The organism is Streptomyces sp. NPDC058646, assembly GCF_042716875.1.
Classification (GTDB): Bacteria; Actinomycetota; Actinomycetes; order Streptomycetales; family Streptomycetaceae; genus Streptomyces.
The window spans coordinates 111,396-160,202 of record NZ_JBHXRK010000020.1; the positions used below are offsets into that span (position 1 = coordinate 111,396).

A 48,807-nucleotide genomic window follows, 5' to 3' on the forward strand; every position below is an offset into this window, starting at 1 on the left:
CACACCGGGATGCAGGGCATCACCGACGAGCAGCTGGCGGCCGCCCATCGGGCCGACCTGGCGATCGAGGCCGAAGAGGGCGTGCACTTCGAGAGGGCTTGGGCCGACCCCGAGTCGGGAACGGTCTACTGCCTCTCCCAGGGCCCGTCGGCGGAGGCGGTCCAACGCGTCCACGAGCGCACCGGCCACCCCGCGGACGAGATCCACCCGGTCCCGGTGTCCGTGTCCTGAGCCCGCGGTTTGGTGGCGTTGCCCCGGCAAAGCACCAACGGCCTTGCTGACTGGATTCGTTCGTACAGGAAAGGCGGACCCCGAGGCCTGCGGCATATGCCAGAAGCAAGGCCGTTGCGGATGTTGCCAAACGTCTTACAGGCCGTCGCCGCCTGTGCAACAGTCATTACCGGTCCTTCCTTCAGACTTGGCCGTGCCGCGCCTGTATCGGAGTTCTCATGCCGTCCCACCTGTTCGCGGACCGTCCCGCGCAACCGCCAGAGCCGGGGTCGGTGGACGCGCTGATCTCGCAGACCCGGCGGCTGCGGGGCGACGTGGACGCCGTCCGTCGCGACACCGTCGTGGACGACGACGACGCCCAGGGTCGCTGGCAGCGCGCACTGTGCGATCTGGCCGTCCACCACCTCGACGACCTCGGCCAGCACCTCGGCCAGCTCAAGGAGGGCCTCCCGCCGGCCCCCGAACGGATCGAGGCCCCGCAGGCCGCGCCGGAACCGGCCCCCGAGGACCGCCAGACCCGGGTCGGCAGCGCCGAGTGGAACCTGCTGACCGACGAGGTCACCTGGTCCGACGAACTCTTCGAGATCTTCGGCCGGTCCCCCGAGGCGGGTGCACTCCCCCTCGACGAGCTGGGCTCCACCCTCTTCTCCGAGGACCAGCCGCTGCTCACCGCCTGGGTCACCGCCTGCCTGGTGGACGGCCGGCCCATAGACGGCGAGTTCCGCATCGTCCGGGCCGACGGCCGGGTCCGGACGCTGCACATGAGGGGCGAGCCGGTGATCGACTCCGACGGCTGCACGGCCTCCATGTGGGCCGTACTGCGGGACGTGAGCGAGCTGCGCCGGAGCCAGCGGGCGGTGCGCGAGTCCCGCGACTCGCTGCAGCGCCGGCGGGAGATCGCGCAGACCGAGCACCGGCTGGCGGTCGAGCTGCAGGAAGCCGTGCTCCCCCCGTGGGGCGGCTCCCTGCGGTTCCCGCACGGCAGCGCGGGCAGTCTGGACGTGGCTGCCCACTACCTGCCCTCCGCGACCAGCGCGCTGATCGGCGGCGACTGGTACGACGCCCTCGAACTCCCCGACGGACGCTCGATGCTGACGGTCGGCGACCTGACCGGGCACGGCGTGACCGCCACCTCGAGCATGGCGATGATGCTGGGCGCCCTGCGCGGAATGGCCATGGCCGGCATCGAGCCGGGCCCGCTGATGGGCTGGCTCAACCAGCTCCTGGAGACCTCCGTCCAGCCCGCACTGGGCTCCGCCGTCTGCTGCCGCTACGACCCCGCACGCCGTGTGCTGTCCTGGGCTCAGGCCGGCCACCCGGCCCCGCTGCTCTTCCGCCGCGGCTCGGGCCGCTCCCTGGTGCCGCCGGAGGGCGTGCTGCTGGGCGCGACCTCCGGGGCGGCGTACGGGCAGGCCGAGGAGCCGCTGGAGGTGGGCGACGTACTCGTCCTGAGCACGGACGGGCTGACCCCGCGCAGCATCGAGTTCAGCCGGACGGACGGGACCGAGCGGCTGCTGGCGCTCGCGCCGCGGTTCTCGGCGGCCCGGTCGGCGCAGGAATGCGTACGGATGGTCGTCCAGGAGTTCGGCGCGAGCGAGCGCGAGGACGACGCCTGCGTACTGGTCGCCCGGGTCGGCGGATAGCGGGCGGACACCCGCAGGAGCTTCGTGGCCGCGCCGGAAGGCGCGGCCTTTCTCGTCTCCGTGCAGGGGCCGCCGTACGGGTCGGCGGTGGGGTCCGGGCCCGGGTCGGGATCGGGGTCGGACGGGTACGACGGGGCGGGCACGACGGATCGCGCCGGTTCGGACCGGCGACGGGAACGACGGATCGGGCCGGGCCGGAGGGCAGGCCGGGGCGGTGCCTCGCGGAGGGCCGGGGCTAGACCTCGCTGCCGCGCGGGCTGCGCGGGGCGGGGCTGTCCGGGAGGGCCAGCTCGATCTCCTCGCGGAGGTCCTCGATGCGCCCGTACCCGGCGTACTGGCCGGTGAGCCGGTACATCTCGCGAAGCCGGTCCCACGTCCGGTGCGAGGAGGTCTCGTTCATCGAGACCAGGGCGAGCCGGGCGTACCGGTCGGCCTGCTCGGGATCGTCGGCGATGAAGCAGGCGGAGGCCATGGAGATGTAATCGAAGATCTGCGAGCGCTGGTAGCCGTCGCCGCGCAGCCGCAGGGCCTCTCTCGCGTGCCGCGCGGCGGTGGGCGCGGCCGTGGCGTCGTGGTCGGCGAGCGTCCGGTACGCCAGGGCCTGCATGCCGTGCAGGTCCGCCTCGTCGAAGTGCTGCATCCAGCTCGGTGGCGGCACGTCGCCCTTGTCGGAGACGAACAGCTCCTCCGCCTCGCCCAGGGTGCGGCGCATGGCCTGGCCCTTGCCCATCGCTGCCTGTGCCCAGGCCTCGATGGTGTGCAGCATGGCGCGGGTCCGCGGCAGGGTCTGCTCGCCCGAACCGGACCTGGCCAGCTTCATCAGGTCCAGGGCCTCGTGCGGCTTGCCGAGGTGGACCATCTGCCGGGCCGCCCGGGACAGGGCCTCGCCGGCGCGCGGCCGGTCGCCGCCCTCGCGGGCCGCGTGCGCGGCGATCACGAAGTACTTCTGGGCGGTGGGTTCGAGGCCCACGTCGTGGGACATCCAGCCCGCGAGCACCGCCAGGTTGGCCGCCACCCCCCACAGCCGGCGCTGCAGGTGGTCCGGGTGGTGGTAGGCGAGCATGCCGCCCACCTCATTGAGCTGGCCGACGACGGCCTTGCGCTGGAGTCCGCCGCCTCTGGAGGCGTCCCAGGCGCGGAAGACCTCGACGGAACGCTCCAGGGCTTCGATCTCCTGGGACCCGATGGGGGCCGCTTCGTAGCGGTCGTAGCCCGCCGGGTCGGCCTGGAAGGCGTCGCCGGGGCCCTGCGCCTTCCGGGCGCGGGAGGGGTCGGTGTGCAGCCAGTCGTACATGGCGTTGCTGAGGGCGGAGCCGGCGGTGAGCACTGCGCCCGCGCCCATCAGACCGCGACGGTTGAGCATGAGGTCCATTCCCGTGAATTCGGTGAGGACCGCGGCCGTGCGTTCGGGCGCCCAGGGCACTCCGTCGGGGTTCTCCTGCACCCCGTCCGGCTGCCTTTTGCTGGGGCGCCGCTGCCGTACGAACCCGAGGTCCTCGATGGTCACGACACGACCGAGCCGCTCGGTGAACAGTGCTGCCAGGACCGTGGGCACCGGTTCGCGCGGGGTCTCCCCCATGTCGATCCAGCGCCGCACCCGCGAGGTGTCGGTGGCCAGTTGGTGGTGACCCATGGCGGCCGCCTGCCGGTTGACCATCCTCGCCAGTTCGCCCTTCGACCAGCCGGCCAGGCCGAACAGGTCGTTCAAGCGGGTGTTCGGACCTTTGCTCACGTCAAGCCCCCAGGTTCTCGGCTGACTTGACAGTAGCCGCCCGTCAGATGCCGAGCGACTATTCGCCAGGCTTCGCCAGGGCACGCTCGATGGTCCGCCACCCGCGGCCGGGTGTCAGGTAGGAATGCGCCTCCCCGACCCGGTCACCGGCGGAACTCCCCAGGGTGAAGTACGGGATCCGGCGGGGCGGCGTACGAACTCGTCGGCGCACGAAGGGATCCGTAACACCATGTACGCATCAACATCCTCCGTGTCCGTCCCGGTCCGGCCGCACCGCACGCTCCAGGCGGGCAGCGGCCCCTACCTCGAACCCGGCCGCCCCGCCGCCCCGGTGCAGGGCGCCCTGCGGGCGCGGCGGATGCCGGGTGTCGGATCGCAGCCGCTCAGCGGAAGAATCGACTTCTCCGGCCCCCAGGGGGCGCAGCTGCGCACCGCGCTCGCCTCGGTGCAGCGGATCTGTCCGGAGTTCGCCCCGGTCCAGGTACTGCGGCGCAGCGGCCGCTCGGTGCTCCTGGTGGGGACGACCGGACGGCTGACCGCCGTCGCGAAGGTTTTACTGGATCACTCGCCGGAGTGGCGCGAGCGGTACCGGCACGAAATAGCGGCGTACCGGGCGTTCGTCCGGCACCGCCCCCCGGTCCGGGTACCGCGGCTGATCGCCGCCGACCCGGAGAACTGCACCCTGGTGGTCGAGCGGATGGCGGGCCGGGTGGCGGCCCTCCAGCGGCACCCGGTCGAGGCCCCGCCGCGGGTGGACCTGCGGGCGGCGCTGGGCGCGGTCTGCCGGGTCAACCAGTGGCGTCCGCCGGGCGACCTGTTCGGGGCCCCGATGAACTACTCGCGGCGGATCGTCCGCGACTACGAACTGGGCCTGCTGACCGACCGTGACCTGGGGGACCTGCAGAAGCTGCTGCACGGTGTGAAGCTGTCGGGCACCGGCCTCCAGTTCAACCACGGGGACGCGCTGCTCTCGAACCTGCTCCTGTCCCCCGCCGGTCCCGTCCTGCTCGACTGGGAGCACGCCGGCTGGTACCTGCCGGGCTACGACCTGGCGACCTTGTGGACGGTCCTGGGCGACGCCCCGGCCGCCCGGAGCCAGATCAGCCGCCTCGCGCAGTCGGCCGGCCCGGCCGCGCGGGACGCCTTCCTGGTCAACCTGATGCTGGTGCTGACCCGGGAGATCCGGATGTCCGAGACGGCGGTGCAGCGCTCGATGCTCGCCACCGCCCCGACCCAGCCCCTTCCCGCCGGTGCGGTGTCCTCGGGCGAGGAGCAGCGGCTGCTGCTGCGCCGCCTCCACGACGACGCCGGCCTGGCCCGCCGAGCGGTCCGGGCGGCGGTCGGCACCCGCTGACCTCCGCACGGATCATCCCCACCCCCATGGTTGCCGAGCCCCGGGTCACCCGCCCGGGGCTCGGCAGTGTGCGCGTCCGGGCAGCGGCGCCGCGGCCCGTTCAGACGAACCCCTCCGCGACCAGCTCGGTGGCCCCGGCGGTGATGCGGTGGCGCCGGCCCGAACCGCCGACGACGCGGCTGGAGCTCTCGGTGACGAGGCTGTCGCCCTCCAGCCGGTAGGAGAAACCCCCGTACATGCCGGGTACGGGGAAGTACATCCGCGGTGCGGCGAGTTCGGTCAGCACGGCCAGCGCGGGCAGCTTCAGGCGGTGCCGCTCGGCCAGGCCGTGGCTGTCGGACCGGATCAGCTCGTGCAGCCGGGCTTCCAGCGCGTGGAGGGTGGCGGCCGGGAGCGGGTGGCGCACCAGGGGCTGGAGCAGGGCGGAGACGCTCTTGTGGCCACGGGCCACGGCGATGTCCAAGGCCCGCTCCCCGTCCGCGGTCGGCAGGGTGCGCCAGGCTCCGCAGCCCACGAGCACGGCGACGGCGTCCTGCGCGCCGTGCCAGGCGGCCTGGTGCAGCGGGGCGAAGCCGCTGCGGCCGCCCACGCGGGTGGCGTTGACCCAGTCGGGGTTCTGCCCCAGCTGCTCGAACACCCGCTGCCAGTGGCCGTCGCGGGCCGCGTCCGCCAGTCGGTCGCGCTGAGCCAGGACGTCCTCGGGGTACACGTCGCGGGTGGTGACGCCGTCCCACCGCGAGCGCTGTGTGTTCGCCATGTCCCGATCGTAGATCGAGCCGCCGGAGTCCCGGACGACCGGTCACTGCGGCCGGGCGCTGCGGCCGGGCGCCGGGTGGCGCGTATGCCTTGACATCACATGATCCCCCGAACACCTTCCTTTCCTGACGCTTCATCAGAATCTTTCAGACGGCGGCCCTTTGCCGCCAGCCGCCGGCCCCTCGCCCCCGAACCGCTGGAGACCGCCCATGACGTCCTCCCTTCCTTCCCGCCGCAGCGTCCTGGCCGGGACCGGTGCCGGGGTGCTCGCCGCCACCGTGCTGCCCGCCGGAGCCGCCGGGGCCGCCGGCACCCAGGACGGGCCCCCGCTCGGCGAGTACGACGTGGTCGTGGTCGGGTCCGGGGCCGCCGGGATGACGGCCGCCCTCACTGCCGCCCGGCGCGGGCTGAGCGTGGTCGTGGTCGAGAAGGCGCCCACGTTCGGCGGGTCGGCGGCCCGGTCGGGGGCCGGGATCTGGCTGCCGAACAATGCGGTGATCCTGGGCGCGGGCGTCCCCGACACCCCGCAGAAGGCCGCCACCTACCTGGCGGCCGTGGTGGGGGACGAGGTGCCGGCGGACCGGCAGGCCGCGTTCCTGGCCAACGGGCCGCGGATGCTCGACTTCATGATGGCCCACAGCCCCCTGAAGTTCCGCTTCATGGAGGGCTACAGCGACTACTACCCCGACCTGCCGGGCGGGCTGCCCAACGGCCGGTCCATCGAGCCGGACCAGATCGACGGCCGTGTCCTCGGCGCCGAACTGGCGCACCTGAACCCGGCGTACATGCCGGTCCCGGCCGGGATGGTGGTGTTCAGCCAGGACTACAAGTGGCTGAACCTGGCGGCGGTGAGCGCCAAGGGGCTCGCCGTTTCCACGGAGTGCCTGGCCCGCGGTACGCAGGCCGCGCTGCGCGGGGAGAAGCCGCTGACCATGGGCCAGGCCCTGGCGGCCGGGCTGCGCGCCGGGCTGCAGCGGGCGGGTGTCCCGGTGTGGCTGAACTGCCCGCTGGTGGACCTGGTGGAGGAGGGTGGCGCGGGCGGTCGCGTGACGGGGGTCGTGGTGGAGAAGGGCGGCGTACGGGGTACCGTGCGGGCCCGGCGGGGGGTGGTCGTCGGGTCGGGCGGGTTCGAGCACAACGCGCAGATGCGGGCGCAGTACCAGCAGCAGCCGACCGGCACCCAGTGGTCGGTGGGTGCGAAGGAGAACACCGGGGACGGGATCCGGGCCGGACAGCGGGTGGGTGCGGCGCTGGCGCTGATGGAGGACGCGTGGTGGGGTCCGTCGATCCCGCTGCCCGGGGAGCCCTACTTCTGCCTCGCCGAACGGACCCTGCCGGGCGGCCTGATCGTGAACCGCAACGGCGCGCGCTTCGTCAACGAGGCGGCCCCGTACAGCGATGTGGTGCACGTGATGTACGAGAAGGACCGGGGCGCGGCCGGCTCGCACATCCCGGCGTGGCTGATCGTGGACCAGAACTACCGCAACAAGTACTTGTTCAAGGACATCCTGCCGACGCTGCCCTTCCCGGACTCCTGGTACGAGGCGGGTGCGGCGAAGAAGGCCTGGACGTGGGACGCGCTGGCCGGCCAGATCGGGGTCCCGGCGGCGGCGCTGCGCGCGACGCTGAACCGTTTCAACGCGCAGGCGTGGAACGGGACCGACAGCGACTTCCACCGGGGCGCCACCGCGTACGACCACTACTACACGGACCCGAACGTGCACCCGAACTCGTGCCTGGCACCCGTCTGGGCGCCGCCGTTCTACGCGTTCAAGATCGTGCCGGGGGATCTGGGCACGAAGGGCGGCATCGTCACGGACGCGCGGGCCCGGGCCCTGCGGGCGGACGGCTCGGTGATCCGGGGTCTGTACGCGGCCGGCAACGCGAGCGCCGCGGTGATGGGCCGCAGCTACGCGGGCGCCGGGTCGACGATCGGCCCCGCGATGACGTTCGGCTACGTGGCGGCCAACGACATCGCGGACGCGTGACGGCGGGGCGGTGCGGGCGGGTCAGCCCTGCTGGAACAGCTCGGCGGGGAGCGGCTTCAGGAGGGCGTAGAGGTCATCGGTGATCGGGCGGTCCCAGCTGGCGATGGTGACCAGCACGTTGTCGCTGCGGTCGAACTGCACGCAGGAGATGCGGGACTCCGACAGCTTGATCTTCCGGACGATGAGGAGGTTGTCGCCCTGCATGACGGGGCAGTCCTCGGCGCCGGTGACCTCGACGTCCTCGTCGTTCTCCAGGGCGTCCAGGAGCTGGGCGACCTCGAAGGGGATCTGCCCGTCGGAGAGCTCCCTGGCGGGGGAACCCTCGGGCAGGTTCCCGATGATCATCGCGGGGCCGCGTCCGCCGAACAGGTCGTAGCGGAGGAAGACACCCTGGCAGCTGCCGTCGGGCGCGGGCAGCAGCCCGGCCCCGAGATTGCCCGGCCAGTCCCCCGGGTCCATGGCCAGGACGTCGAAGTCCGGGCCGGCGGGTGTGGCGGCGCGGTGGCGGCGGAGGAAGGACATGCCGCCATGGTACGTGGCCGGGCGAAGATTTCCGGCCCGGGGCCCGTCATCCGGCTCCGGCCCCCGGCGGGGTCCCGGAGGGGCTGCGCCGGAGGCCGGGCGTCAGACGGGAGGGACCGCGTGAACCGGTGCGGGAGCGGAGCGGCGTCGCCGGAGACCCGCAGGGCCGTGGGAGGGTGCCGGCCCCACAGGAAGAGGGCCAGGTCCGAGGCCTTCCCTGCGGCCTCGACGTCCACCGGGGCGGTGGGGTCGGGCACCTGCCGGACCTCGTCGCCGGCGAGACGACCGTCCAGGTTCGCGGGCCGCCGTCGGTACTCCGGGAGCGGTACCGCTCCCCCGCCCCCGGCGGGGCCGGCCGCCAGGCCCTCCGGGCCGGGGCCATCACTTCGACGGTCCGGGCCACGGCGTCGGCCGCCGGGGCCGGCTCCAGGGGGCCGGCAGCTCCCGTCACGGATCCGGCGTCCCGGCGGTGCAGCGCCGGCTCGACTCTCTGCATCCGGCAGCCAGAAGCCCGAGGTCCGCTCCGGAGCCCGGGTCCACACCGGCACCCCGGGCCCGAGGCCGCCGAAGAGCACTGCCGGCTCCGCCGCGCCCCGGGCGGCCCACCGCGTCAGCGCCTCGGGCACCGGCCAGGCCGCCCGTACCTGCGGGTCGGCGGGGTGGGAGAAGGCGGTGGCGTCCGGTGCCTCCGTGAGTCCTCGGCGCAGGATGTGGCCGACGTAGCGGTGCACGCTCCCCAGGTGTCCCACGAGGTCGGACACCGACCAGCCGGGCACGAGGGGATCAGCGGCACCGGCCCCCGGGTTGCAGCGCGCGGCGGACGGCCTCCTGGGACGCGGCGGCCTCGCTGCCGAAGAGCGGGAGGCTGCCTCTCAGCCCGTACCGCGGACGGTGTCCGCCAGTGCGGCGCGCAGCCCGGGGCGGTCGGTGCCGAGTTTGCGGCAGGCCGCGGACAGCTCCCAGTCCGGTTCGGCATGCGCTTCGGTGTCGGCCGCCGGTGCCGGGACCCGCTCCGTCCGGTCCGGCGGCTCCGCCCCGGCCGCCCGCTCCGCCGCACGGAGCTCCTCCGCCGTGAGCCCGTCCTCCCCGGAGGAGCGCCGCGGCAGGGCGCCGCCGAGACCGAGCAGGAGGCCGGCCGCCTCCTGCTCCAGGGCGTCCGCACCGCATTCCCGGGCCGTCACCACGGCCCGGGCCAGCAGTTCCCCGTCGCGCAGCCAGGCACCCAGCGCGGCCTGCGCGCGGGCCAGTTCGTAGCCCGCCGGGGAGGCCGCCAGCAGGGCCACCGCCTCCCGGAGCAGGGCCGGCCGGTCCTCGGGCGCCGCGACCTCCGCCGCCACCCGCAGGGCCTGTCCGATGCCCGAGGCGGAGCCGAAGGCCCGGGCCCGCCGGACCGCGTCCCCGGCCAGGGCGCGGGCGCGCTGCGGGTCCTCGGCCGACACCGCGCGGGCCAGGTGCAGCTGCCACGGGCACCACGCCGGGTTCTGTATGCCGCGCGGGGTCAGCCGCCGGTCCACCGCCTCCAGCTCGGCGGCGGCCCCCTTGGCGTCGCCGCGGGCCAGCAGCAGTTCGGCGTACACGGTCTGGGAGTCCGGGAAGACCACGGCCGCCGGGAAGGGGGCCCGGTACTCGTGCTCCTGCGCCAGCTCCCAGGCCTCGTCGGCCCGTCCCCGGGCCAGCAGGGTGGTGACGAGGATGGCGATGGCGTACCAGTGCACGGGGGTGCGGCGGCCCACGCGCTCGGCGAGCCGCAGCCCGGCCCGGGCCAGCTCCTCGGCCTCGGCGAGCCGTCCGCGCCGGTAGCGGATGTACGCGCGCAGGCTGTACGCGAAGGAGAGGTGGGCACCGCGCCGGCCCTGCCGCTCGAACTCGGCGGTGCCCGCGTCGAACAGCCGCTCCGCCCGCCACGGCCGGTCTGCGTACATGTGGACCATCGCGGCGAGGACGGGGACCTCGAAGCCCCGGTCCTCGTACGCCCAGCTGAAGTGCTCTTGCAGGGCGCGCTCGGCGTGGTGCAGGACCACGTCCACCGGTTCGCCGCGCAGGCAGGCGTCCCAGGTGCGCAGGCCGATGACGTACCGCTCGGTGAGGTCGCGGCCGGTCAGCCGGTCGGCGAGCTTGGCCAGGCGGCGGGAGCGGGCCGGGGAGTCGGGCTCGGCGGCGTTGAAGGCGTCCCACATGAACTGCTCGGACTGGAGCCGCAGCCTGGCGCGGACGTCCGGGGTGTACGGGATCTCCCGTGCGAGGGCTTCGGACGCCTCGGCGAGGTGGTCGCTGTGGGCCAGGACCTGGGCGAGCCGGATGACGATGCCCTGGCGCAGGGCCGGGTCCTCGACGGGTTCGGCGAGGGCGGCCCGCAGGTGGTTGACGGTGGTGGCGGGCTCGGTGAGCAGGGAGGCGCAGCCGAGTTCGTACAGGAGGGCCGCGCGCTCGTCGAAGTCGGGGGGTTCGCGCAGGGCGCGGGCGAGCTGGCGGCGGGCGGCCTCGGGTGCCCCGGCCCGGAGGTTCTCGGCGGCGGCCTCGCGCAGGGTGCGCACCACCCACGGATCGTTCTCGGGGTGGGTCTCCAGGAGGTGCCGGGCCGCGGCGGAGGAGCCGAGTCCGGCGTCGACGACGGCTGCTGCGGCCTTCCCGTGCAGGGCGACGCGCAGGGCGTCGGGGATGGAGCGGTAGAGGGCGGTGGCGATGAGGGGGTGGACGAACTCCAGCCCGGCCTCCGGTTCCTCCGCCGTGCCGGGCCCGGTGCGGAAGGCGGCGGCCGGCCCGCCCGGCCCGCCCGGCCCGGCGGCGGTTCCGGCCGCGGCCAGGATGCGGGCGTCCCGCAGCCGCCAGGTGGCGTCGGCGGCAGCCTCGGTGCCGAGGGCGGCGACCCTGGCGGCGAGTTCCTGCGGGATGGCGGTGCCGAGGACGGCACAGGCCCAGGCGAAGCGGACGGTGGAGGGTCCGAGGCGGTCGAGGCGGGCGACGAGTCCGCTGCCGCGCTGGGCGGCGGCGAGGTCGCGCAGGAGCGGAGCGCTCGTCGCGGCCGGTGCGATGCCCTTCTCGCGGACCTTGGCGGTGAGTTCGACGGCTTCGAAGGGGTTGCCCGTGGTGACGGTCCACACCTCGCGGCAGAAGTCGTCCTCGGCGTGCCCGCCGAGTGCCTCCCGGACCAGTGCGGCGACGGCGGTGGGGGTGAGCGGGGTGAGGGCCAGCGGTCGCTGTCCCGCCCGGCCGGGCAGCGTGCGGAAGGCGTCGGCGTGCGCGGGCAGTTCGTCGGGGCGGTAGGCGACGACGAGGAGCAGCGGCAGGTGTTCGGTGCGCGGGGTGAAGGCGGCGAGCCGGCCGAGGGATTCGGGGTCGGCCCAGTGGGCGTCGTCGAGGACGAGGGTGACAGGGGCCCTTTTGACGACGAGGTGGGTCAGGACCCAGTCGAGTCCGTCGCGCAGGCCCTGGGGGTCGGGCGGGGCTCCCTGTTCGGGGGCGCACAGTCCGAGGGCGGGGCCGACGATGGAGTACCAGCTGCCGAGCGCGGCGCGGAGTTCCTGCTCGGAGGTACCGGCGAGTTGGGGCTGGATGAGCTGGCGGGCGACGTGGAAGGGCTGGGTCTGCTCCTGTTCGCCGCCGCGGGCGGCGAGGACGGTGCAGGAACGGGCGTGGGCGCGCCGGCGCACTTCGGCGAGGAGGGTGGTCTTGCCGAGGCCGGCGGGGCCGGAGAAGGCGAGCAGCGCGCCGCCGGCGTCGGGCCCGGTGAGCTGCTCCAGGGCCTCGTCCACCGTGGCGAGTTCGGCCTCGCGTTCGACCATCGTGCGGCGTCTGCGGGCACGGTGTTCCGTCATGGCTGGTACCCCCCAGGCCTGTTCGGGGGATCAGCGTACGCCCGCGCACACCGGGAGGGATCCCGGTACGGGGAATGAATCCGATCTTCTGTGCCGACCCCGTTCGCGCAGGTAGGGGCCGGGCCGTCGGGAGGGGTTCAGTCCTGTGCGGAACGGGCCGCGAGGCCTTCCAGGACGGCGACGGCCTCGGCAGCACGGTCGGCTGCCACGAAGAGGTGGTCGTGGTGGTAGCCGGCGATGACGTTGCAGCTCAGGCCGTGTGCACCGAGTTCCGTGGCGAAGGCGGCGGTGAAGCCCACGGCGTCGAGGGCGGAGTGGATCCGCAGGGTGATCCAGCCCGCGGTGCCGTCGTAGGCGAGTCCGGCGGCGTCGGCCTCCTCCTGGCGCAGGACCAGGGTGAGTCCCTCGGGCTCCAGGACGGTGGCGACGGGGGTGGTCCCGGCGGGGGCGGTCGTGCCGGGGACCGTGCAGAACACGTACCGTCCCTCGTTCAGCTCCGGCCGCATGCCGCTCAGCAGTTTCCGCAGGTCGTTCTCTCCACGCATGCGGACACCCTACCTATCGGCCTGCTATGACCGATTCGGCGTCCTCGGCGGAGAACGTGCGGGGGGGGGGAACGTCACGCGGACCTGCGGACCTGCGGGCCGGCGGGCGCCGGGGGCGGCCGGCCCGAGGGCCCGGGGCGCGGGACCGGCGTGCCGGTGGCGGCCCGGGCCGACGCGCCGCACCCCGGGGAACGGCTGGGCCTGTTCGTCCTGATCGTGCTGGGCGAGGCGGTCGCCCGGATGGTGTCCACCGCCTCCGGGGCCTTGGGGACCTGACGGTGCTCGGGGTCGGGGCCGGTGCGTGCGCCCTGCTGCTCCCGCAGTCGCTGTCGCTCCGGCGCGGCGCCGACGGGGTCCCGCTGCCGGCCCGAGGGCGCCCTCCCGCTACGGCTGGTGCTGCCGCTGCACTGCTTCGTGGCCGGGGCGGTGGCGGCGCCCGCGGCCGCCCTGGGGGACGGGGTCGCCGCCGCGCACGGCTCCGTCCCGGTCCCCGTGCGGTGGCTGCTGTGCGGGAGCGCGGGGGGCCTGCCGATCGGCGGGACGGCGGCGCTGTGGCCGGGCCGGGGCGCGGCCCGCGCCCCGCTCCTGGGCGGACCGGGTCAGGACTCCCCGTAGAGCCGCCGGTGCCACCAGGGGCGCGGAGCTCCGTCGCGGCCGGCCGCCGGGGCGTCCGGGTCGGGGACCGTGCGGCGCCTCAGCTCGTCGTCCAGGGGCCGCAGGATCCGGCCCAGTGCGGTTCGGGCGGCGGGTGGCAGCGAGCGGTAGGCGGCGGCCAGTTCGCTGCGGACCACGGCGACGTCGTCGAGCTCGCAGCCCGGGGCGGGGCAGACCGCATGGGTCAGCAGCAGCCGGCCTCCGGGAGCCCTCAGGAAACGCCGGTAGCGCATGAGCAGTTCGCCGGGCAGGTAGTGGCTCCCGGGCACGGTGCGGTGGATCTCGGCGCTCGCCGCCGGCGGAAGCCGGTCGACGCGGGGCAGGTCCCGCGCCCATGCGGGCGGGCGGCGGCCGGTGGAGCTTCCTCGTGCGGCGCGCAGTGCGCCGGGCCGTCTACGCGGCATCGCCCTTTCGGCGGGTGGTCGTCATGAGGACCATGGTGCCGCATGTCCGGCGTGCGGGCCAAGCAGATACCGGCGCACCACCGGGGCGGCGGCTCCCGCCCCCGGGGTGCGCCGCGCACTACGTGAGGTCGAACTCCCCGCCGCGGGCTTCCCGCACGAACTTGTTCCACTCGTCCGGCGCGAAGACGATCGACGGGCTCTCGGGGCGCTCGCTGTTGCGCATCGCGATGAACCCCTCGACGAAGGCGATCTGGACGTCGCCCGCTCCCCGGCTGCTCGACCGCCAGTCCGCCTCGGTGAGATCGAGGTCCGGCTTGCCCCAGCCGGCGAGGGGCTGCGAAGTCATGCTCTCGGCCACGTGCGTGCTCCTCCCGGTACGTCGTCCGGGGGCCAGGTTAACCATCGCGGCGGGTGCCGCACAGGCCACCGCGGGTCACTCGTGGCCGGTCCGGCACCCGGCCCGCAGGCCCTGCCGCGCTCAGGAGGTCGGCTGTTCGGCTCCCACCAGCCACATCGCGAAGAACTGCGCGCCGCCGCCGTACGCGTGCCCCAGGGCGCGGCGGGCGCCCGGAACCTGGTGCTCCCCGGCCTGGCCGCGGACCTGGAGGGCCGCCTCGGCGAAGCGGATCATGCCCGAGGCGCCGATGGGGTTGGTGGACAGGACACCGCCGGACGGGTTCACCGGGAGGTCCCCGTCGAGTTCGGTGACCCCGGCCTCCGTGAGCTTCCAGCCCTCCCCCTCCGCCGCGAAGCCGAGGTTCTCCAGCCACATCGGCTCGTACCAGGAGAACGGCACGTACATCTCCACCGCGTCGATCTCCCGCCGCGGGTCGCCGACCCCGGCCTGGCGGTAGACGTCCGCCGCGCAGTCCTTGCCCGCCTGCGGGGAGACGAAGTCCTTGCCGGCGAAAAGGGTGGGCTCGCTGCGCATCGCCCCGCCGTGCACCCACGCCGGGGGTTTCGGCGAACGGGCCGCGCCCGCCCGGTCGGTGAGGATCATCGCGCAGGCGCCGTCGGAGGAGGGACAGGTCTCGGAGTACCGGATCGGGTCCCACAGCATCGGCGAGGCCTGGACCTTCTCCAGGGTGATGTCGTGCTCGTGCAGGTGGGCGTACGGGTTCTTCAGTGCGTTCCGCCGGTCCTTGTACGCCACGAGGGAGCCGACCGTGTCGGGGGCACCGGTGCGCCGCATGTACGCGCGCACGTGTGGGGCGAAGAACCCGCCGGCGCCCGCGAGCAGCGGCTGCTGGAAGGGGACGGGGAGCGAGAGGCCCCACATGGCGTTGGATTCGGACTGCTTCTCGAAGGCGAGGGTGAGGACGGTGCGGTGGACGCGTGCCGCCACCAGGTTGGCGGCGACGAGGGCGGTGGAACCGCCGACCGACCCCGCCGTGTGCACGCGCAGCATCGGCTTGCCGACCGCGCCCAGCGCGTCCGCCAGGTACAGCTCCGGCATCATGACGCCCTCGAAGAAGTCGGGGGCCTTGCCGATGACGACCGCGTCGATGTCCGCCCAGGTCAGCTCGGCGTCCGCGAGGGCGCGCGCCGCCGCTTCCCGGACGAGTCCGGCGATGGAGACGTCGTGGCGGGCGGCGACGTGCTTGGTCTGGCCGATGCCGACGACGGCAACTGGCTCCTTGCTCATGCTCGGTCCCCTTCCAGGACGGCGACCAGGTTCTGCTGGAGGCAGGGCCCTGAGGTGGCGTGGGCGACGGCCCGGTCCGACTCGCCGCGGTGGATCCGGGCGGCCGCCTCGCCGATCCGGATCAGGCCGGCGGCCATCATCGGGTTGGCGGCGAGCGCCCCGCCGGAGGGGTTGACGCGCACGTCGTCGCCGAGGCCGAGGGCCTTGCGGAGCACGACCTCCTGGGAGGTGAACGGGGCGTGCAGTTCGGCGGTGTCGACCGGCCGTTCGAAGAGGCCGGCGCGCTCGGCGGCGGTCCGGGTGGACGGGGAGTCGGTGAGGTCGCGCAGGCCCAGTGCGTGGGCCTCGATGCGGTGGTCGATGCCGGTGATCCAGGCGGGGCGTCCGCACAGCCGCCGCGCGGTGTCGCCCGCGGCGAGGATCACGGCGGCCGCTCCGTCGCCGATGGGCGGGCAGTCCCCGGTGCGCAGCGGCGCCACCTGGTAGTCGCCCTGCGGGACGGTTCCGCGCAGCTGGGCGTGCGGGTTGGCCTGCGCGTCGCTCCGGCTGCGGGCGCCGATGGCGGCGAGGGCTCCCTCGTCGGTCTCGCCCGCGTCGATCAGGGCCTGGGCCTGGAGGGCGGCCAGGGCCACCGAGTCGGGCCAGAGCGGAGCGAGGTAGTAGGGGTCGAGCTGGCGGGTCAGCACGTCGCGTACGGATCCGGGCGAGGACTTCCCGTAGGAGTAGACGAGCGCGGTGTCGGCCTCGCCCGTCTGGAGCTTGACCCAGGCTTCGTAGAGGGCCCAGGCGCCGTCCATCTCGACGTGGGACTCGGAGATCGGCGGCCAGGCTCCGACCCCGTCGAGGGTCATGGTGAAGGAGAAGGCCCGGCCGGCGAGGTAGTCGCTGGAGCCGGAGCAGGTGAAGCCGATCTCCTCGGCCTTGAGGCCGGTCGCGGCGAGGACCTGGTGCAGCACCGGCATGACCATCTCGACTTCGCTGAGCTCGTCGGTGCGGCGCAGGTGGTCGCTCTGCGCGAAGGCGACGACGGCCACGTCACGTGCGTACCTCTGCGTCGGCGGCATCAGATGAGTTCCTTGTACGCGTCGTAGTCCGCGTCCGGCTCGCCGGTGGGGCGGTAGTGGTCGGGGTAGCGGCCGCCCTCGGTCCACACGGGCTCGACGCGCAGGCCCATGCGGACCTGGTCGTAGGGGATGCCGCCGATCCGGCCGTGCAGGGCGAGTCCGGCGCCGTCGAGGGCGATGTGGGCGTAGACGTAGGGCACTTCGATGTCGAGGTTCTTGGCCTTGATGTTGACGATGCAGTAGGTGGTGACCGTGCCGGCCGGGCCGACCTCGATCTGGTCGGTGGTGGCGACCCCGCAGGTGGGGCAGGCGCCGCGCGGCGGGACGTACACCTTGCGGCAGGAGGGGCAGCGCTCGCCCACGGTCCGCTGCTCGGACAGGCCCTTGATGTAGGCCGTCTGGGCGCGGCCGGGGCTGTACGTGTAGTCGAGGCGGGCCTCGGCGACGATCCCGGTGACGGCGTCCGCGAAGGCCCCGTCGTGCGGGGTGCCGTGGCCGGCGGCGGGACCCTCGTAGGGCTCGAAGCAGGCGATGTCGGTGATGGCACCGGCCCGTTCGGCGGCCCATCGCACCCGCACGCGCATGCCGGTGCGGACGGATTCGGGCCCGGGGACGTCGAGGGCGTGCAGGAGTGCGGTGTCCGCGCCGTCGAGCCGGACCAGTACCCAGGCGAACGGTGTGTCCAGAGGCTGGTGGGGGCGGGGCCGGCCGTTCCAGGCCCAGGTGGTGACGGTACCGGTGGCCCCGACCTCGACGAGCTCGCGGATCTCCTCGGCGGTGACGGGATCGTACTCGGCGGGCGGGACCATCACCGTGCCCCCGCAGGTCCGTACCCCGAGAAGGACCCGCTCGCGCAGTCCGCTCAGGAAGGCGCTCTGCACGGGCCCGAGGGACCGGGTGAAGGGGAACTCGACGACGAGGGGGGCGCGGAGCAGTTCGGGTGGGGACGCGGCGGCTGTCATGGGCGACTCTCCGATGTTCGGAACGTGAACGGTGGCAACATCTCTGCAGGGCCCGATGGGTCGGCCCCGGCGGCGCTTGACGCGCGGGACCGGGGACGGAGCCCCGGGGACGGGCCCCGACCGACGGCAGGCCCTGACCCGGCCCCGCCCGCGCTCGGGGCGCGGGGCCCGGCGCGGAGCCCCGGCGACGGCGCCGCACCTGCACGCGGCCCCGCACCACACCCGGGCCCAGCCCCGCAAGGACCCGCAGGGACCCGGCTACTCCCGCCGGTACACCGCCGGCCGCTTCTCCGCGAAGGCTCGCGCCCCCTCCTTCGCGTCCGCCGTGTCGAAGACGGGCCACCCCCGGATGAGTTCCGCGGCCAGCCCCTCCGTCTCCGTCATCTCTGCGGTCGCGTAGACGGACGCCTTGACCGCCTCCACGGCGAGCGGCCCGCACGCGTTGATCTGCTCGGCGATCTCCAGGGCCTTGGCCAGCGCCGTGCCGTCGGGCACGACCTGCCCGACCAGGCCGATCCGCGCGGCCTCCCCGGCGGAGTACGGGCGCCCGGTCAGCAGCATCTCCAGGGCGTGCGTGAGCGGGATCTGGCGCGGCAGCCGCACCGTGGAGCCGCCGATCGGGAAGAGGCCCCGCTTGACCTCGAACAGCCCGAAGGTGGCGCCCTCGCCGGCGACCCGGATGTCGGTGCCCTGGAGGATCTCGGTCCCTCCGGCCACGCAGTACCCCTCCACGGCCGCGATCACCGGCTTGCGCGGCCGGTGATGGCGGAGCATGGCCTTCCAGTGCAGGTCGGGGTCGGCCCGCAGCCGGTCCCGGTACTGGTCGCCCGCCATGCCCTTGCCGGCCAGCGCCTTGAGGTCCATGCCGGCGCAGAAGTCGCCGCCCGCGCCGGTCAGGACGACCGAGCGGACCGTGTCGTCAGCGTCGGCCTCCAGCCACCCGTCGTACAGGCCCACCAGCAGCGGCAGCGAGAGCGCGTTCTTCGCCTCGGGCCTGTTCATGGTGAGCACCAGCGTGGCGCCGTGCCGTTCCACGGTCAGGTGTTCCGTCCCACCCATTGCCGTCCTCCCGTCTCAAGACCTAGAACAGGTTGCAGTAGGGGAGGATGCAGTTCAATAGTTTTCTGACACCCAGTCAGATTTCTTGGGCGGCTCCCTTCCCAGTTCGGTTCGGCGACGCTCTAATGACCGCCGAGCAGACCAGCCATGGGCCCAGCCATGGGAACTCCCGCGGTCAGGAGGAACGGTGGAGTACAACCTTGCCGACCTGTTCGAGTCGGTCGTGGACGTGGTCCCGGACCGCGAGGCCCTCGTGTACGTGGACCACCCCGGGACCGGCGCCGAGCGCCGCCTGACCTACGCGGAACTGGACGCGGCGGCGAACCGGATCGCCCACCACCTGCTGGACAGCGGGCTGGAGGCCGGCGAGCACCTGGGCCTGCACCTCTACAACGGGATCGAGTACCTGCAGACGGTCCTGGCCTGCCTGAAGGCCCGGCTGGTCCCGGTGAACGTCAACTACCGGTACGTCGAGGAGGAGCTGGTCTACCTCTACAACGACGCCGATCTCGCCGCGCTGGTCTTCGAGGCCGAGTTCACCGGGCGGGTCGCCGCCGCGCTGCCGCAGACGACGAAGCTGCGCCACCTGATCCGCGTCGGCGCGGCGCCGGAGGGCGCCCCCGAGCCCGCCCTGGCACCGGTCGCGTTCGAGGACGCCGAGGCAGCCGGCTCCCCCGGGCGCGGCTTCCCGCCCCGCAGCCCCGACGACCTGTTCATCATCTACACCGGCGGCACCACGGGCATGCCCAAGGGCGTCATGTGGCGGGCCGAGGACCTGTTCTTCGCGGGGCTCTTCGGCGGCGAGCCCACGGGCGAGCCGGTGAAGCGGCCCGAGGAGCTGGCCGAGCGGGTCGCGGCGCGCGCCGCCGGGCTCACCTTCTTCCCGGCTCCCCCGCTGATGCACGGCACGTCGACGCTGACGTCGTTCATCGCCTTCAACTACGGCCAGCGGGTGGTCATCCACCGCAAGTACGCGCCCGAGGAGGTGCTCCGCACCATCGAGAAGGAGAGGGTCTCCAGCGTGTCGCTGGTGGGCGACGCCATGCTCAGGCCCCTGATCGACGCCCTGAACGGCCCGTTGAAGGGGACGGACCTGTCCTCGCTGTTCAGCGTCTCCTCCTCCGGCGCGATCATGTCGGATTCGGTGCGCGCGGAGTTCCAGCGGCTCGTGCCGAACGTCCTGCTCCTGAACAACTTCGGCTCCTCGGAGTCCGGTTCGAACGGCAGGGCGACGGACGACTCCAGCCCGGAGAAGGGCTTCCGGCTGGAGGTCAACGACCGTACGCAGGTGGTGGACCCGGTGACGCACGAACCCGTCGCGGTGGGCGAGCCCGGACGCCTGGCGCAGCGCGGCCACGTGCCGCTCGGCTACTACAACGACCCGGCCAAGACCGCCGAGACCTTCTTCCGCAAGGGCGCGGAGCGGTGGGTGCTGCTCGGGGACATGGCGACCGTCGACGAGGAGGGCATCGTCACGGTCCTCGGCCGCGGGTCGCAGTGCATCAACACGGGCGGCGAGAAGGTCTATCCGGAGGAGGTCGAGCAGGCGCTGAAGTCGCATCCGGACGTGTACGACGCCCTGGTCGCCGGCGTCCCGGACCCGACCTGGGGCAGTCACGTGGCCGCGGTGGTGCAGGTCCGTGCGGGCGCGCCGGACCCGACGCTGGACGAGATCCAGACCCACTGCCGCACCCGGCTGGCGGGGTACAAGATCCCGCGCCAGCTGGTCATCGCACCCGCCATCCAGCGCTCCCCGAGCGGGAAGGCGGACTACCGCTGGGCGAAGACGGTGGCGGCGGAGGCGGACACGGCCGGCTGAACCCGCCGACCGACCCGCCGGCGGCCGCCCGTGCCCCGCCCCGGCCTACACCCCGGGCCTACGCCCCCGCGGCCAGGAAGCGCTCCACGCGGGCCGCGAACCAGGCGGCGTCGTCCAGCCAGGGGAAGTGGCCGGCCGCCGGCTGGACCTCGGCGGAGCCGTTCGGGAAGAGCGCCGCGATCCGGGCGGCGAGGGCCGGCGGCGGGTTGCCGTCCACTTCACCGGCCAGGACCAGGACCTCGCCCGTGACCCGGGCCATCGCCGCCCGGGTGGCGGGCGGGTCGAAGGCCCCCGGGCCCGCGTAGGCCTCGGCCGCCTTCTCGTTCTGCTGCCGCTCGCCCGCCGCGTCGCAGGCCCGAGCGGCGTCGTCCCAGCGCCCGTAGAACAGCGGCGCGGCCAGGTCCCAGTCCGCGTCCCCGCCGTCCTCGCCCGCGAGGATCCTGGCGTAGGCGCCGATGGCCGTGTCGTAGGGCTCGGCGCCCGCCCGCAGCCGGGCCGCTGCCAGCCGCTGCTCCGCGGTCGCGGAGAGGTCCACGGCCCGCGCGTTCGGGGTCACCAGGACGAGCCGCCGCAGCCGTTGGGGGTGCGCCGCCGCGTAGAGCTGGGCGAGGTTGGCGCCCGCGGAGTGGGCGAGGAGGTCCATGCGTTCCAGGCCGAGGTGGACCCGGAGCGCCTCCACGTCGTCGACCTGGCGGTCGACGCGGTACGTGGACTCGTCGGCCGGTGTCGCGGACGCGCCGGTACCGCGCAGGTCGAGCAGGACCAGCCGGCGCCCGGCCGTCAGACCGCCGAGGTCGCCCAGGTACTCCGAGGCCCGCATGGCACCGCCCGGGAGACAGACCAGCGGGTCCCCCCGGCCCCGGAGGTGGTAGGCGAGGACGGTTCCGTCATGGCTGGTGAAGGTCGGCATGGGGCCATGAAAGCAGGCGATCACCCGTTCGAGTCATTGATTTACCCGCCGGGGTCCGGCAATCTACCGAATGATCGGTCGGGTGGCTCACGGTGAGGTGATGGCATGACGGCGTACGCGGATCTTCATGACGAAGGCGAGCGGCTGGGCCGCGACGAGCTGGCGGCGCTCCAGCTGACGCGGCTGCGCGCGACCCTCCACCGCGTCCACGAGCGGGTGCCCTTCTACCGGCAGGCCTTCGAGAAGGCCGGGGTGCACCCCGACGACTGCCGCTCCCTCGCCGACCTCTCCCTCTTCCCCTTCACCACCAAGGCCGACCTGCGCGACCAGTACCCCTTCGGGATGTTCGCGGTCCCGCGCCCCGAAGTGCGCCGCATCCACGCCTCCAGCGGCACCACCGGGCGGCCCACCGTCGTCGGGTACACCGAGCGGGACCTCTCCACCTGGGCCGATGTCGTGGCCAGGTCCCTGCGCGCGGCGGGCGCCACCCCCGGCCAGCTCGTCCACATCGCCTACGGGTACGGGCTGTTCACCGGCGGCCTCGGCGCGCACTACGGCGCGGAGCGCCTGGGTTGTACGGTCGTCCCCGCGTCCGGCGGGATGACCGACCGCCAGGTCCGGCTCATCCAGGACTTCCGCCCGGAGGTCATCATGGTGACCCCCTCGTACATGCTGACGCTGCTGGACGAGATGGAGCGCCAGGGCGTGGACCCCCGCGCGACCTCGCTGCGGACGGGCGTGTTCGGGGCGGAGCCCTGGACCGAGGAGATGCGCCGGGAGATCGAGGAGCGGCTCGGCATAGACGCGGTGGACATCTACGGCCTGTCCGAGGTGATCGGACCGGGCGTGGCGCAGGAGTGCGTGGAGACCAAGGACGGCCTGCACATCTGGGAGGACCACTTCTACCCGGAGGTGGTCGATCCGCTGACGGGCGCGGTGCTCCCGGAGGGCGAGCCCGGCGAGCTGGTGTTCACCTCCCTGACCAAGGAGGCCATGCCGATCGTCCGCTACCGCACCCGGGACCTGACCCGGCTGCTGCCCGGCACGGCCCGGCCGGCGTTCCGCCGCATGGAGAAGGTCACCGGCCGCAGCGACGACATGATCATCCTGCGCGGTGTGAACCTGTACCCGACCCAGATCGAGGAGATCCTGCTGCGGACGGCCGGACTGGCCCCGCACTTCCAGCTGCGGCTGACCCGGGAGGGGCGGATGGACGCCCTGACCGTCCGGGTGGAGGCACGGCGGGAGACCGGTTCCGCCGGGCGGGAGGAAGCCGCGGCGGGCGTGGTCCGGGCGGTCAAGGAGAGCATCGGGGTCTCCGTGGGGGTGGAGGTCGTCGACCCGGAGACGCTGGAGCGCTCGGTGGGGAAGATCAGACGGCTGGTGGACCTCCGCGACGGGAACACGGCCTGAACCGGCCCGCACCCTGAACCGGCCCGCACCTCGAACCGCCCCGCGCCTGAACCGCCCCCGCCCCTGAGCCGCGCCCCGAGCTGCATCCCGCCGTGCCCGGCCGGGAGGCCTCCGGACGGCGGGAACCACCCCTTCGGGCCTACTTCCCGGCCCCTCCCGGGAACGCGGAGGGCCTCGCGGGTAGGGGGAGAGGTGTGATCTCGACCCTCCGGCGGCTCCACGACCGACTCCAGGGCTCCCTTGCCGGGCTGGCCTGGAGCCGCGGCCGGGAGATGGAGCTGCTGCACCGGGCGATGGGCTTCGCCGCCCTCGGGTTCCTCACCCTGGTGCCCCTCCTGGTGGTCGTCGCCGCCGCCGCTCCCGGCAGCGGCTCCGGGTTCGGCCGGTGGCTCGGCCAGGCCCTCGGGGTCACGGAGTCCTCCCGCGGCCGGGTGGAGGTGCTGTTCGGCGCGGCCGACCTGGCCCTGGAGCGGACCACCGCCTTCGGCCTGGCCGCCCTCGCCGTCTTCGGCCTGACCTTCGGCTCGGCGGTCCAGACGGGCTACGAGAAGGTCTGGGACCTGCCGACCGCCCGCTGGCACACCATGTGGCGGCACGTCGTCTGGCTCGCCCTGCTGGTCTGCTACCTCGCCCTGCTCGTCGGGATCCCGGCTCCGTCCGACGACGTCTACGGCAGCACCCTCGGCACCCTGGGCGACGTCATCGGCACCGGCGTGTTCTTCTGGGGCTCGCAGCGGCTGCTGCTCGGCGGCCGGGTGCGCTGGCGCGCCCTGGTCCCGGGGGCGGTGGCGACCAGCCTCGGACTGCTGGGGCTGCGGGTCTTCTCCCAGCTGGTGTTCTCCCCGCTGATCGCCTCGAACGCCGTGACGTACGGCCCCTTCGGCACCCTCCTCGTCGTCCAGTCCTGGCTGGTCGGCGTCGGCTTCGTGGTCTACGGCGGCGCCCTCGTCGGCCGCCTCGTCCACGAGCACCTCACGCTGCGGCACCTCAAGCACAGCGGGATCCTGCCCGCCGACGGCCCGGCCCACGGCCCCGGGCCGCACTGAGGACGGTCCGCCGACGCGCCCATCAGGCTCCTTTCGCGGCGCCACCACCGCCGTGCCGGCCTCGATCCACCGCCCGTGGGGCAGCCCGGTCACCGCCGCCCGACCACCCCCGGGTGGGCGTACAGGGCGCGCCTCGACCTGCGCGAGGCGACCAGCACACCGCCCGAGTCGTGGGCGAGCTCGTGTACATCACGCCTCAAGGTGCCGGTCCGTCGACCGTGTTCTGCCGCACGGCCGTCATGACGCGAACCTCGTCTCCCCCACGGATACCAAACGGGATGTTGACAGACCTCGGGTGACCTGAATGAGTGTGGGACGACCCGAGCACCACCGGTCCTTCGAGCAACCGCGCTCGATCGCAGGCTCCTGGGGAGACATGTTGCACCGGTCCGACGCACACCGCCCCCTCCGTCCCTTACGCCGCCGCGCCGCCCTGCTCGGCGGCGCCCTGCTCGCCGCCACGTGGGCGCTGCCGCAGACCGCAGCTGCCGCCGGCGGCCCGGCCTCCGACGGCAGGCTCTCGGCCGTCATCCGCTACACCGAGTACGGCATACCGCACATCCTCGCCGAGGACTACGCACACCTCGGCTTCGGCACGGGCTGGGCCCAGGCCGCCGATCAGGTCTGCGTCCTCGCCGACGGGTTCGTGACCGTCGCCGGCGAACGCTCGCGCCGGTTCGGTCCCGCCGCGGCGCCCGACGGCTCGCTCTCCTCGGCCACCACGAACCTCTCCAGCGACCTGTACTTCAAGGGCGTACGGGAATCGGGCACGGTCGAGAAGCTGCTGGCGACCCCCGCCCCGGCTGGCCCCAGCGGGAAACTGAAGGAGCTGATGCGCGGCTGGGCCGCCGGTTACAACGCCTGGCTCGCGCAGAACGAGGTCACCGACCCGGCGTGCAAGGGTGCGCCCTGGGTCCGCCCGGTCACCGCCGCCGACGTGGCCGCCCGCGGCTTCGCGGTGTCGGTCCTCGGCGGCCAGGGGCGCGGCATCGACGGCATCACGGGCGCGCAGCCCCCGGGTACGGCCGCCCCGGCGGACCCGCGGGCGGAGCCCGACCCGGCGGCTGCCGCCGAGGCCGCCCGGGAGTTCTTCGACACCGGCCGCTACGCCACGGGCTCCAACGCGGTGGCCTTCGCCGGCTCCACCACGGCGAGCGGCAGCGGACTGCTGCTGGGGAACCCGCACTACCCCTGGCAGGGCGGACGCCGTTTCTGGCAGTCCCAGCAGACCATCCCGGGCGAGCTGAACGTCTCGGGCGGCTCCCTGCTCGGCACCACCGTGGTCAACATCGGCTTCAACGAGAAGGTGGCCTGGAGCCACACCGTGGCCACGGGCACCCCCGTCAACCTGCACCAGCTCACCCTCGACCCGGCCGATCCCACCGCCTACCTGGTCGACGGAACACCGGAGAAGATGACCCGGCGGACCGTCACCGTCCCGGTGACGGACGGAGCGCCGGTCACCCGCACCCAGTGGTGGACCCGCTACGGCCCCGTCGTCTCGCACCTCGGCGCGGGCCTGCCCCTGCCCTGGACGACCGGCACGGCCTACGCGCTGAACGACCCCAACGCGGCCAACCTGCGCGGCTCCGACACCGCGCTCGCGATGGGCCGGGCCCGCTCGGTGGCCGGTATCCAGGATGCGCTGGAACGCACCCAGGGGCTGCCCTGGGTCAACACGGTGGCCGCGGATTCGGCGGGCGGCACCCTCTTCACCCAGTCCCAGGTGCTCCCCCGGATCACCGACGACCTCGCCGCCCGCTGCTCCACCCCGCTCGGCAGGGCCACGTACCCCGCTTCGGGCCTGGCGGTGCTGGACGGTTCCCGCGCCGACTGCGCGATCGGCACGGACCCGGACGCGGTCCAGCCGGGCGTGTTCGGCCCGGGGAAGGCACCGACGCTGCGGGACGCACCGTACGCCGAGAACTCCAACGACAGTGCCTGGCTGGCCCATGCGGACCGCCCGCTGACCGGCTACGAGCGGGTCTGGGGCACCATCGGCACCCCGCGCTCCCTGCGTACGCGCGGCGCGCTCGAGGACGTGGCGGCGATGGCCGCCGGGGGCCGGCTGAGGGTGGCCGACCTGCAGGCGCAGCAGTTCGCGAACCGGGTGCCGGCCGGTGACCTGGTGGCGGCCGACGCGGCGAGGGCCTGCGCTGCGCTGCCCGGGGGTACCGCCACGGCGGGCGACGGCAGCGCGGTGGACGTGTCGGCGGCCTGCGGGGTGCTGGCGGACTGGGACAGGACGGCCGAACCCGGCAGCCGGGGCGCGCTGCTCTTCGACCGGTTCTGGCGCAGGCTGACGGCGACGACGGCCGCGAAGGACCTGTGGCTGGTGCCGTTCTCGGCGTCCGATCCCGTCCGCACGCCCCGTACGCTCAACCAGGCGGCGCCGGGGATCGGGCGGGCCCTCGCGGACGCGGTCGCCGAGCTGCGGGCGGCGGGGATCGCGCTGGACGCCCCGCTGGGCGAGCACCAGTTCGTCGTCCGCGGCGGACGGAGGCTGCCGGTGGGCGGCGGCACGGAATCCCTCGGGGTGTGGAACAAGATCGAGGCGACGTGGAACGCGGCGGCCGGGGGCTACCCGGAGGTCACGCACGGCTCGAGTCATCTCCAGGCGGTCGGCTGGGACGGCGGCCGCTGCCCGGTGGCGCGGACCCTGCTGACGTACAGCCAGTCGTCGAACCCGAACTCGCCGTACCACGCCGACCAGACCCGGCTGCTCTCGCAGGAACGCTGGGTGACCTCGCGGTTCTGCGAGCGGGACATCCTCGACTCCCCGCGGCTGAAGGTGGTGTGGCCGCGCGAACGCCGCTGATCGGCGGGCGGCCGGTGGGGCCCGGGGCCCGGGGCGCGGGCTCCACCGGTGCGGTCCCGCGGCCTCTGGTACCCGGCCTCGCGGGCCCCGGTCTCAGGGGCTGATGGCGAGGAAGATGAACGCCGCGAACAGCACGAGGTGGACGCCGCCCTGGAGCAGGGTGGCGCGGCCCGGGGCGATGGTGAGGGCGCTGACCACGACCGTGAGGGCGAGCAGCACCATGTGGATCGGGCCGAGGCCGAGGGTGAGGGGGCCGGAGAGCCAGACCGAGGCCAGGGCGATGGCCGGGATGGTCAGGCCGATGCTGGCGATCGCGGATCCGTAGCCCAGGTTCAGGCTGGTCTGGACGCGGTCCCGGCGGGCGGCGCGGACGGCCGCCAGGGTCTCGGGCAGCAGCACGAGCAGGGCGATGATCACACCGACGACCGCGTTCGGCAGGCCGGCGCTCGCGACGCCCGCCTCGATGGTCGGGGAGACGGCCTTCGCGTCCCCGACGACGGCGACGAGGGCGACGAAGAGCAGGGCGAGGCTGATGAGCGCAGCGCGGGAAGTCGGCGGCTCGGCGTGGTCGTCCTCCTCGCCCGCGGCGGCCGCGGCCGCCGCCCGGGCCGCTTCCTCGCGGTGGCGTTTGGTGTCCACGGGCAGGAAGTAGTCCCGGTGACGGACCGTCTGCACGGCGATGAACAGCCCGTAGAGGGCGAGCGAGGCGACGGCGGCGAAGGTCAGCTGGGCCGTGGAGAACTCGGGGCCGGGCTTGCTGGTGGTGAAGGCCGGCAGGACGAGGCTGAGGACGGCGAGAGTGGCGACGGTGGCGAGGGCGGCTCCGGAGCCCTCGGCGTTGAAGACGGCGACGCGGTTGCGCAGGGCTCCGACGAGCAGGGACAGGCCGACGATGCCGTTGCAGGTGATCATGACTGCGGCGAAGACGGTGTCCCGGGCGAGGGAGGAGGTCTTGTCCCCGCCGTCGGCCATCAAGGTGACGATGAGGGCCACTTCGATGACCGTGACGGCGACGGCGAGGACCAGGGAGCCGAAGGGTTCGCCGACGCGGTGGGCGACGACCTCGGCGTGGTGGACGGCAGCCAGGATCGCGCCCGCGAGGCAGAGCGAGACCAGGGCCACGGCCCATGCGGGCAGGTCGCGTCCCCAGCTGAGGGCGAGCGCGACGAGGGCCACCACGGGGACCACGACGGTCCAGTCGGCCAGGGGGGATCTGTGCGTTGCCGTACTCATATCAGCCAACTTGCCAGAACTGTCCCCGGGGTGTGGCGCAAGGCGCGCTGCCGGGGCGCCGACGTGGTGATTCCCACCGGAAGCCCGGGCACGGCGGCCGTCCGCCCGTCCGGCAGCTCCCGCCGGCCGGCCGGCGGAAGCCGAGGTCGGTCCGGCGGCGCGGCCGAGGTCCGTACCCGAGGATCGGCCGAAGAAGGGCTGCTGGCCCAAGGACGGCCGCCAGCAGATGAAACACCGGTGTTGCCGCCGATCGGACCGTATGCGCTGTCGCCCCATCCCCCGGCCGTCCACCGACGCCGGGGCCGACGACCCGGAGACCCGCCTTGCGCCGCCCGTCCCGCTTACGCACCGCCCTCCTCGCCCTGACCGCCGCGCCGGCCTGGGCCGCACCGGCCACCGGCCCGTCCCGGTCGCACCGGCGCCTTCCTCCGCAGCATCGGTGGGGCGCGTGGCGGTCCATCTCACCGGTATCGGCGGCGGCCCGCAGAACATCGCGGCGGCCGCGGCCCACGCCTCCGTCAACCAGCAGGCCGCGAGTACGCCTTCAGCGGCTCGCAGTGCCCGGATGCCCCTGGGACCGGTGTGCCAGTACGTCACCTGCGACTACTGGCAGGCCGTGATCAAGGCCACCTGCAGCGGCGAACCGGCGGTGCGCGCCCCCACCCGCAGCCTGAACCGGCTGATCGGCCCGAACGGCGAGCGCTGTACCACTGCGTCGTCCGCGAGGACAACTTCCTGTCGGCGGACGTCAACTGCGAGGGCCGGACCACCGCCGGCCGGCCGGGCTGGATCTTCACGGGCTGACCCGGCACGGACCGGCCGCACAGAACGACCGCACGGACTGGCCGCACGGACCCGCCTCCGAGGGCCGTGCCCACGATTGGACCTCCGGCCGGACCGCGGCGTCCCGGCCCGGGTGCACACACCGCACCCGGCTCCGGACGCCCCGTCACATCGCGCGCTCGTGGCCCTCCCAGTAGGGGTCGCGCAGCCGCCGCTTGTACAGCTTGCCGTTCGGGTCGCGCGGCATGGTCTCGATGAAGTCGACCGTCCTGGGCCGCTTGTAGCCGGCCAGCTGCCGCTCGCAGTGGTGCAGGATCTCGGCGGCCAGGGCGTCCCCCGCTTCGAAGCCCTCCGCCGGTTCGATGACCGCCTTGACCTCCTCGCCCCAGGAGGGATGCGGGATGCCGAAGGCCGCGGCGTCGGCGACCGCCGGGTGGGTGAGGAGGGCCGACTCGATCTCGGCGGGGTAGATGTTGACCCCGCCGGAGATGACCATGTCGATCTTGCGGTCGCGGAGGAAGAGGTACCCCTCCTCGTCCATCAGCCCCAGGTCGCCGACCGTGAAGAAGTCGCCGATGCGGTTCTTCCTCGTCTTGCCCTCGTCCTTGTGGTAGCTGAAGCCGCCGGTGTTCATCTTCAGGTACACGGTGCCGAGTTCGCCCGCGGGCAGCCGGTTGCCGTCGTCGTCGAAGATGGCCAGCTCACTGATCGGCCAGGCCTTGCCGACGGTTCCGGGCTTCTTCAGCCAGTCCTCCGCGGTCGCGAAGGCGCCGCCGCCCTCGCTCGCCGCGTAGTACTCCTCCACGCACTGCCCCCACCAGTCGATCATCGCCCGTTTGACGTGGTCGGGGCAGGGTGCGGCGCCGTGGATGGCGTGTCGCATGGAGGAGACGTCGTACGCGTCCCTGGTCTCCTGCGGGAGCGCGAGCAGCCGGTGGAACTGCGTCGGGACCATGTGCGTGTGGGTGCAGGCGTGGGCGTCGATCAGGCGCAGCATCTCCTGCGGGCTCCACTTGTCCATCAGGACCAGGGGGTGCCCGATGTGCAGGGCGGCGCCCGCGAACTGGAGCACGGCCGTGTGGTAGAGCGGCGAGCAGACCAGGTGGACGTTGCCGTCGAAGGGGCGGATGCCGAAGATCCCGAGGAAGCCGCCGAGGTACGTCTCCTCCGGGAGCTTGCCGGGCAGTGGACGGCGGATGCCGCGGGGGCGGCCGGTGGTGCCGGAGGTGTAGTTCATGACCCAGCCGAGGGTGCGCTCCTCGGGAACCGTCCCGGGCTGCCCTTCGAGGAGTTCCCCGTACGGCCGGAAGCCCGGGACGGCTCCGACGGCGTAGCGGTGGCTCTCGGGCAGGGCCGCCTCGTCGGCCGCGGCGGTGGCGGCGTCGGCGAAGCGCTCGTGGGCGATGAGGACCTTGGCTCCGGAGTCGGAGACGATCCAGGCGATCTCGGGCCCGACCAGGTGGTGGTTGACGGGGACGAGGTAGAAGCCGGCCTGGGAGGCGGCGAGGTAGGCGGTGAGGAACTCGACTCCGTTGGGGAGGACCACGGCGAAGACGTCGCCCCGTTCCAGACCCGCGGCGCGCAGTCCGTGGACGAGCCGGTTGACGTCGGTGTGCAGCCGGCCCGCGCTCCACTCCTCGCCCTCGGGCGTGACCAGGACGGTGCGGCCGGGGTCGGCGGCGGCCTGGGCCCAGAACCCGTTGGGCGGCTGCTGCTGGGGCGTGCTGCTGGTCATCTCCCGGCCTCCTCAGGCTCGTCCGGCGATGCGGTTGATGCGGTCGACGGCCTGCTCGAAGCCGCGGGTGAGGTCGTCGAAGACGGCCTGGACGGAGCGTTCGCTGTTCATCCGGCCGACGATCTGGCCGACGGGGGTGCCGAGCAGGGTCTGGACCTCGTACTTCTGAATCCGGGAGACGGCCTCGGCGACGAGGAGCCCCTGGAGCGGCATGGGGAGGGCCCCGGGGCCCTCGGGGTCGTCCCAGGCGTCGGTCCATTCGGTGCGCAGCTGGCGCGCGGGCTTGCCGGTGAGGGCGCGGGAGCGGACGGTGTCGCCGGATCCCGCGGCGAGCAGCTTCTCCGTCAGGGCGCGGGAGTGGAGGTCGGCCTCGGTGGTGGTGAGCCACAGGGAGCCGAGCCAGGCACCCTGGGCGCCGAGGGCGAGTCCGGCAGCGATCTGTTCGCCGCTGCCGATCCCGCCCGCCGCGAGGACCGGGAGGGGGGCGACCGCCTCGACGATCTCGGGGACCAGGACCATGGTGGCGATGTCGCCGGTGTGGCCGCCGGCCTCGTAGCCCTGGGCGACGACGATGTCGATGCCGGCCTCGGCGTGGCGGCGGGCGTGCTTGGCGCTGCCGGCGAGGGCCGCGACGAGGACGTCGTGGTCGTGGGCGCGGCGGATGACGTCGGCGGGCGGGGAACCGAGGGCGTTCGCCAGGAGTTTGATGGGATAGTCGAAGGCGACGTCCAGCTGGTTGCGGGCGACCTGTTCCATCCAGCCCGTGATCCGCCAGCCGGAGGCCTCGCCCTCAGCGAGTTCGGGGACGTGGTGCTTGGCGAGGGTGTCGCGGACGAAGTCGCGGTGCCCGGCCGGGATCATCGCCTCGATGTCGGCCTCGCTGATGCCGTCGACCGCCTTCTTGGCGGGCATGACGACGTCGAGGCCGTAGGGCTTGCCGCCGGTGTGTTCCTGCATCCAGTCGAGGTCGCGCTTCAGGTCGTCGGGGGCGGTGTAGCGGACCGCGCCGAGGACGCCGAAACCGCCCGCGCGGGTGATCGCGGCGGCGACCGCGGGGAAGGGCGTGAAGCCGAAGATGGCGTGCTCGACTCCCAGTTTCCTGCTCAGCTCCGTCTCCATGGGCCGCAGGATGCCGCAGCCCGGCATCCGAGGGAAGAGATTTTCTGATGCAGTGTCAGATTCTTTACGGGGCCGGGCGGTGCGGGGTCCGCCTCGGGGCGGGCACATACCCACTAGCGTGCGGCGCAGCCGGCGTCGGATGCGGGGCCGCGGCCCGTTCGGCCCGCCAGGGGGCCGGGGGAACGGCGCCGCGGCCCGACTCGGACGGCGAACGGGAGGAATGGACATGGCAGCAGGCGCGGGGGCCGGCGCGACGGCGGGCGAGGGAGCGGCCGCCGCGCGGGGACAGGGGCTGACCCGGCGGCGGCTGGGGGCCCGGCTGCTCGCCCTCGGCGGGGTGCTCGTCCTGCACGCCGCGCTGCCCGGCGCCGCGGGGGCGACGGGCGGCGCGGCCGAGCGGCGCGCGCTGCAGGGACTGCGGCTGCGGTACGGTTCCGCGCGCCAGGCGGGGCTGCTGGAGCGGTACCTGGAGGAAGCGGCGGACGAGGCGCGGCGGTTCCTCGGCCCCTCCCCCGAACACCCCTGGTACGCCGGGGCGGTGGTCCTCGCCGGGCGTGGCCGCACCGTCGCCCTGCACCGCGCGATGGGCGACGCCGTCCGGTACGCGGGCTACGACGGACGGACCGACCGGGCCCGGGAGTTCCCGGCGGCCGGGCGGATCGCCATGGCCGAGGACACCGTCTTCGACCTGGCCTCGCTGACGAAGCTCTTCACCTCCGTGCTGGCCGTGCAGCAGATGGAGCGGGGACGGCTGGAACTGGAGGCCCCCGTACGCCGCTACCTGCCCGAGTTCACGGGGGGCGGGAAGGAGGCGGTCACGGTCCGTCAGCTGCTCACGCACACCTCGGGCCTGCGCTCCTGGGCGCCGTTCTACCAGGAGTCCACCCGCGAGGGCCGGCTGAGGCTGCTGTGGTCGGTCCGGCCGCAGGAGACCCCGGGGACGGTCTACCGGTACTCGGACCTGAACCTGATCACGCTGCAACTGCTCCTGGAACGGATCACCGGCCGCACTCTGGACGTCCTGCTCCACGACGAGATCACCGCTCCGCTCGGGATGCACCGCACGCGCTACAACCCGCCGGCCTCCTGGCGCCGGGTCACCGCCGCGACCGAGGTGCAGCGTCCTCCGTGGTCGGGCCTGGACCGGGGGCTGGTGTGGGGCGAGGTCCACGACGAGAACGCGTACGCGCTGGGCGGGGTCGCGGGCCACGCCGGGGTGTTCGGCACGGCCTGGGACCTGGCCGTCCTCGCCCGCACCCTCCTCGACGGCGGGGCCTACGCGGGCCGGCGCATCCTGCGCCCGGCCTCGGTGGAGCTCCTGTTCACGGACTACAACACGTCCTTCCCCGGCGACGACCACGGCCTCGGCTTCGAGCTCTACCAGCACTGGTACATGGGGGCCATGGCCACCCCGCACTCAGCCGGCCACACCGGCTTCACCGGAACCTCCCTGGTCCTCGACCCCTCCACGGACTCCTTCCTCGTCCTGCTCGGCAACTCCGTCCATCCCGTCCGCACCTGGCGTGCCGGGAGCGCCCCGCGGGTCGCCGTGGGCAACCGCTTCGCCCGCGCCGTCCCGGTCCGGACCCGGCACGGCGGCCCCGCCTGGTTCTCCGGGATCACGCCCGGCGGTACGGGCACCCTCACCCTGCCGCCGGTGACCCCGGCCACGGGCGCCGCCCGGCTGCGGTGCGCCGTCTGGTGGGACACCGTGCCCGGCGAAGGCGCCTTCCACCTGGAGGCCTCCTGCGACGGCGCCACCTGGGAGCCGCTGCCGTTCAGCACGGTGCGGTCCACCGGTGGCGCCCCCGAGCAGTGGCCGCGGGGCACGGCCGGGGGCTGGTCCGGCCGCGTCTGGCACCGCCTGGAGGCCCCGCTCGCGGCCTGGGCGGGCCGCGAGGTGCGGCTGCGGTTCCGGCACGCCCAGGCCGGCCGCTACGTGGGGCGGGGGGTGTACGTGGACGTCGTACGGGTGGCGGAGCCGGCGGGCCTGCTCTTCGCGGAGGACCGCCCGGCCGACGCCGCCCGTCTGGAGGCCACCGGCTGGACCAGGTCCTCCGACTGACCGCCCGCCGGGGTCAGTGGCGGACGAGGCAGAAGGGGTGGCCCGCCGGGTCCGCGTAGACGCGCCAGCCGCGGTCGGCGGAGCCGCCGTCCGGTTCCTCGCCCGGCTTCTCGCCCGGCCCCTCGCCGGTCGGTTCGCCGGCCGGCGCACCGGCATCCGCCGCTGATCCCTCGTCGAGGACCGTCGCGCCGCGTGCCAGGGCCTGCTCCTGCGCGCGGTCCAGGTCCGCCACCTCGAGGTCCAGGTGGAACTGCTGCGGGCGGGCCGGGTCGGGCCGGCGCGGCGGCCGGTAGTCCGCCACCCGCTGGAAGGCGAGCACCGCGCCGGACGGCGTGTGCAGGGTCGCCCAGTCCTCGTCGCACGCCCACCGCCGGTCCTGCCGGTTGACGGCGCCGCCCAGCAGGGACCGGTAGAACTCGGCGAGTTCCAGCGGGTCGGGACAGTCCAGGACCACGCACTGCAGTTCGGCGATCACGGCCGGATCCTCACCGGGCGCCTGCCCCGCGAGGACCGCGTCGAGCATCTGCCGGGCGACGGCGGCCAGTTCGGCCGGGTCCGGGGCCGAGCGGGAACGGGCCGTGGCCCCCGCCAGGCGGTCGTAGAGGAGCCCGTCCGCCCAGGCCACCAGCAGTTCGGCCGACTCCCGGGGCCGCTGCGCCCCGAGCGCGGCGAGGATTCCCGCGGCCCTGGCCCTGGGCTCCTCGCCGGCCCGGCGGAACTCCGTGTCCAGCTCGGGGTTGCGGGCCGATTCCAGGGCGAGTTCGAAACGGGCCAGCTGCCGTTCGCGCCCCGCCGTCAGCCAGCGGTGCAGCAGCCCGCCGAGCGCCGCGGCGACCGCCTCCCGGCCCCCCGGTCCGGGCCGGGGTCCGGGCCCTGCGCCCGCCGGGCCGCCCGGCTCCAGTTCCCCGTCGAGGTCGTGGACGTCCAGCTCCGCCAGCCGCCGGTAGCAGGCGCCGATCAGCGCCGTCCGCGTACGGAAGTAGTACGAGGTGCTGCCCGCGGGCAGTCCGGCCGCGCGGTCGACGGCGCGGTGGGTGAGGCCGCGCAGACCGGAGGCGGCCACCAGGCCGAGCGCCGTGTCCGCGATCAGCATCCGGCGGTCCGCCGCGGGCGGGGGCGTCTGGGGGATGGACATGAGCCCACTCTACAGCTGTAGAGTGACCGGACAGCGACCCTCTACACATGTAGAGGGTCTGAGTGAGGGGAAGGTGCGTCATGCCGGAACGTGGGCGTCATGCGGTCGTGGCCGGGGCGGGCATCGGCGGGCTCACCGCGGCCGTGGCCCTGCACCGCCGGGGCTGGCGGGTCACGGTGTGCGAGCGGGCGTCGGGACCGTCCGCCGTCGGAGCCGGGATCGTCCTCGCCCCCAACGCCCTGCGCGCCCTCGACGCCATCGGCTTCGACGCCACCCGCGCCGCCGGCCCCGCCGCGCCGGCCGCCATGGGCCTGCGCCGCTCCGGGGGCACCTGGCTGAGCCGTGCCGACGGCGCCGCGCTGACCGCCCGGTACGGCCGGCCGCCGCTCGCCCTGCACCGCGCGGCGCTCGCCACCGCCCTGACCACCGCCCTCCCGGAGGGCACCGTCCGGTACGCCACCCCCGTCACCGGTGTCGAGGACCCCGAGGGCTCCCCGCTGGTCCGCACCCCCGCCGGGGACCTCGGCGCCGACCTCGTCCTCGCCGCCGACGGCATCCACAGCCCGCTCCGCCGCCGGTACTTCCCCGGCCATCCCGGCCTCCGCCACAGCGGAGAGACCGCCTGGCGCACCGTGCTGCCCGCGGGCGCGCACCCCGGCCCCGCCCCGGACACCGTCGAGACCTGGGGGCGCGGGGAGCGCTTCGGCGTCGTCCCGCTCGCCGACGGCCGCCTCTACGTCTTCGCGACCGCCGTGGTCCCCGAGGGCTACCGCCCGGCGGACGTCCGCGCCGAACTCCTGCGCCGCTACGGCACCTGGCACGACCCGATCCCCGCCCTGCTGGAGCGGATCGACCCGGCGGCCGTGCTCCAGCACGACCTGTACGACCTGGCCGCCCCCCTCCCCCGCTTCCACCTGGGCCGCCTGGCCTGGGTCGGGGACGCCGCCCACGCCATGACGCCCAACCTGGGCCAGGGCGGCTGCCAGGCCGTCGAGGACGCCGTGGTCCTGGCCCACCTGCTGGAGGGCCGGGAGGTGCCGGCCGCCCTCGCCGCCTACAGTGCGGCCCGCTGCGCGCGCACCGACTCCCTGCGGGTGCGCTCCCGTCGGGCGGGGCGGATAGCGGCCCTCACCCATCCCCTCGCGGTGGCCGGCCGGGACCTCGCCGTCCGCGCCGCCCCGGCCCGGCTCGCGCTGCGTGCCCTGGACGACCTCGTCGACGGCTTCGCCCTCCCGGCCCCCGCCGCGCAGACGGCCTGAACCCGGCGCCCCGGCACCGCCCCCCGGTCAGGACCGTCGCCCCGGTGAGCCGGGGCCCGTACGCCCGGGACCGCGGCCCCGGGCGTACGGGCCCGGTCAGTGACCCAGTACGGCCATCGCCGCGTTGTGGCCGGGGACCCCGCTGACCCCGCCGCCGCGCACCGCGCCCGCCCCGCACAGCAGCACGTTGCGGTGGGCGGTCTCCACGCCCCACCGGCCGGCTTCCTCCCCGGCGCCGGGCCCGTACGGCCAGGACAGGTCCCGGTGGAAGATGTGCCCGCCGGGCAGGCGCAGTTCGCGTTCCAGGTCCAGCGGGGTCTTGGCCTCGATGCAGGGCCGGCCGTCCGCGTCGAAGGCCAGGCAGTCGGTGAGCGGCTCGGCCAGGTGCGCGTCGAGCTGCGCGAGCGTGGCCGTCAGGAGGACCTCGCGCGCCTGCTGGTTGTCGTGTGCGAACAGCCGGGCAGGGGTGTGCAGTCCGAAGAGGGTGAGGGTCTGGTAGCCCTGCTCCGCCAGCTCCGGCCCGAGGATCGTCGGGTCGGTCAGCGAGTGGCAGTAGATCTCGGAGGGCGGGACCGAAGGCAGTTCGCCCGCGGCGGCCTCCGCATGGGCGCGCGCCAGCTCGGCGTACCCCTCGGCGATGTGGAAGGTGCCGCCGAAGGCTTCGCGCGGGTCCACGGAGGAGTCCCGCAGCCGGGGAAGGCGCCGCAGGAGCATGTTGACCTTGAGCTGGGCCCCCTCGGGGGCGGGCTCCGCCGGCGTCTCCCCGAGGAGTTCGGCCAGGGCCCGGGGTGAGGCGTTCACCAGCACCGCGCGGCCGACGACCCGTCCCTCCCCCACCGCCGTGCGGAAGACCACCTCGGCCGGTGCGGTCCCGTCCGTGTCGATCCGCAGCACCTCGTGCCCGGTGGCGATCTCCGCCCCGGCCGCCCGCGCGGCCGCGGCCAGGGCGTCCGTGAGGGCGCCCATGCCGCCCACGGGGACGTCCCAGTCGCCCGTACCGCCGCCGATGACGTGGTAGAGGAAGCAGCGGTTCTGTACCAGGGAGGCGTCGTGCGCGTCCGCGAAGGTGCCGATCAGGCCGTCCGTGAGGACCACCCCGCGCACCAGGTCGTCGGCGAAGTGCCGCTCCACCGCCCGGCCCAGCGGTTCCTCGAAGAGCATCCGCCACGCGGCCTCGTCGTCGATCCTGGCCCGCAGCTCCTGCCGGGTGGGCAGCGGCTCGGTCAGGGTCGGGAAGACCTTCCGGGCCACCTGACCGGTGGTCCCGTAGAAGGCCCGCCAGCTCTCGTACTCCCGGTCCGAACCGGTCAGCCGCGCGAAGGACTCCCGGGTGCGCTGCTCCCCGCCCCCGACGAGGAGGCCGCCGGGGCGGCCGTCGCGCTCCACGGGGGTGTACGAGGAGACCGTGCGCCGGCGGACCGCGAACCGCAGGCCCAGGTCACGGAGGATCTTCTCCGGGAGCAGGGAGACGAGGTACGAGTAGCGCGACAGGCGGGCGTCGACGCCCGTGAAGGGGCGGGTGGAGACGGCGGCTCCGCCGGTGTGTCCGAGGCGCTCCAGCACCAGCACCGACCGGCCCGCCCGGGCCAGGTACGCCGCGGCCACCAGGCCGTTGTGTCCGCCGCCCACGATCACCGTGTCGTAGACCGCCTGGCCGAACGCCGTGTGCCCGGTTCCCCGCGAGGTCGTCATGGCTCTTGGTAGCACACCTGGCCGAGCCGCTCCAGACAGTACGCCTCGTCGGCGTGGGCCAGGGCCGTGTCGGGGTGCTCGTCGCCGAGGCCCCGTTCGCGGATGCCGGAGAGGTCGCGGTAGATCGGCAGGGCCTCCTCCCAGCGGCCCAGCCGGCCCAGACCGACGGCGAGTTCGCGGCGGCTGACCAGGGTGTCCGGATGCTCCGCGCCGAGGGTCCGAGCCCGCGAGGCGGCCACCTCCCGGGCCTCCTCGACGGCCTCCTCCCAGCGCTCCAGCCGGCCCAGGTTGACGCCGAGGACGTGGCGGGCGCGGAGCGTCTCGGGGTCGGCGGCCCCGTACGCGCGGGTGCGGTCGCCGACCAGGGCCCGGAACAGGTCCAGGGCCTGCGCGCTGCGGCCCGTACGGCCGAGGGCGATACCGACCTCGTAGCGGGCGGCCAGGGTGTCGGGGTGGTCGCGGCCCAGGACCCGTTCGCGTACGGCGGCGACATGACGGAAACCCTCCAGGGCCTCCTCCCAGCGCTCCAGGCGGCCGAGGGCGTACGCCACCTCGTACCGGGTCAGCAGCGTGTCGGTGTGCTCCGCGCCCAGCACGGCCGTGCGGTCGGCGGCGACCGCCTCGGCCGCGGTGTGGGCGTCCGCGAACCGGCCCAGGGCGCCCAGTGCGCAGGCCAGGTTGTGGCGGCAGCGCAGGGTGTCGGGATGGCGCGGCCCCGCGGTCCGCTCGCGGGCGGCCAGCACCGCGCGGTAGGTCGCGTACGCCTCCTGGTGGCGGCCGAGCCGGCCCAGTTCGTACGCCGCCTCCTGGCGCGCGGCGAGGGTGTCGGGGTGGTCCGGGCCGAGTACCCGGCCGCGCCCGTCGGCCACGGTGAGGTAGACGGCCAGGGCCGCCTCCGGCCGGCCGGCGCGGCTGAGGGCGAAGGCCCGGGTGTGGCCGGCGGCGAAGGCGGCGGCGGTCCCGTCGGGGCCGGGGCCGGGGCCGTCCGTGCGCGGGGCGCGCGGGATCCCGTACGCGACGGTGAGCCGCGGGTCCTCCGCGGGTTCGGGGCGGGCGACGGGCCGCGGGGACACGGGGCGGGCGGCCGTCCACGCGCCGGTGAGCACGGCCCATGCGCCGCTCGCGGGACGGGCGTCGGTCCCTGCCTTGCGGCCGGCGGTCATCCCCCGGGCCCAGGCCGGGAGCGGCCCCGGGACACCGGAGGGGCCGCCCGGGCCGAGGCGTTCCTCGACGAGCCGCCGGTGCAGGTGGCGGGCATCGCCCGGACGGTCCTCGGGGCGCTTGGCCAGCAGGTCGAGGACCACCTGCTCGAAGTAGCCGGGCAGCTCCGGGCGGTGCTCGCGCAGCGGCACGGGCGCGGTGTCGCGGTGGCCGACCAGCACCGACCAGGAGTCGCCGAGGTCGAACGGCGGGGCGCCGGTGGCGATCTCGTACAGGACGCAGCCGAGGGAGTAGAGGTCGCTGCGGTGGTCCACCTCGCCGCCCGCGATCTGCTCCGGCGACATGTAGTGCGGGGTGCCCATGGCCATGCCGCCACCGGTGAGCTTCGCCGTGAAGCCGATGTCGTGGGCGAGCCGGGCGATCCCGAAGTCGCAGATCTTCACCGTGCCGTCGGTGAGACGCATGATGTTGGCCGGTTTGAGATCGCGGTGGACCACGCCCTGGTCGTGCGTGTAGCCCAGGGCGGCGGCCATCTGCTCCGCGATGTCGACGACCACGTCGACGGGGAGCGGGCGCGTCTCGTTGTCCTCCAGGAGCTGGCTGAGGTTGCGGCCTTCGAGCAGCTCCATGACGAGGTAGAGGGGGCCGCCCGCGGCACTGTCGTCACCGAAGTCGTGGACGACGGTGACGCCCCGGTGCTGCAGGGATGCGGCGACGCGCGCCTCGCGGCGGAACCGCTCGCGCAGCACCTGCGTGAAGTGGGCGTCCTGCTCCACCCCGATCGGCTTGAGGCACTTCACGGCGACCTGCCGGCCGAGCGACTCGTCCCGGGCCCGCCACACCTCGCCCATGCCGCCGCGCCCGATCAGATCGAGCGACCGGTACCGGCCCTGGATCAGTCTGGACTCCGCCATGTCTTGAAGCCGCCCCCGTCGTCGTGCTGTGCCCTCCCCGGCCGGTCCAGTATGGCCGCTGATGTACGCAGTGTGTACGGCGAGGGGCGGCTCCCGGGGCCCATGCGACGCATCGCTCTCAAGATGTGACCTGGAGGCAACTGCCAGCGTAGACCTGCGGGAATGCTGCGCAGTACGCGGCCGGTGAGACGCATGCGCCGGGTCACGACGTACGGGGCCGGCGCGGGCCGCCCGTACAGCTGGTGCGCCCAGCCGGGGAGGGAACCGTACGCCAGGCCCGCGAAGGGCCGCCACAGCAGGTTTCGGCCAGGCACGAGGGCCGGGGGGACGGGCGGGCTGCGCAGGAAGGCGTCCACGGCGCGGGCGTCGGGTCCGGCGGCGAGCGCGGGGCGGACCGCGTCGAAGTACGCCGCCAGCTCCGCGGTGCCGGCGGGCACCCCGGCCGGGTCGAGGCCGACCAGGCGGGCGTTGACCCGGTTCTCGTCGACGTAGCGGTCGGCCTGGGCGGGGGTGAGGGGGATCCCGGAGCGGCGCAGGACGTGCAGGAAGCTGTCGATCTGCGCGCAGTGGACCCACAGCAGCAGTTCGGGGTCGTCGACGGGGAACCTTCGGCCGGTGGCCGGGTCGGTCGCGGACAGCCTGCGGTGGATCCTGCGGACGCGGGCACCGGCCCGCTCGGCGGCTTCGGCGGTGCCGTAGGTGAGGGTGCCGACGAAGTCGGCGGTCCGCAGCAGCCGCCCCCACGCGTCCCGCTCGAAGGCGGAGTTCTCCAGGACCCCGCGGACGGCCCGCGGATGCAGGGCCTGCAGGTACAGCGCACGCACCCCGGCGAGCCACATCATCGGGTCCCCGTGGCACTGCCAGGTCACGGACCCGGGCCCGTAGAGCCCGGGATCGGGTGCTGCCACGCGCGCGCCTCCCTGGGCCGTGGGCCTGATGCGGTCCCCGGGGGTCTACCCGGGGCCCGCGCCGGACATACCTGGACGAGGTGCGCGGCTCTCACGGGCTACCGGTCGACCAGCGCGTACAGGCCGGATATCTCGGCGCCGCGCCGCCGCTTGGTCTCGGCGGTCGTCATGCCCGCGTGCAGGCGGGTCGCGCCGTGGGCGTAGGCGGCTTCGGCGGGCAGGTAGTACATGGGGTTGAAGTACAGGTGGGGCGCCGGATGCTGCCGGTCGACGGCGACCGCCCGGATCCAGGTGGTGGCCGCGTAGTGGTAGTAGAGGCAGAACCCGGTCATCCGCTGCCTGTCGTAGGCGGCGACCACATGCGCCGCGCTGCCCATCACCGCGGCCTGCCGCTTGAGCAGCCCCGTCATCGCGTCGATGCCGTCCCGGTCGTGCCCGTGGTCCTGCTGGTGGCCGGCGAGCAGGACCGCGGCCTCCGCGAAGCAGTCCGCGAGGGTGCGGTGGCGCACGTCGAGCCCGGCGGCGGCGAAGGCCCGGCGCTCGCGACGGATGCCGACGCGGCGCCGCGAGGGCAGGGAGGCGATGTAGTCGTCGATGCCCGTGCCGGGCAGCGGGATGAGTGCGTCGTCCTCCAGGTGGACGGGGTCTTCGGGGTAGTGGGGGGCGAGGAGCCCGGCGGCCGGGGTGGTGAGGTAGGGCCACCAGTGGGTCGTGCCGTGCCCGGCGGCGAACCGGCGGGCTGCTTCCCGCAGATGGCGGAGACAGGTGTCCCGCTGCACGGCGTCGAGGCCGGGGGCGGTGAGCGGGGCGTTGTGGTAGCCGCGCCGCGCCCCGGCGATCACCCGGGGCCGCAGGTGCGGGGGCAGCACGGTGGCGGGCCGGTAGGAGTCGTTCGGTTCGTCCCGCACCAGGTAGAGGGGCGCGGCGGCGAGCAGGTCGCCTGCGGGATCCCGTACGAGCGCGTACGCGCAGGTGGCGGTGGGATCCTCCTCCTCGCCGGCGAGCCACCGGTGGGAGAGGTAGAGCCCGGCCGGCCGGGCGAGCTGCTCCCACTCGGCGGCGGGCACGGTACGCAGGGATGATGCGACGGTGGTCGTGATCAACGGGGCTTCCTCCGGCGGTGGCGGTTGGGGGCCTTCAGGGCGGGTGCGGCGAACACGGCGATCAGGCAGGCGGCGGCTTCGACACCCCACGGCAGGAGGGGCCCGGCCTCCAGCAGCAGGGTGAACAGGGCGGGTGCGGCGACCATGCCGATGGCCCAGGAGAACTGGTACAGACCCTGCGTGGAGCCTCCGGGGTGAGGGTCACGGACAACTCGCTCAGCGCCGGACCGAGGAGGATCTCCGCCACGCTGAACAGCACGATCGCCACGACGAGGGCCGCCCAGGCGGTGGACGCCAGGGAGGGCACCGCGGGCAGCGCGAACGCCCCCATCCCCCCGGCCATGACCAGGTATCCGGCCGTCACCGCGCGGCGGGGCGCCTTCGGCGCCACGTGCGCGGTGACGGCTGTCGAACAGGCGGAGACGATGACGGTGTTGAGGACGAACAGCATGCTCGCCGCCGACGCGGAAAGCCCCAGGGCGCGGGTGGTGTAGAGGGCGACCAGCACGGCGAGGGCAGCCTGGGCGAGGACGTAGGGGATGTTCACGGCCACGAGCAGCAGGTAGCGGCGCGCGTTGTCCGACCGGGTCACCAGCGTGTTCGGCGGGGCCTTCTCCGGTTCCGGTGCGGTGGTGGCGAGGGCGGCGAAGCAGGCGGCGGCCAGCAGGTAGCTCGCGGCGTCGACCGCGATCATCCACCAGAGCGATCCCTGCCCGAACAGCGTCAGGGCGCCGGCCGCGGCGGCGGCGCCCGCGGCGAGCCCGATGTTGCGCAGGGAGCCGGTGAACGCGAACCAGGCCCGGCGCTCCCCGGGTTCCGTGACGTGCGTGATCAGGGTGCGCTGCGCGGTGAAGTACATGTTGATCCCGGCCTGCACCAGCACGTGCACCCCGGCGACGTGCCACAGCCCTTCCGCGAACAGGAACAGGGTGAATCCGGCGGCGGAGAGGAGGTTGGCCCACACGACGACCGCTTTCGGCCCCACACGGTCCATGAGGCGTCCGGCGAGGAACGTGACCGGCAGCGCGATAGCCTGCCCCACCGTCATCGCCAGGCCCACCTGCGCGGGCGGCAGGCCCTGCACGTCGGTGAAGTACAGGAGACCCAGCGGCAGGAGCATGCCGTTGCCGGCGGAGTCGATGAGGTTGCCGGTGACGAAGAGGCCGTGCCCCCGCAGCACGGGCAGGCCGAGCCGCTCCGCCGTACGGGGGCGGCGGCGGGTGGCCGCTGCGACGCTCACGGGCTCAGCAGCGAACTGATCTTGCGGAGGACATCCGCCGCGGGGAAGCCGGTCGCCTCGTGCAGCTCGGTCAGCGCCTTCACGGTCCTGTCCTCCTCGCCTTCGGCGAGGGTGAACACGACGATGCGATCAGCCACCCGTGCCCGCCCCCCAGCCGGATCCACCATGCCCGGCCTCGCCAGGGACCTGCCGGCCCGGCTCCTCCTGCTCGACCCCGGCCGGGGACTCGCCTCCCTGGCGCGGCAGATCGCCTCCATGGCCGCGTCCGCGGGCGACCGGATCCGTGTCGTCGACATCGGCGGCGACATCCTCACCCACGGCGACGAACCCACCCTGTGCAGCCCGTTCGGGGACGCGCTCACCCTCGCCGCCTGTCACCTCACCGGCGTCCCCACCACCGTCTACGTCGCCGGCCCCGGCCTCGACGGAGAGATCGGCGAACAACTCCTCCTCGAACGCCTCCCCGGATGCCACCCCCTCACCCCGGACCGGGAAGCAGCCTCGGCAGCCGCCCGCGCTCTGGCCTGGCACCCCTCCGAGGCCTCCGCGCTGTGGGCCGCCGCCGTCCACGGCGCCCGCGGCACCGTCCGCAGCACCCTCCGCCTCACCGAGGTCTCCCCGCTCCTGTACCACCTGCCGCTCCAGGAGGCCATCGGGCACAACCCGGTCGCCCGGGCCCTCGTCGAGGAGCGCCCGGCCACCCTCGCCGCGGCGGCCGACCTCTCCCACCGGATCACCGGCATCCACGGGCTGGAGCCCGAACGCGCCCTGACGCCCCGGCAGGAGCCGGCCGCCGGCGGGGCCGCCCTCCTCGACCGGGACGTGGCCGTGAAGAGCCTCCGCGAAGCGGCCGGCGGAGCCGACCACGTCACCCTGCGGTACGCCGCCCGCGTCCTCGGCCTCACCTGGACGGACATCCCGGCCCTCCGGGACCTCCTCGGCACCGGCGCCCCGCTGCTCCGGCTCGGCTGAACCGCACGCCGAAGGGCCCGGCACCCGTCCTGCGTGCCGGGTCCCCACCGCACACCGGGGCCGCCGGGTGGGGACGCCTCAGCGGCGGACGCGGGGCATGCCCAGGCCGATCCAGGAGATGATCTCGCGCTGGACCTCGTTGTTCCCGCCGCCGAAGGTGAAGATCACGGCGCTGCGGTAGCCGCGTTCGAGTTCGCCGTGCAGGACCGCTCCGGCGGAGCCGTCCTTGAGGGAGCCGGCCGCGCCGGCGACCTCCATCAGCCAGGCGTACGCGTCCCTGCGGGCCTCGGAACCGTAGACCTTGACGGCGGAGGCGTCCTGCGGGGTGAGCGTGCCGTCCTGGACGGCGTTGACCATCTGCCAGTTGAGCAGCTTCATCGCGTCGAGCCGGGCGTGGGTGCTGGCGAGGCGGCCGCGGACCCAGGAGAGGTCGATGACCCGGCGGCCGTCCGCGAGCTTCGTCCCGGCGGCCCAGCGCTGGACGTCGTGCAGGGCCCGGATGGCCATGGTGCCGTGGGCGGCGAGGGTGACGCGCTCGTGGTTGAGCTGGTTGGTGATCAGGCGCCAGCCCTTGTTCTCCTGACCGACGCGATGGCTCGCGGGGACCCGGATGTCCTCGTAGTAGCTGGCGGTGGTGTCGTGGGAGGCGAGGGTGTTGATGAGGGTGCAGGAGTAGCCGGGGTCGGTGGTCGGCACGAGCAGCATGGTGATGCCCTTGTGCGAGGGCGCGTCCGGGTCCGTGCGCACGGCGAGCCAGACCCAGTCGGCGGTGTCGCCGTTGGTGGTCCAGATCTTCTGCCCGTTGACCACGTAGGTGCCGGTCTCCTCGTCGCCCTCGCGTACGGCCTTGCACTTGAGCGCGGCGAGGTCGGTGCCGGCGTCGGGCTCGCTGTAGCCGATCGCGAAGTCGATCTCGCCCGCGAGGATCTTCGGCAGGAAGTACGCCTTCTGCTCGTCGCTGCCGAACTGCATGATCGTCGGCCCCACCGTGTTGAGGGCCATCAGCGGCAGCGGTACGACGGCCTGCGCGGCCTCGTCGAAGAAGATGAACTGGTCCATCGGGGACATGCCGCGGCCGCCGTATTCCTTCGGCCAGCCGACGCCGAGCCAGCCGTCGGAGCCGAGGCGGCGGATGGTCTCCCGGTAGAAGCGCTTCTGGGCGGCCGGGTCCTCGTAGCGGGCGTAGACGTCCTCGGGCACCAACTCGCTGAAGTAGGCGCGCAGCTCGGCGCGCAGCTGCTGCTGCTCTGGCGTGTATTCGAGGTGCACGGCCCCTCCGGGAGTCTCGCGGTCCAGCCGGTCGCTGTGGCGGCGGGGGCAGACTAGAACCTGTTCCAAGAATCCGGAAGGGGTGCAGGAGCAGGACTCCGAACCGGCGGACGGGCAGCCGCACAGCGGCCCGCCCGGGGCGCGTCCGCGCGTCCGCGCGCCCTCAGATGCCCACGGCCCCGTCGATCCGCTCCCGGAGCAGATCCGCGTGCCCGTTGTGGCGGGCGTACTCCTCGACCATGTGGACGAGGACCCAGCGCAGCGAGACCCTCCCGCGCCACGCGTCGTCGCCTTCGACGTCGAGGTCGGGGGCCGCGTCGACGAAGCCCTCGGCGAAGGCCACTTCGGCCCGCCACGCCGCCCAGGCCTCCTCGACGGCTCCGGGGCCGGAAAGGCCGGTGTCGAAGGCCCCGTCCGGGTCGACGGCCGAGGAGAAGCGCGGCTCCGCGTCCTGCCCCGCCAGGACCTTGCGGAACCAGCGGCGCTCCACGTCGGCGAGGTGACGCACCAGGCCGAGCAGGGAGAGGGTCGACGGCTTCACGGCCTGCCGGGACAACTGCGCCTCGATTCCGGCGCACTTCAGTTCCAGGGTGGCCCGCTGGTCCGCCAGGAATGCCGCCAGCAGCGGCCGTTCACCTCCGGTCGCCGGCCCGGTGAAGCGCCGGTCCGTCCCGGCGGCGACGGCGAAGACCCCGGCCCTGCTGCTGCTTCTTCCGTTCGTCATACCGCGATTATGCGACGCGGCGCCCGGGCGCCAGCCCGTCAGGCGCGGACGGGCGGAGGGGTGGACGGGGCGGAGGTCCGGCCCAGCTCACGCACGATCGTGGCGGCGCCGCCCGCCGGGCAGGCAGGCAGACTGGCAGGCAGGCAGGCAGTACAGCGAGCGGGAGGACGCCCGCGGCCGGCAGGAACCTGCGGCGGTCGGTGCGTCCCCGCTGCGTACCCATGGCCGTCCCCGCAACCGGTCAGTTCAGGGCGCTGATCATGGCCTCGGCGGTCGCCGCCATCGCGGCACGGGCGGCCGTCAGATAGGGCCGGGGGTCCGCGGGGGTGAGGTGGGAACGGATGGCTTCGGTCATGGCCACGTTCAGCGCCGTACCGATGTTGACCTTGCGGATGCCTCCCGCGACCGCCGCCGCGAGTTCCGCGTCCGGCAGCCCGGAGGAACCGTGGAGCACCAGCGGCACCTCCACCGTCTTGGCCAGCCGGGCCAGCAGCGCATGGTCCAGGGCCGCGGTGCGACTGGTCATCGCATGGCTGCTGCCGATGGCCACGGCCAGCGCGTCGACCCCGGAGTCGGCGACGAACCGCCGCGCCTCGTCGGGGTCCGTGCGGGCGCCGGGTGCGTGCGGGTCCAATGGCGCGGTCCCGTTCTTCCCGCCGACCTCCCCGAGCTCCGCTTCGATCCACAGCCCGTTGGCGTGGGCCCAGTCGGCGGCGGAACGGGTGGCCTCCAGGTTCTCGCCGTACGGCAGGTGGGCGGCGTCGTACATCACCGAGCTGAAGCCGGCGTCACAGGCCTGCCGCAGCAGGTCGGGGCTCTTGACGTGGTCCAGGTGCAGGCCGACGGGGACGGTCGCGGCATCCGCGCAGGCGGCGGCCGCGCGGGAGATGGGCAGGAGCCGGCCGCCGCGGAACTTCACGGCGTTCTCGCTCAGTTGGAGGATGACCGGCAGCCCGGCCGCTTCGGCGCCGGCCACGACCGCCTCGGCGTGCTCCAGCGTGATGATGTTGAACGCGGCCACGGCGCGGCCCGTGCGGGCCGCTTCGAGGACGAGCGGGCCGGCGGGGACGAGACTCATCGGACCGCCTCCTCGCCCGTGGTGAGCACCACCGAACGGGTCAGGTGGCGCGGCGCGTCCGGATCCAGCCCCTGGTGGGCGGCGACGGCCAGCGCCAGCCGGTGCACACGGACCAGCTCAGCCAGCGGGTCGAGCCGGCCCGCCACCCACTGGGCTCCGGTGTCACGGACCTGCCCGGCGAGCCCGTCGGGGGCCTCGTCGAGCGACCAGGTGACGGTACCGGGCCCCGAGATGCTGATGGGGCCGTGCCGGTACTCCATCGCCGGGTAGGACTCCGCCCAGGACAGCGAGGCCTCGCGCATCTTCAGCGCCGCCTCGTGCGCGAGGCCGACGCTCCAGCCGCGGCCGAGGAAGGTGAACTGTCCCCGGCCCTCCAGCTCGTCGGGCAGCGGCTCGGCCAGCGCGGTCCGCGCGTCGGCGACGACGCCCGCGCGATGCAGGCCGAGGTGGGCGCGCAGCAGGGTGAGGGCCGTGGTCGCGAACCGGGTCTGGACGACCGACTGCTCGTCGGCGAAGTCGAGTACGACGAGCTCGTCCGCGACCGTCATCACCGGGGTCGCCGGATCGCCGATGACGGCGGTCGTGGGGACCCCCGCGTCGCGCAGCCGGGCCAGCAGGTCCAGCACCTCGGTCGTGGTCCCCGACCGGGTGAGGGCGACGACGCGGTCGTAGCGCCGGTGCCGCGGGAACTCCGAGGCGGGGAAGGCGTCGGTCTCCCCCTCCCCCGCGTCCTCGCGCAACGCCGCGGCCGCCTGGGCCATGAAGTACGAGGTCCCGCAGCCGACGATCGCGGTACGCTCCCCCCGCTGCGGGAGCACCGCCCGCCGCGCCGGGGCCAGTTCGGCGGCCCGCTCCCAGCACTCGGGCTGCGTGCCCAGCTCGTACGCGACGTGACTCATGCAGGCTCCCTGATACGGCGGGTGGGTCTGGATGGTGCGTGGATACGGTGCGCTTCGGTTTCCGCTAGTTTGCGTGTGCGGTTGCGTTTTCCTGCAAGATAGCCGCCGCTTTCGCGCAACTTCAAGCATCTACGGGGTGATCGCCTGCGTTAGTGTCGGCGGGTAGGCCAACGGAGAACATCGAAGGGGGCGGCCGATGACCCGCAAGGAGCGCTGGCAGGCACTGCTGGATCTGCTGGTGGACCGGGGCGAGCTGGAAGTGGAACCGGCCGCGGAGACCCTCGGCGTGTCCGCCGCCACCATCCGCCGGGACCTCGACCAGCTCGCCGAACAGCAGCTCCTGGTGCGTACCCGCGGCGGGGCCGTCCTGCACGGGGTCTCGTACGAACTCCCCCTGCGCTACCGCACCTCGCGCCGGGCCGCCGAGAAGCGCCGGATCAGTGAGGCCGTGGCCGCCCTGATCACCCCGGGCGAGGTGATCGGCCTGACGGGCGGCACGACCACCACCGAGGTGGCCCGGGCCCTGGCAGGCCGCCCGGACCTCGCCTCGGGCACCCCGGCACTGACCGTGGTCACCAACGCGCTCAACATCGCGGGCGAGCTGGTGATCCGCCCCCAGTTCAAGATCGTGCTGACGGGCGGCGTCGCCCGGCCCCAGTCGTACGAACTCACGGGCCCCCTCGCCGAGGCCGTCCTCGGGCAGCTCAGCGTGGACACCGCGGTGCTCGGCGTCGACGGCTTCGACCCGGCGGAGGGCGCAGCGACCCGCCACGAGGACGAGGCTTCGATCAACCGCCTGCTGTGCGAACGGGCCCGCCGGGTGGTCGTCGCCGCGGACTCCACCAAACTCGGCGCCCGCGCCTTCGCCCGCATCTGCGCAACCTCGTCGGTGGACATCCTGGTCACGGACACGGGCCTGACATCCGACGTAGCCCAGGCGTTCGAAGCCGCGGGGGTTGAGGTCAGACGGGTATAGGGGGCGGGGGCGGGGCGGGCCTGCTTGAGGGGCGGGGGTTGGGCTTCGGGGGGCTGTTACCCCTTGGCGGGATCAGGGAGGGTTTGGGGGTTTCCCGCCAGTCCTATCGTCTCTCCGTGGCGGGGCGGGCGGTCAAGGGCGCTCCTTCGTCGCGTCGCTTCG

Annotated in this window: 40 protein-coding genes and 2 pseudogenes (1 of these 42 cut by a window edge); 14 read left to right on the forward strand and 28 right to left on the reverse strand. The window is 74.2% G+C overall.

The genetic code is table 11. From position 1 onward, the window contains the following. Together ACFWUZ_RS24135 and ACFWUZ_RS24140 are read left to right on the forward strand one after the other, a co-directional pair. Positions 1-231, forward strand: the 3' portion of a protein-coding gene (locus tag ACFWUZ_RS24135; protein ID WP_384376471.1) for an SCO4226 family nickel-binding protein. 21 nt of this gene lie to the left of the window's left edge; only the last 231 of its 252 coding nucleotides appear in the window; the start codon falls outside the window, past its left edge; the stop codon is at positions 229-231. 218 nt (positions 232-449) lie between these two features. Beyond that, positions 450-1,874 carry a PP2C family protein-serine/threonine phosphatase gene (locus ACFWUZ_RS24140; protein WP_384376474.1) on the forward strand — a complete coding sequence of 475 codons (1,425 nt, stop codon included), beginning with the start codon at positions 450-452 and terminating at the stop codon, positions 1,872-1,874. Positions 1,875-2,109: 235 nt separating this feature from the next. Here ACFWUZ_RS24140 and ACFWUZ_RS24145 read toward each other — a convergent pair whose 3' ends face one another. Continuing rightward, positions 2,110-3,606: a hypothetical protein gene (locus ACFWUZ_RS24145; RefSeq protein ID WP_384376477.1), complete on the reverse strand. Its 1,497-nt coding sequence runs from the start codon at positions 3,604-3,606 to the stop codon at positions 2,110-2,112. 229 nt (positions 3,607-3,835) lie between these two features. Here ACFWUZ_RS24145 and ACFWUZ_RS24150 point away from each other — a divergent pair, with 229 nt between their 5' ends. After that, positions 3,836-4,960 carry an aminoglycoside phosphotransferase family protein gene (locus tag ACFWUZ_RS24150; protein ID WP_384376480.1) on the forward strand — a complete coding sequence of 375 codons (1,125 nt, stop codon included), beginning with the start codon at positions 3,836-3,838 and terminating at the stop codon, positions 4,958-4,960. A gap of 100 nt (positions 4,961-5,060) precedes the next feature. Here ACFWUZ_RS24150 and ACFWUZ_RS24155 read toward each other — a convergent pair whose 3' ends face one another. Further along, positions 5,061-5,717, reverse strand: a complete 657-nt coding sequence (locus ACFWUZ_RS24155) for an ankyrin repeat domain-containing protein (protein WP_384376483.1) — start codon at positions 5,715-5,717, stop codon at positions 5,061-5,063. Between the two features lie 208 nt (positions 5,718-5,925). Between ACFWUZ_RS24155 and kstD the strand changes: the two genes are divergently transcribed. Further along, complete coding sequence (gene kstD / locus ACFWUZ_RS24160) at positions 5,926-7,704, forward strand: 3-oxosteroid 1-dehydrogenase (protein ID WP_384376486.1); 1,779 nt, start codon at positions 5,926-5,928, stop codon at positions 7,702-7,704. Between the two features lie 21 nt (positions 7,705-7,725). On the opposite strand, the gene ACFWUZ_RS24165 is transcribed toward kstD, so the two are convergent. From ACFWUZ_RS24165 to ACFWUZ_RS24180, 4 genes and pseudogenes are all read right to left on the reverse strand, one after another. Then, positions 7,726-8,226, reverse strand: coding sequence for a hypothetical protein (locus ACFWUZ_RS24165; protein WP_384376489.1), 501 nt, complete (start codon positions 8,224-8,226; stop codon positions 7,726-7,728). A gap of 560 nt (positions 8,227-8,786) precedes the next feature. After that, positions 8,787-9,002, reverse strand: a pseudogene (locus ACFWUZ_RS24170) (maleylpyruvate isomerase N-terminal domain-containing protein); the annotation flags it as partial. 96 nt (positions 9,003-9,098) lie between these two features. After that, on the reverse strand, positions 9,099-12,041 hold the full coding sequence (locus ACFWUZ_RS24175; protein WP_384376492.1) for an ATP-binding protein: 2,943 nt from the start codon (positions 12,039-12,041) through the stop codon (positions 9,099-9,101). A gap of 137 nt (positions 12,042-12,178) precedes the next feature. Continuing rightward, positions 12,179-12,586 (reverse strand): ACT domain-containing protein, encoded by a 408-nt coding sequence (locus tag ACFWUZ_RS24180; protein WP_384376495.1) that lies wholly within the window; start codon positions 12,584-12,586, stop codon positions 12,179-12,181. A gap of 150 nt (positions 12,587-12,736) precedes the next feature. On the opposite strand from ACFWUZ_RS24180, the gene ACFWUZ_RS24185 reads away from it, so the two are divergent. Both ACFWUZ_RS24185 and ACFWUZ_RS24190 read left to right on the forward strand, forming a co-directional pair. Next, entirely contained in the window at positions 12,737-12,862 is a 126-nt protein-coding gene (locus ACFWUZ_RS24185; RefSeq protein WP_384376498.1) for a hypothetical protein, read from the forward strand. Between the two features lie 117 nt (positions 12,863-12,979). Next, the gene (locus ACFWUZ_RS24190) at positions 12,980-13,201 is read left to right on the forward strand and encodes a hypothetical protein (RefSeq protein ID WP_384376501.1); all 222 of its coding nucleotides are present in this window, start codon (positions 12,980-12,982) and stop codon (positions 13,199-13,201) included. Here ACFWUZ_RS24190 and ACFWUZ_RS24195 read toward each other — a convergent pair. From ACFWUZ_RS24195 to ACFWUZ_RS24220, 6 genes are all read right to left on the reverse strand, one after another. Beyond that, positions 13,186-13,644, reverse strand: coding sequence for a hypothetical protein (locus ACFWUZ_RS24195; RefSeq protein WP_384376504.1), 459 nt, complete (start codon positions 13,642-13,644; stop codon positions 13,186-13,188). The genes ACFWUZ_RS24190 and ACFWUZ_RS24195 overlap by 16 nt on opposite strands. Before the next feature lie 118 nt (positions 13,645-13,762). Beyond that, positions 13,763-13,990, reverse strand: a complete 228-nt coding sequence (locus tag ACFWUZ_RS24200; RefSeq protein ID WP_384376600.1) for a DUF397 domain-containing protein — start codon at positions 13,988-13,990, stop codon at positions 13,763-13,765. Between the two features lie 132 nt (positions 13,991-14,122). Next, a complete protein-coding gene (locus tag ACFWUZ_RS24205; RefSeq protein WP_384376507.1) occupies positions 14,123-15,289 on the reverse strand; it encodes a thiolase domain-containing protein in 1,167 nt (388 codons plus the stop codon). Further along, a complete protein-coding gene (locus tag ACFWUZ_RS24210) occupies positions 15,286-16,353 on the reverse strand; it encodes a thiolase domain-containing protein (RefSeq protein WP_384376509.1) in 1,068 nt (355 codons plus the stop codon). Before ACFWUZ_RS24210 ends, ACFWUZ_RS24205 begins: the two co-directional genes overlap by 4 nt. Next, positions 16,353-17,315, reverse strand: a complete 963-nt coding sequence (locus tag ACFWUZ_RS24215) for a Zn-ribbon domain-containing OB-fold protein (protein ID WP_384376512.1) — start codon at positions 17,313-17,315, stop codon at positions 16,353-16,355. The genes ACFWUZ_RS24210 and ACFWUZ_RS24215 overlap by 1 nt, the downstream gene beginning before the upstream one ends. A 258-nt stretch (positions 17,316-17,573) precedes the next feature. Then, entirely contained in the window at positions 17,574-18,374 is an 801-nt protein-coding gene (locus ACFWUZ_RS24220) for a crotonase/enoyl-CoA hydratase family protein (RefSeq protein WP_384376515.1), read from the reverse strand. Between the two features lie 187 nt (positions 18,375-18,561). Between ACFWUZ_RS24220 and ACFWUZ_RS24225 the strand changes: the two genes are divergently transcribed. Next, positions 18,562-20,193, forward strand: a complete 1,632-nt coding sequence (locus tag ACFWUZ_RS24225; RefSeq protein WP_384376518.1) for an acyl-CoA synthetase — start codon at positions 18,562-18,564, stop codon at positions 20,191-20,193. Between the two features lie 58 nt (positions 20,194-20,251). Here the strand turns inward: ACFWUZ_RS24225 and ACFWUZ_RS24230 are convergent, their stop codons facing one another. Beyond that, complete coding sequence (locus ACFWUZ_RS24230; protein ID WP_384376521.1) at positions 20,252-21,103, reverse strand: alpha/beta fold hydrolase; 852 nt, start codon at positions 21,101-21,103, stop codon at positions 20,252-20,254. A 105-nt stretch (positions 21,104-21,208) separates the two neighbouring features. Here ACFWUZ_RS24230 and paaK point away from each other — a divergent pair, with 105 nt between their 5' ends. The 3 genes from paaK (at position 21,209) to ACFWUZ_RS24245 (ending at position 26,380) form a co-directional block, all read left to right on the forward strand. Beyond that, on the forward strand, positions 21,209-22,516 hold the full coding sequence (gene paaK, locus ACFWUZ_RS24235; RefSeq protein WP_384376524.1) for a phenylacetate--CoA ligase PaaK: 1,308 nt from the start codon (positions 21,209-21,211) through the stop codon (positions 22,514-22,516). Between the two features lie 194 nt (positions 22,517-22,710). Beyond that, complete coding sequence (locus ACFWUZ_RS24240) at positions 22,711-23,562, forward strand: YhjD/YihY/BrkB family envelope integrity protein (protein WP_384376527.1); 852 nt, start codon at positions 22,711-22,713, stop codon at positions 23,560-23,562. A gap of 376 nt (positions 23,563-23,938) precedes the next feature. Beyond that, complete coding sequence (locus ACFWUZ_RS24245; RefSeq protein ID WP_384376530.1) at positions 23,939-26,380, forward strand: penicillin acylase family protein; 2,442 nt, start codon at positions 23,939-23,941, stop codon at positions 26,378-26,380. Between the two features lie 93 nt (positions 26,381-26,473). On the opposite strand, the gene ACFWUZ_RS24250 is transcribed toward ACFWUZ_RS24245, so the two are convergent. From ACFWUZ_RS24250 to ACFWUZ_RS24260, 3 genes are all read right to left on the reverse strand, one after another. Next, complete coding sequence (locus tag ACFWUZ_RS24250) at positions 26,474-27,613, reverse strand: calcium:proton antiporter (RefSeq protein WP_384376533.1); 1,140 nt, start codon at positions 27,611-27,613, stop codon at positions 26,474-26,476. A 949-nt stretch (positions 27,614-28,562) separates the two neighbouring features. After that, the gene (locus ACFWUZ_RS24255; RefSeq protein WP_384376536.1) at positions 28,563-30,131 is read right to left on the reverse strand and encodes an acyl-CoA synthetase; all 1,569 of its coding nucleotides are present in this window, start codon (positions 30,129-30,131) and stop codon (positions 28,563-28,565) included. A gap of 12 nt (positions 30,132-30,143) precedes the next feature. Further along, positions 30,144-31,250 (reverse strand): NAD(P)H-dependent flavin oxidoreductase, encoded by a 1,107-nt coding sequence (locus ACFWUZ_RS24260; RefSeq protein ID WP_384376539.1) that lies wholly within the window; start codon positions 31,248-31,250, stop codon positions 30,144-30,146. A gap of 226 nt (positions 31,251-31,476) precedes the next feature. Here ACFWUZ_RS24260 and ACFWUZ_RS24265 point away from each other — a divergent pair, with 226 nt between their 5' ends. Then, entirely contained in the window at positions 31,477-33,315 is a 1,839-nt protein-coding gene (locus ACFWUZ_RS24265) for a serine hydrolase (protein ID WP_384376542.1), read from the forward strand. 13 nt (positions 33,316-33,328) lie between these two features. Here ACFWUZ_RS24265 and ACFWUZ_RS24270 read toward each other — a convergent pair whose 3' ends face one another. Continuing rightward, positions 33,329-33,790, reverse strand: coding sequence for a VOC family protein (locus ACFWUZ_RS24270; RefSeq protein WP_384376603.1), 462 nt, complete (start codon positions 33,788-33,790; stop codon positions 33,329-33,331). A gap of 39 nt (positions 33,791-33,829) precedes the next feature. Continuing rightward, positions 33,830-34,450 (reverse strand): annotated as a pseudogene (locus ACFWUZ_RS24275) (TetR/AcrR family transcriptional regulator); the annotation flags it as partial. Positions 34,451-34,530: 80 nt separating this feature from the next. On the opposite strand from ACFWUZ_RS24275, the gene ACFWUZ_RS24280 reads away from it, so the two are divergent. Continuing rightward, the gene (locus ACFWUZ_RS24280) at positions 34,531-35,709 is read left to right on the forward strand and encodes an FAD-dependent monooxygenase (protein WP_384376545.1); all 1,179 of its coding nucleotides are present in this window, start codon (positions 34,531-34,533) and stop codon (positions 35,707-35,709) included. Between the two features lie 96 nt (positions 35,710-35,805). Here ACFWUZ_RS24280 and ACFWUZ_RS24285 read toward each other — a convergent pair whose 3' ends face one another. The 6 genes from ACFWUZ_RS24285 to ACFWUZ_RS24310 form a co-directional block, all read right to left on the reverse strand. Further along, positions 35,806-37,401, reverse strand: coding sequence for a phytoene desaturase family protein (locus tag ACFWUZ_RS24285; RefSeq protein ID WP_384376548.1), 1,596 nt, complete (start codon positions 37,399-37,401; stop codon positions 35,806-35,808). Beyond that, positions 37,398-39,476, reverse strand: a complete 2,079-nt coding sequence (locus ACFWUZ_RS24290) for a tetratricopeptide repeat protein (protein WP_384376550.1) — start codon at positions 39,474-39,476, stop codon at positions 37,398-37,400. Before ACFWUZ_RS24290 ends, ACFWUZ_RS24285 begins: the two co-directional genes overlap by 4 nt. Further along, positions 39,458-40,384, reverse strand: coding sequence for an oxygenase MpaB family protein (locus ACFWUZ_RS24295; protein ID WP_384376553.1), 927 nt, complete (start codon positions 40,382-40,384; stop codon positions 39,458-39,460). Before ACFWUZ_RS24295 ends, ACFWUZ_RS24290 begins: the two co-directional genes overlap by 19 nt. A 98-nt stretch (positions 40,385-40,482) precedes the next feature. Then, a complete protein-coding gene (locus tag ACFWUZ_RS24300; RefSeq protein ID WP_384376556.1) occupies positions 40,483-41,487 on the reverse strand; it encodes a peptidogalycan biosysnthesis protein in 1,005 nt (334 codons plus the stop codon). 61 nt (positions 41,488-41,548) lie between these two features. After that, entirely contained in the window at positions 41,549-42,727 is a 1,179-nt protein-coding gene (locus ACFWUZ_RS24305) for an MFS transporter (RefSeq protein ID WP_384376559.1), read from the reverse strand. Then, positions 42,724-42,864, reverse strand: a complete 141-nt coding sequence (locus ACFWUZ_RS24310) for a hypothetical protein (RefSeq protein WP_384376561.1) — start codon at positions 42,862-42,864, stop codon at positions 42,724-42,726. The genes ACFWUZ_RS24305 and ACFWUZ_RS24310 overlap by 4 nt, the downstream gene beginning before the upstream one ends. A 28-nt stretch (positions 42,865-42,892) precedes the next feature. Here ACFWUZ_RS24310 and ACFWUZ_RS24315 point away from each other — a divergent pair, with 28 nt between their 5' ends. Continuing rightward, a complete protein-coding gene (locus ACFWUZ_RS24315; RefSeq protein ID WP_384376564.1) occupies positions 42,893-43,699 on the forward strand; it encodes a DUF1152 domain-containing protein in 807 nt (268 codons plus the stop codon). 78 nt (positions 43,700-43,777) lie between these two features. Here ACFWUZ_RS24315 and ACFWUZ_RS24320 read toward each other — a convergent pair whose 3' ends face one another. The 4 genes from ACFWUZ_RS24320 to ACFWUZ_RS24335 all read right to left on the reverse strand — a co-directional run bounded on the left by ACFWUZ_RS24320 (position 43,778) and on the right by ACFWUZ_RS24335 (position 47,669). Continuing rightward, the gene (locus tag ACFWUZ_RS24320) at positions 43,778-44,968 is read right to left on the reverse strand and encodes an acyl-CoA dehydrogenase family protein (RefSeq protein ID WP_384376567.1); all 1,191 of its coding nucleotides are present in this window, start codon (positions 44,966-44,968) and stop codon (positions 43,778-43,780) included. A gap of 163 nt (positions 44,969-45,131) precedes the next feature. Then, a complete protein-coding gene (locus ACFWUZ_RS24325) occupies positions 45,132-45,692 on the reverse strand; it encodes a DinB family protein (RefSeq protein WP_384376570.1) in 561 nt (186 codons plus the stop codon). A gap of 241 nt (positions 45,693-45,933) precedes the next feature. Beyond that, positions 45,934-46,770 (reverse strand): ketose-bisphosphate aldolase, encoded by an 837-nt coding sequence (locus ACFWUZ_RS24330; RefSeq protein WP_384376573.1) that lies wholly within the window; start codon positions 46,768-46,770, stop codon positions 45,934-45,936. Further along, positions 46,767-47,669 carry an SIS domain-containing protein gene (locus ACFWUZ_RS24335; protein WP_384376576.1) on the reverse strand — a complete coding sequence of 301 codons (903 nt, stop codon included), beginning with the start codon at positions 47,667-47,669 and terminating at the stop codon, positions 46,767-46,769. Before ACFWUZ_RS24335 ends, ACFWUZ_RS24330 begins: the two co-directional genes overlap by 4 nt. A 196-nt stretch (positions 47,670-47,865) precedes the next feature. Here ACFWUZ_RS24335 and ACFWUZ_RS24340 point away from each other — a divergent pair, with 196 nt between their 5' ends. Then, the gene (locus tag ACFWUZ_RS24340) at positions 47,866-48,645 is read left to right on the forward strand and encodes a DeoR/GlpR family DNA-binding transcription regulator (protein WP_384376579.1); all 780 of its coding nucleotides are present in this window, start codon (positions 47,866-47,868) and stop codon (positions 48,643-48,645) included. Positions 48,646-48,807: the final 162 nt, after the last annotated feature.

What these genes read in the sequence shown, in the direction of transcription:
- ACFWUZ_RS24250 (WP_384376533.1), bottom strand. Translation starts at nt 27,613, where the DNA reads ATGAGTACGGCAACGCACAGATCCCCCCTGGCCGACTGGACCGTCGTG.
- ACFWUZ_RS24155 (WP_384376483.1), bottom strand. Translation starts at nt 5,717, where the DNA reads ATGGCGAACACACAGCGCTCGCGGTGGGACGGCGTCACCACCCGCGAC.
- ACFWUZ_RS24325 (WP_384376570.1), bottom strand. Translation starts at nt 45,692, where the DNA reads ATGACGAACGGAAGAAGCAGCAGCAGGGCCGGGGTCTTCGCCGTCGCC.
- ACFWUZ_RS24180 (WP_384376495.1), bottom strand. Translation starts at nt 12,586, where the DNA reads ATGCGTGGAGAGAACGACCTGCGGAAACTGCTGAGCGGCATGCGGCCG.
- ACFWUZ_RS24255 (WP_384376536.1), bottom strand. Translation starts at nt 30,131, where the DNA reads ATGACCAGCAGCACGCCCCAGCAGCAGCCGCCCAACGGGTTCTGGGCC.
- ACFWUZ_RS24335 (WP_384376576.1), bottom strand. Translation starts at nt 47,669, where the DNA reads ATGAGTCACGTCGCGTACGAGCTGGGCACGCAGCCCGAGTGCTGGGAG.
- ACFWUZ_RS24290 (WP_384376550.1), bottom strand. Translation starts at nt 39,476, where the DNA reads ATGGCGGAGTCCAGACTGATCCAGGGCCGGTACCGGTCGCTCGATCTG.
- ACFWUZ_RS24165 (WP_384376489.1), bottom strand. Translation starts at nt 8,226, where the DNA reads ATGTCCTTCCTCCGCCGCCACCGCGCCGCCACACCCGCCGGCCCGGAC.
- ACFWUZ_RS24280 (WP_384376545.1), top strand. Translation starts at nt 34,531, where the DNA reads ATGCCGGAACGTGGGCGTCATGCGGTCGTGGCCGGGGCGGGCATCGGC.
- ACFWUZ_RS24285 (WP_384376548.1), bottom strand. Translation starts at nt 37,401, where the DNA reads ATGACGACCTCGCGGGGAACCGGGCACACGGCGTTCGGCCAGGCGGTC.
- ACFWUZ_RS24230 (WP_384376521.1), bottom strand. Translation starts at nt 21,103, where the DNA reads ATGCCGACCTTCACCAGCCATGACGGAACCGTCCTCGCCTACCACCTC.
- ACFWUZ_RS24215 (WP_384376512.1), bottom strand. Translation starts at nt 17,315, where the DNA reads ATGACAGCCGCCGCGTCCCCACCCGAACTGCTCCGCGCCCCCCTCGTC.
- ACFWUZ_RS24315 (WP_384376564.1), top strand. Translation starts at nt 42,893, where the DNA reads ATGCCCGGCCTCGCCAGGGACCTGCCGGCCCGGCTCCTCCTGCTCGAC.
- ACFWUZ_RS24245 (WP_384376530.1), top strand. Translation starts at nt 23,939, where the DNA reads ATGTTGCACCGGTCCGACGCACACCGCCCCCTCCGTCCCTTACGCCGC.
- ACFWUZ_RS24340 (WP_384376579.1), top strand. Translation starts at nt 47,866, where the DNA reads ATGACCCGCAAGGAGCGCTGGCAGGCACTGCTGGATCTGCTGGTGGAC.
- ACFWUZ_RS24200 (WP_384376600.1), bottom strand. Translation starts at nt 13,990, where the DNA reads ATGACTTCGCAGCCCCTCGCCGGCTGGGGCAAGCCGGACCTCGATCTC.
- ACFWUZ_RS24210 (WP_384376509.1), bottom strand. Translation starts at nt 16,353, where the DNA reads ATGCCGCCGACGCAGAGGTACGCACGTGACGTGGCCGTCGTCGCCTTC.
- ACFWUZ_RS24205 (WP_384376507.1), bottom strand. Translation starts at nt 15,289, where the DNA reads ATGAGCAAGGAGCCAGTTGCCGTCGTCGGCATCGGCCAGACCAAGCAC.
- paaK (WP_384376524.1), top strand. Translation starts at nt 21,209, where the DNA reads ATGACGGCGTACGCGGATCTTCATGACGAAGGCGAGCGGCTGGGCCGC.
- ACFWUZ_RS24140 (WP_384376474.1), top strand. Translation starts at nt 450, where the DNA reads ATGCCGTCCCACCTGTTCGCGGACCGTCCCGCGCAACCGCCAGAGCCG.
- kstD (WP_384376486.1), top strand. Translation starts at nt 5,926, where the DNA reads ATGACGTCCTCCCTTCCTTCCCGCCGCAGCGTCCTGGCCGGGACCGGT.
- ACFWUZ_RS24150 (WP_384376480.1), top strand. Translation starts at nt 3,836, where the DNA reads ATGTACGCATCAACATCCTCCGTGTCCGTCCCGGTCCGGCCGCACCGC.
- ACFWUZ_RS24330 (WP_384376573.1), bottom strand. Translation starts at nt 46,770, where the DNA reads ATGAGTCTCGTCCCCGCCGGCCCGCTCGTCCTCGAAGCGGCCCGCACG.
- ACFWUZ_RS24195 (WP_384376504.1), bottom strand. Translation starts at nt 13,644, where the DNA reads ATGCCGCGTAGACGGCCCGGCGCACTGCGCGCCGCACGAGGAAGCTCC.
- ACFWUZ_RS24265 (WP_384376542.1), top strand. Translation starts at nt 31,477, where the DNA reads ATGGCAGCAGGCGCGGGGGCCGGCGCGACGGCGGGCGAGGGAGCGGCC.
- ACFWUZ_RS24175 (WP_384376492.1), bottom strand. Translation starts at nt 12,041, where the DNA reads ATGACGGAACACCGTGCCCGCAGACGCCGCACGATGGTCGAACGCGAG.
- ACFWUZ_RS24260 (WP_384376539.1), bottom strand. Translation starts at nt 31,250, where the DNA reads ATGGAGACGGAGCTGAGCAGGAAACTGGGAGTCGAGCACGCCATCTTC.
- ACFWUZ_RS24220 (WP_384376515.1), bottom strand. Translation starts at nt 18,374, where the DNA reads ATGGGTGGGACGGAACACCTGACCGTGGAACGGCACGGCGCCACGCTG.